This window comes from Mycolicibacterium neoaurum (assembly GCF_036946495.1).
In the GTDB taxonomy this organism is placed as follows: Bacteria; Actinomycetota; Actinomycetes; order Mycobacteriales; family Mycobacteriaceae; genus Mycobacterium; species Mycobacterium neoaurum_B.
The window spans coordinates 1897433-1953951 of sequence record NZ_JAQIIX010000002.1; the positions used below are offsets into that span (position 1 = coordinate 1897433).

Annotated in this window: 57 protein-coding genes and 1 pseudogene (1 of these 58 cut by a window edge); 44 read left to right on the forward strand and 14 right to left on the reverse strand. The window is 66.8% G+C overall.

Annotation, left to right across the window (positions count from 1 at the left end):
* Positions 1 to 252 precede the first annotated feature (252 nt).
* On the forward strand, positions 253 to 1575 hold the full coding sequence (locus PGN27_RS14415; RefSeq protein WP_335326714.1) for an HNH endonuclease signature motif containing protein: 1323 nt from the start codon (positions 253 to 255) through the stop codon (positions 1573 to 1575).
* 83 nt (positions 1576 to 1658) lie between these two features.
* Here the strand turns inward: PGN27_RS14415 and PGN27_RS14420 are convergent, their stop codons facing one another.
* Positions 1659 to 2798, reverse strand: coding sequence for an acyl-CoA dehydrogenase family protein (locus PGN27_RS14420; protein WP_335326715.1), 1140 nt, complete (start codon positions 2796 to 2798; stop codon positions 1659 to 1661).
* An 85-nt stretch (positions 2799 to 2883) separates the two neighbouring features.
* Here PGN27_RS14420 and PGN27_RS14425 point away from each other — a divergent pair, with 85 nt between their 5' ends.
* Positions 2884 to 3468: a TetR/AcrR family transcriptional regulator gene (locus PGN27_RS14425; protein WP_335326716.1), complete on the forward strand. Its 585-nt coding sequence runs from the start codon at positions 2884 to 2886 to the stop codon at positions 3466 to 3468.
* A 123-nt stretch (positions 3469 to 3591) separates the two neighbouring features.
* Here the strand turns inward: PGN27_RS14425 and pntB are convergent, their stop codons facing one another.
* From pntB to PGN27_RS14440, 3 genes are all read right to left on the reverse strand, one after another.
* A complete protein-coding gene (pntB, locus tag PGN27_RS14430; protein ID WP_335326717.1) occupies positions 3592 to 5013 on the reverse strand; it encodes a Re/Si-specific NAD(P)(+) transhydrogenase subunit beta in 1422 nt (473 codons plus the stop codon).
* A gap of 45 nt (positions 5014 to 5058) precedes the next feature.
* Positions 5059 to 6594, reverse strand: coding sequence for a Re/Si-specific NAD(P)(+) transhydrogenase subunit alpha (locus PGN27_RS14435; protein WP_335326718.1), 1536 nt, complete (start codon positions 6592 to 6594; stop codon positions 5059 to 5061).
* 129 nt (positions 6595 to 6723) lie between these two features.
* On the reverse strand, positions 6724 to 7746 hold the full coding sequence (locus PGN27_RS14440) for a magnesium transporter CorA family protein (protein WP_335326719.1): 1023 nt from the start codon (positions 7744 to 7746) through the stop codon (positions 6724 to 6726).
* A gap of 293 nt (positions 7747 to 8039) precedes the next feature.
* Between PGN27_RS14440 and PGN27_RS14445 the strand changes: the two genes are divergently transcribed.
* The 5 genes from PGN27_RS14445 (at position 8040) to PGN27_RS14465 (ending at position 11744) form a co-directional block, all read left to right on the forward strand.
* Positions 8040 to 8462 carry a hypothetical protein gene (locus PGN27_RS14445; protein ID WP_335326720.1) on the forward strand — a complete coding sequence of 141 codons (423 nt, stop codon included), beginning with the start codon at positions 8040 to 8042 and terminating at the stop codon, positions 8460 to 8462.
* An 89-nt stretch (positions 8463 to 8551) separates the two neighbouring features.
* Positions 8552 to 8923, forward strand: a complete 372-nt coding sequence (locus tag PGN27_RS14450; RefSeq protein ID WP_335326721.1) for a hypothetical protein — start codon at positions 8552 to 8554, stop codon at positions 8921 to 8923.
* Between the two features lie 144 nt (positions 8924 to 9067).
* Positions 9068 to 9931, forward strand: coding sequence for an ABC transporter permease (locus PGN27_RS14455; protein WP_335326722.1), 864 nt, complete (start codon positions 9068 to 9070; stop codon positions 9929 to 9931).
* Complete coding sequence (locus PGN27_RS14460; RefSeq protein WP_335326723.1) at positions 9932 to 10975, forward strand: taurine ABC transporter substrate-binding protein; 1044 nt, start codon at positions 9932 to 9934, stop codon at positions 10973 to 10975.
* On the forward strand, positions 10956 to 11744 hold the full coding sequence (locus PGN27_RS14465) for an ABC transporter ATP-binding protein (RefSeq protein WP_335326724.1): 789 nt from the start codon (positions 10956 to 10958) through the stop codon (positions 11742 to 11744). Before PGN27_RS14460 ends, PGN27_RS14465 begins: the two co-directional genes overlap by 20 nt.
* 58 nt (positions 11745 to 11802) lie before the next feature.
* Here the strand turns inward: PGN27_RS14465 and PGN27_RS14470 are convergent, their stop codons facing one another.
* On the reverse strand, positions 11803 to 11913 hold the full coding sequence (locus tag PGN27_RS14470; RefSeq protein WP_019514171.1) for a hypothetical protein: 111 nt from the start codon (positions 11911 to 11913) through the stop codon (positions 11803 to 11805).
* A 145-nt stretch (positions 11914 to 12058) separates the two neighbouring features.
* Here PGN27_RS14470 and PGN27_RS14475 point away from each other — a divergent pair, with 145 nt between their 5' ends.
* The 7 genes from PGN27_RS14475 (at position 12059) to PGN27_RS14505 (ending at position 20355) form a co-directional block, all read left to right on the forward strand.
* Positions 12059 to 12700: a TetR/AcrR family transcriptional regulator gene (locus tag PGN27_RS14475; RefSeq protein ID WP_335326726.1), complete on the forward strand. Its 642-nt coding sequence runs from the start codon at positions 12059 to 12061 to the stop codon at positions 12698 to 12700.
* Positions 12697 to 13473, forward strand: a complete 777-nt coding sequence (locus PGN27_RS14480) for an SDR family oxidoreductase (RefSeq protein WP_335326727.1) — start codon at positions 12697 to 12699, stop codon at positions 13471 to 13473. The genes PGN27_RS14475 and PGN27_RS14480 overlap by 4 nt, the downstream gene beginning before the upstream one ends.
* Before the next feature lie 51 nt (positions 13474 to 13524).
* On the forward strand, positions 13525 to 14670 hold the full coding sequence (locus PGN27_RS14485; RefSeq protein ID WP_335326728.1) for a ferredoxin reductase: 1146 nt from the start codon (positions 13525 to 13527) through the stop codon (positions 14668 to 14670).
* Positions 14671 to 14681: 11 nt separating this feature from the next.
* On the forward strand, positions 14682 to 15920 hold the full coding sequence (locus PGN27_RS14490; protein ID WP_335326729.1) for a fatty acid desaturase family protein: 1239 nt from the start codon (positions 14682 to 14684) through the stop codon (positions 15918 to 15920).
* Positions 15921 to 15939: 19 nt separating this feature from the next.
* Positions 15940 to 17652 (forward strand): acyl-CoA dehydrogenase, encoded by a 1713-nt coding sequence (locus tag PGN27_RS14495; RefSeq protein ID WP_335326730.1) that lies wholly within the window; start codon positions 15940 to 15942, stop codon positions 17650 to 17652.
* A 102-nt stretch (positions 17653 to 17754) separates the two neighbouring features.
* Positions 17755 to 18750: a Bug family tripartite tricarboxylate transporter substrate binding protein gene (locus PGN27_RS14500; protein ID WP_335326731.1), complete on the forward strand. Its 996-nt coding sequence runs from the start codon at positions 17755 to 17757 to the stop codon at positions 18748 to 18750.
* 87 nt (positions 18751 to 18837) lie between these two features.
* Entirely contained in the window at positions 18838 to 20355 is a 1518-nt protein-coding gene (locus tag PGN27_RS14505; RefSeq protein ID WP_335326732.1) for a phospholipase D-like domain-containing protein, read from the forward strand.
* A 1-nt stretch (position 20356) separates the two neighbouring features.
* On the opposite strand, the pseudogene PGN27_RS14510 reads toward PGN27_RS14505, so the two are convergent.
* Positions 20357 to 21452: pseudogene (locus PGN27_RS14510) on the reverse strand (alcohol dehydrogenase catalytic domain-containing protein).
* A 25-nt stretch (positions 21453 to 21477) separates the two neighbouring features.
* On the opposite strand from PGN27_RS14510, the gene PGN27_RS14515 reads away from it, so the two are divergent.
* Complete coding sequence (locus PGN27_RS14515; protein ID WP_335326733.1) at positions 21478 to 21960, forward strand: acyl-CoA thioesterase; 483 nt, start codon at positions 21478 to 21480, stop codon at positions 21958 to 21960.
* 38 nt (positions 21961 to 21998) lie between these two features.
* Entirely contained in the window at positions 21999 to 22436 is a 438-nt protein-coding gene (locus tag PGN27_RS14520; RefSeq protein ID WP_335326734.1) for an SRPBCC family protein, read from the forward strand.
* 27 nt (positions 22437 to 22463) lie between these two features.
* Here PGN27_RS14520 and PGN27_RS14525 read toward each other — a convergent pair whose 3' ends face one another.
* The gene (locus tag PGN27_RS14525; RefSeq protein ID WP_335326735.1) at positions 22464 to 23144 is read right to left on the reverse strand and encodes a GntR family transcriptional regulator; all 681 of its coding nucleotides are present in this window, start codon (positions 23142 to 23144) and stop codon (positions 22464 to 22466) included.
* 173 nt (positions 23145 to 23317) lie between these two features.
* Between PGN27_RS14525 and fadD5 the strand changes: the two genes are divergently transcribed.
* The 16 genes from fadD5 to PGN27_RS14605 all read left to right on the forward strand — a co-directional run bounded on the left by fadD5 (position 23318) and on the right by PGN27_RS14605 (position 42070).
* A complete protein-coding gene (gene fadD5 / locus PGN27_RS14530) occupies positions 23318 to 24934 on the forward strand; it encodes a fatty-acid--CoA ligase FadD5 (RefSeq protein ID WP_418888600.1) in 1617 nt (538 codons plus the stop codon).
* A 338-nt stretch (positions 24935 to 25272) separates the two neighbouring features.
* Complete coding sequence (locus PGN27_RS14535) at positions 25273 to 26010, forward strand: MlaE family ABC transporter permease (RefSeq protein ID WP_174241834.1); 738 nt, start codon at positions 25273 to 25275, stop codon at positions 26008 to 26010.
* A gap of 7 nt (positions 26011 to 26017) precedes the next feature.
* A complete protein-coding gene (locus PGN27_RS14540) occupies positions 26018 to 26887 on the forward strand; it encodes an MlaE family ABC transporter permease (RefSeq protein ID WP_030133967.1) in 870 nt (289 codons plus the stop codon).
* A gap of 2 nt (positions 26888 to 26889) precedes the next feature.
* On the forward strand, positions 26890 to 28110 hold the full coding sequence (locus PGN27_RS14545) for an MCE family protein (protein WP_335326737.1): 1221 nt from the start codon (positions 26890 to 26892) through the stop codon (positions 28108 to 28110).
* 61 nt (positions 28111 to 28171) lie between these two features.
* Entirely contained in the window at positions 28172 to 29203 is a 1032-nt protein-coding gene (locus PGN27_RS14550) for an MCE family protein (RefSeq protein ID WP_335326738.1), read from the forward strand.
* The gene (locus PGN27_RS14555; RefSeq protein WP_335326739.1) at positions 29200 to 30783 is read left to right on the forward strand and encodes a virulence factor Mce family protein; all 1584 of its coding nucleotides are present in this window, start codon (positions 29200 to 29202) and stop codon (positions 30781 to 30783) included. Before PGN27_RS14550 ends, PGN27_RS14555 begins: the two co-directional genes overlap by 4 nt.
* Before the next feature lie 9 nt (positions 30784 to 30792).
* Positions 30793 to 32430, forward strand: a complete 1638-nt coding sequence (locus PGN27_RS14560; protein WP_335326740.1) for a virulence factor Mce family protein — start codon at positions 30793 to 30795, stop codon at positions 32428 to 32430.
* Positions 32427 to 33569, forward strand: coding sequence for a virulence factor Mce family protein (locus PGN27_RS14565; protein ID WP_335326741.1), 1143 nt, complete (start codon positions 32427 to 32429; stop codon positions 33567 to 33569). The genes PGN27_RS14560 and PGN27_RS14565 overlap by 4 nt, the downstream gene beginning before the upstream one ends.
* A gap of 6 nt (positions 33570 to 33575) precedes the next feature.
* Positions 33576 to 35126 carry an MCE family protein gene (locus tag PGN27_RS14570; protein ID WP_335328734.1) on the forward strand — a complete coding sequence of 517 codons (1551 nt, stop codon included), beginning with the start codon at positions 33576 to 33578 and terminating at the stop codon, positions 35124 to 35126.
* A complete protein-coding gene (locus tag PGN27_RS14575) occupies positions 35096 to 35743 on the forward strand; it encodes an Rv1363c family protein (RefSeq protein ID WP_335326742.1) in 648 nt (215 codons plus the stop codon). The genes PGN27_RS14570 and PGN27_RS14575 overlap by 31 nt, the downstream gene beginning before the upstream one ends.
* A complete protein-coding gene (locus tag PGN27_RS14580) occupies positions 35740 to 36717 on the forward strand; it encodes an RDD family protein (RefSeq protein WP_335326743.1) in 978 nt (325 codons plus the stop codon). The genes PGN27_RS14575 and PGN27_RS14580 overlap by 4 nt, the downstream gene beginning before the upstream one ends.
* Positions 36714 to 37265, forward strand: coding sequence for an Rv1363c family protein (locus tag PGN27_RS14585; protein ID WP_335326744.1), 552 nt, complete (start codon positions 36714 to 36716; stop codon positions 37263 to 37265). Before PGN27_RS14580 ends, PGN27_RS14585 begins: the two co-directional genes overlap by 4 nt.
* On the forward strand, positions 37232 to 38023 hold the full coding sequence (locus tag PGN27_RS14590; protein WP_335326745.1) for a mammalian cell entry protein: 792 nt from the start codon (positions 37232 to 37234) through the stop codon (positions 38021 to 38023). The genes PGN27_RS14585 and PGN27_RS14590 overlap by 34 nt, the downstream gene beginning before the upstream one ends.
* A 23-nt stretch (positions 38024 to 38046) precedes the next feature.
* Positions 38047 to 38724: a YoaK family protein gene (locus tag PGN27_RS14595; protein WP_335326746.1), complete on the forward strand. Its 678-nt coding sequence runs from the start codon at positions 38047 to 38049 to the stop codon at positions 38722 to 38724.
* A 9-nt stretch (positions 38725 to 38733) separates the two neighbouring features.
* Positions 38734 to 39564 (forward strand): SDR family NAD(P)-dependent oxidoreductase, encoded by an 831-nt coding sequence (locus tag PGN27_RS14600; RefSeq protein ID WP_335326747.1) that lies wholly within the window; start codon positions 38734 to 38736, stop codon positions 39562 to 39564.
* An 82-nt stretch (positions 39565 to 39646) separates the two neighbouring features.
* On the forward strand, positions 39647 to 42070 hold the full coding sequence (locus tag PGN27_RS14605) for a hypothetical protein (protein WP_335326748.1): 2424 nt from the start codon (positions 39647 to 39649) through the stop codon (positions 42068 to 42070).
* Here PGN27_RS14605 and PGN27_RS14610 read toward each other — a convergent pair.
* Positions 42067 to 43143: a saccharopine dehydrogenase family protein gene (locus PGN27_RS14610; RefSeq protein WP_335326749.1), complete on the reverse strand. Its 1077-nt coding sequence runs from the start codon at positions 43141 to 43143 to the stop codon at positions 42067 to 42069. The genes PGN27_RS14605 and PGN27_RS14610 overlap by 4 nt on opposite strands.
* Complete coding sequence (locus tag PGN27_RS14615) at positions 43140 to 43745, reverse strand: TetR/AcrR family transcriptional regulator (RefSeq protein WP_335326750.1); 606 nt, start codon at positions 43743 to 43745, stop codon at positions 43140 to 43142. The genes PGN27_RS14610 and PGN27_RS14615 overlap by 4 nt, the downstream gene beginning before the upstream one ends.
* A 46-nt stretch (positions 43746 to 43791) precedes the next feature.
* Between PGN27_RS14615 and PGN27_RS14620 the strand changes: the two genes are divergently transcribed.
* Complete coding sequence (locus tag PGN27_RS14620) at positions 43792 to 44445, forward strand: GNAT family N-acetyltransferase (RefSeq protein WP_335326751.1); 654 nt, start codon at positions 43792 to 43794, stop codon at positions 44443 to 44445.
* Here the strand turns inward: PGN27_RS14620 and PGN27_RS14625 are convergent.
* The gene (locus tag PGN27_RS14625) at positions 44438 to 45526 is read right to left on the reverse strand and encodes a phosphodiester glycosidase family protein (protein WP_335326752.1); all 1089 of its coding nucleotides are present in this window, start codon (positions 45524 to 45526) and stop codon (positions 44438 to 44440) included. The genes PGN27_RS14620 and PGN27_RS14625 overlap by 8 nt on opposite strands.
* A 172-nt stretch (positions 45527 to 45698) precedes the next feature.
* Here PGN27_RS14625 and PGN27_RS14630 point away from each other — a divergent pair, with 172 nt between their 5' ends.
* A complete protein-coding gene (locus PGN27_RS14630) occupies positions 45699 to 45977 on the forward strand; it encodes a GlsB/YeaQ/YmgE family stress response membrane protein (protein WP_335326753.1) in 279 nt (92 codons plus the stop codon).
* Here the strand turns inward: PGN27_RS14630 and PGN27_RS14635 are convergent.
* Together PGN27_RS14635 and PGN27_RS14640 are read right to left on the reverse strand one after the other, a co-directional pair.
* Positions 45970 to 47274 (reverse strand): PQQ-dependent sugar dehydrogenase, encoded by a 1305-nt coding sequence (locus PGN27_RS14635; protein WP_335326754.1) that lies wholly within the window; start codon positions 47272 to 47274, stop codon positions 45970 to 45972. The two genes, PGN27_RS14630 and PGN27_RS14635, sit on opposite strands and share 8 nt — an antisense overlap.
* Complete coding sequence (locus tag PGN27_RS14640; RefSeq protein ID WP_335326755.1) at positions 47255 to 48016, reverse strand: pirin family protein; 762 nt, start codon at positions 48014 to 48016, stop codon at positions 47255 to 47257. Before PGN27_RS14640 ends, PGN27_RS14635 begins: the two co-directional genes overlap by 20 nt.
* A gap of 68 nt (positions 48017 to 48084) precedes the next feature.
* Between PGN27_RS14640 and PGN27_RS14645 the strand changes: the two genes are divergently transcribed.
* From PGN27_RS14645 to PGN27_RS14655, 3 genes are read left to right on the forward strand one after another with little or no spacing between them, the layout of a single operon-like run.
* Entirely contained in the window at positions 48085 to 48528 is a 444-nt protein-coding gene (locus PGN27_RS14645; RefSeq protein ID WP_335326756.1) for a MarR family winged helix-turn-helix transcriptional regulator, read from the forward strand.
* A 43-nt stretch (positions 48529 to 48571) separates the two neighbouring features.
* Entirely contained in the window at positions 48572 to 48826 is a 255-nt protein-coding gene (locus tag PGN27_RS14650; RefSeq protein WP_335326757.1) for a hypothetical protein, read from the forward strand.
* 57 nt (positions 48827 to 48883) lie between these two features.
* Positions 48884 to 49660 carry an SDR family NAD(P)-dependent oxidoreductase gene (locus PGN27_RS14655; RefSeq protein ID WP_335326758.1) on the forward strand — a complete coding sequence of 259 codons (777 nt, stop codon included), beginning with the start codon at positions 48884 to 48886 and terminating at the stop codon, positions 49658 to 49660.
* A gap of 78 nt (positions 49661 to 49738) precedes the next feature.
* Here PGN27_RS14655 and PGN27_RS14660 read toward each other — a convergent pair whose 3' ends face one another.
* Complete coding sequence (locus PGN27_RS14660; RefSeq protein ID WP_335326759.1) at positions 49739 to 50863, reverse strand: NDMA-dependent alcohol dehydrogenase; 1125 nt, start codon at positions 50861 to 50863, stop codon at positions 49739 to 49741.
* A gap of 129 nt (positions 50864 to 50992) precedes the next feature.
* Here PGN27_RS14660 and PGN27_RS14665 point away from each other — a divergent pair, with 129 nt between their 5' ends.
* Positions 50993 to 51493: a VOC family protein gene (locus PGN27_RS14665; protein ID WP_335326760.1), complete on the forward strand. Its 501-nt coding sequence runs from the start codon at positions 50993 to 50995 to the stop codon at positions 51491 to 51493.
* Here the strand turns inward: PGN27_RS14665 and PGN27_RS14670 are convergent.
* Positions 51476 to 52498 (reverse strand): sigma-70 family RNA polymerase sigma factor, encoded by a 1023-nt coding sequence (locus tag PGN27_RS14670; RefSeq protein ID WP_335328735.1) that lies wholly within the window; start codon positions 52496 to 52498, stop codon positions 51476 to 51478. The genes PGN27_RS14665 and PGN27_RS14670 overlap by 18 nt on opposite strands.
* 36 nt (positions 52499 to 52534) lie before the next feature.
* Between PGN27_RS14670 and PGN27_RS14675 the strand changes: the two genes are divergently transcribed.
* The 6 genes from PGN27_RS14675 to PGN27_RS14700 all read left to right on the forward strand — a co-directional run.
* Entirely contained in the window at positions 52535 to 53374 is an 840-nt protein-coding gene (locus PGN27_RS14675; protein WP_335326761.1) for an alpha/beta hydrolase, read from the forward strand.
* Positions 53371 to 54423, forward strand: a complete 1053-nt coding sequence (locus PGN27_RS14680; RefSeq protein WP_335326762.1) for a hypothetical protein — start codon at positions 53371 to 53373, stop codon at positions 54421 to 54423. The genes PGN27_RS14675 and PGN27_RS14680 overlap by 4 nt, the downstream gene beginning before the upstream one ends.
* Positions 54424 to 54490: 67 nt before the next feature.
* Entirely contained in the window at positions 54491 to 55240 is a 750-nt protein-coding gene (locus PGN27_RS14685; protein ID WP_036462491.1) for a DUF2786 domain-containing protein, read from the forward strand.
* Complete coding sequence (locus PGN27_RS14690) at positions 55240 to 55725, forward strand: TIGR04338 family metallohydrolase (protein WP_335326763.1); 486 nt, start codon at positions 55240 to 55242, stop codon at positions 55723 to 55725. Before PGN27_RS14685 ends, PGN27_RS14690 begins: the two co-directional genes overlap by 1 nt.
* Positions 55722 to 56369 (forward strand): O-methyltransferase, encoded by a 648-nt coding sequence (locus tag PGN27_RS14695; protein ID WP_335326764.1) that lies wholly within the window; start codon positions 55722 to 55724, stop codon positions 56367 to 56369. The genes PGN27_RS14690 and PGN27_RS14695 overlap by 4 nt, the downstream gene beginning before the upstream one ends.
* 68 nt (positions 56370 to 56437) lie before the next feature.
* Positions 56438 to 56519 carry the 5' portion of an SRPBCC family protein gene (locus PGN27_RS14700; protein ID WP_335326765.1) on the forward strand. 305 nt of this gene lie beyond the right edge of the window, so the window shows 82 of its 387 coding nt (coding positions 1–82); its start codon is at positions 56438 to 56440; the stop codon falls past the right edge of the window.

Sequence of the window (56519 nt, forward strand, 5' to 3'; positions counted from 1 at the left end):
TTACAAGGGCGATCGATCGTATGTGAGCTCATGACCTTGGATTCATCGGACCCCTTGCGCAGGTGTCGTATTCGGCGTAGTGTCGAACACAAGTTCGAATGCGCCGCGGTTCCCGATCCTCGGATCTGGTGAGCCGCAGACCGCGACTTCGGTCGCCGCGAGGTTCGACGGTCCCTGTCTGGGGGGTCGTGCGGGCTGTGTGTGTTTGATGGTGCCCGTGGTTGGGTGCTGTGGGGGAAGTCGGTTTCCGTTGTGGACGCCACCTGTCTTGATGTGTTTGTTGATGCGTTGATCGATGAGCTGACGCCGGGAATCTGTCCTGAGGATGATGTCGGGTCGAGCTTGGGTCGGGTGGTGCGGTGTGCTCGGCCGGTGGTCGATGACGAGCCGTTGTTGGCGGTGTTGGTTGCGGCGGTGTCGGCGCGGAATCTGCTGGATTTTGTGATCGCTTCGGCGGTGGCGGCGGCTGAGCGGGCGGGTGTGCCGGGGCGGCGGCACCTGCGCACCGGCACCGATTTGTTGAGGTTGTTGGGTATGGCCCCGGGTGCGGCGTCCCGCGCGGTGCGGGTCGGGCGGATGGCCCCGTCTTTGGGGGCGTTGACGACCGCGCAGTGGTTGGGTGGGATCGGTATCGAGTTCGCCGACGCCGTCGGCAAAGGTGTCACCCATATCGAGGCTCGGGTGCCGTTGTCGGACGACGATCGGGCGGCGGTGGTGCGCGCGTTGATGGTGCAGACCACCCCGGCCGAGGTGGCGGCGAAGGCGAGGGCGATCGCCCTCGACCGCGCCGCGAGTCTTCCGCCCGAGGAGCGGGTGGTGCCGGTGGCCGAGGACACCGCGCTGAATGTGATGACCTTGGTCCAGAACGCCGAGGGCCGGTTTGAGGCCATTCTCGACCTGGATGTCGGGACCGGGGAAGAGCTGTGTGCGGCGTTGGATCCGTTGTGCCGGCCGGTCCCGCTGCCGGACGGCTCTCCGGACCCGCGGTCCATTGATACCCGGCGGGCGGAGGCGATCGGGCAGGTGCTGCGCACCTATTTGTCGCAGTCGCGGCGTCCGATGTCCGGCGGGGTGCTCCCACACGTCACCCTCATCCGTCCGGTGCACCCGGGGGTGAGTGGGGGCGCGGTGGATCGGCTCGGGTTCGCCGGACCGGTCAGCGCCGCGACCGCGGACCTGATCGCCTGTGACGCGACGTTGACCTCGGTGGTCGTCGATCACACCGGAGTACCGCTGGACGTTGGCCGTGCAGAGCGGCTGTTCACCCCGGCGATCCGCAAAGCACTCGGGGTACGTGATGGTGGGTGTGCCCATCCGGGGTGTGGACGCCCGGTGTCCTGGTGCGATGCCCACCACATCCAACCCTGGAGCGCCGGGGGCACAACGAGTGTGGACAACGGGGTGTTGTTGTGTCGGCTGCATCACGGCGTGATCCATCACGGTGGCTGGCGGGTCTACCTCGGCCCAGACCGCCACCCCTGGTTCATCCCACCCCACACACCCGGCGGACCCGAACCGGAGCATCTGCGATCGCACACCCGACGCACCATGACCGACCTACCGACCGCCGCATAACCCAAAGCGCCCAAAGCCACAGCGCACCTTGACAACTGAACAGAGGAACCGGCATCACCGCGGGCCGCGGGTGCGGCCAACCGCTATGCCGTCAGCCCGCGGGCGATCACCAGACGCTGGATCTGGTTGGTGCCCTCGAAGATCTGGGTGATCTTGGCTTCCCGCATGTAGCGCTCCGGTCGGAAGTCGCGGGTGTAACCGACGCCGCCGAGTACCTGCACGGCATCGGTGGTCACCTTCATGGCGGCGTCTGTCGCGATCAGTTTGGCCACCGATGCCTGGGTCGAGTACGGCAGGCCGAGGTCGCGGCGCCGCGCGGCGTCCAGATAGGTGGCGCGCGCGCTCACGACCGCGGCGGCCATATCGGCAAGCACGAATCCCAATCCCTGGTGGTCGATGATCTTGCGGCCGAAGGTGGTTCGTTCATTCGCGTACCGGGTGGCCTCATCGAGTGCGGCCTGTGCGATGCCGACGGCGACCGCGGCGATGCCGAGGCGGCCGGCATCGAGGGCAGAGAATGCGATCGAGAGGCCCTGCCCCTCGGTACCGATCAACCGGTCGGAATCGAGTCGGGCATTGTCGTAGAACGCCGCAGTGGTCGGCACGGCGTGGAGGCCCATCTTCTCCTCGGGCTTACCGAAGCTCAGGCCGTCCAGATCGCCGGGCACCAGGAAGCACGAGATGCCCTTCGATCCGTCGCCGGTCCTGGCGAACAGGGTGTAGAAGTCGGCTTTGCCGCCGTGGGTGATCCATGCCTTGGATCCGTTGATCACGTAGTGATCACCGTCCCTGGTCGCGGCGCAGCGCAACGCGGCCGCATCCGAGCCGGCCTGCGGTTCGGACAGGCTGTAGGCGCCGATCTGGTCGCCCGACAGCATGCCGGGCAACCAGCGGCCCTTCTGCTCCTCGGTGCCGAAGGACAGCAGGGCATGGGTGGACAAGCTGTGCACGCTGACGGCCACCGCCACCGTGGCCCAGCGGGCCGCGATCTCCTCGAGCACCTGGAGGTACACCTCGTAGGGCTGTCCACCACCGCCCCACTGCTCGGGCTGAGGCAGGCTGAGCAGCCCGGCGGCCCCGAGTTGGGGAAAGACCCCGTCGGGGTAGGTCTCGGTGCGCTCGTGCTCGTCGACGATCGGGTCGAGCACCTTGTCCGCGATGTCACGGGTCAGGGCGATCAGTTCGGCGGCATCCTCGGAAGGGAGCAGGCGGTCGACGGGCACGGGTCACCTCTCGAAACAGTACTGTGGTGGGGTTCGCAGTATCATCAAAAGAGTACTGGAAGAACTCCTGAAGTACTATCGCAGGATGTCCGAGCTGGTCGAGCGTGGTTTCGCCACCCGCAGACAGATCCGGCTGTTCGACGAACTGCTGGAGATGATGCTCGCCGAGGGATTCGGCCACCTGACGCTCGACGAGATCGCGGCCCGGCTGCGCTGCTCGAAGACCACTCTCTACGCCTTGGCATCCAGCAAGGACGAACTGGTGCGGCGGGTCACCGTGCACTTCTTCAAGCGCGCGACGGTCGCGGTGGAGACCAGCCTGGCGCGGACGGGCGACCCACGCGCTCGCGTGGCGGCGTATCTGACCGCGGTCGGAGCCGAGTTGGCGGTGGCGTCCGAGGCGTTCATGGCGGACATGAACGCGTTCGCCCCGGCGCGCGAGGTCTACGAAGCCAACACCGCGGCCGCTTCGGAGCGGGTGCGCCAGCTCATCGAGGAGGGCGTGACCGCGGGAGCGTTCCGCTCGGTCAACGCCGCCTTCGCCGGAGATCTCATCGCCACCATGATGGTGCGCATCCAGCAGCGCGAGGTGGGTGCGGCCACCGGGCTCAGTGATGCCGAGGCCTACACCGAGTTGGCAACACTGCTCACCGACGGCCTGCGGGCCTGATCAGACCGCAGAACCGGCCGGACCGCAGAACAGGCCGGACCGCAGAAACGACATGGTCGCCATCACCTGAGGCAATGGCGACCATGTCGTGGAATCCGGCGAACGGGATACCGGGCCGAGTGATTACAGCGCGGCGTTGATCGCGTCGACGCGATCCTTGGCATCGCCGAAGAGCATCTGGGTGTTCTCCCGGAAGAACAGCGGATTCTGCACACCGGCGTACCCGGACGCCATGGAACGCTTGAACACGATGACGTTGTCGGCATTCCACACTGTCAGCACCGGCATACCGGCGATCGGTGACCCTGGATCCTCCGAGGCGGCCGGGTTGACGGTGTCATTGGCCCCGATCACCAGCACGACCGAGGTGCCGTCGAAATCGTCGTTGATCTCGTCCATTTCGAGCACGATGTCGTAGGGCACCTTGGCCTCGGCCAACAGCACGTTCATATGCCCGGGCAACCGGCCCGCGACCGGGTGGATACCGAAGCGTACGTCGACCCCGCGCTCGCGCAGCTTGCGGGTCAGGTCGGCGACCCCGTACTGGGCCTGCGCCACGGCCATGCCGTAGCCCGGTGTGATGATCACCGAGGACGCATTGGCGAGCAGTTCCGCCGCGCCCTCCGCGGTGATCTCGCGGTGTTCGCCGTAATCCTTGTCCTCCGCGGGACCGGCTTCGATACCGAAACCGCCTGCGATGACGGAGATGAACGAACGGTTCATCGCCTTGCACATGATGTAGGACAGGAACGCACCGGACGAGCCGACCAGGGCGCCGGTGATGATCAACAGGTCGTTGCCCAGCAGGAAGCCCGATGCCGCGGCGGCCCAGCCGGAGTAGCTGTTGAGCATCGAAACGACGACCGGCATATCGCCACCGCCGATCGAGGCGACCAGATGCCAGCCCAGCAGCAGGGCCAGCACGGTCACCACGACCAGCAGCCACAGCTGCGGCTCGATGACGAACCACACCGTCAGCGCGATGAAGACCACCAGCGCGCCGATGTTCAGGAAGTTCTTGCCGGGCAACATCAATGGCGCGGATTTGATCCGGGCCGACAGTTTCAGGTTCGCCACGATCGACCCGGTGAAGGTCACCGCGCCGATGAACACGCCGATGAACACCTCGGCCGAATGGATGCCCAGCATGCCCTGGCCGGCAAGATGCGCGGCCTCGGCGCCATCCGGATGGGCCTCCACGTGCAGATAGCCGTTCCAGCCCACCAGCACGGCCGCCAAGCCGACGAACGAGTGCAGCAACGCGATGAGCTCGGGCATGCCGGTCATCTCGACGATCTTGGCCCGCCACAGACCGATCGCCGCACCGATGGCCATGGCGCCCACCAGCAGGCCGAGGCCCAGCGGTTCGATATCGCGGCCGATGGCCAACACGACGGTGGCGATCAGCGCCACCGCCATGCCCGCGATGCCGAAGGTGTTGCCGGCCTTGGACGTTTCGTGTTTCGACAGGCCCGCAAGGGCCAGGATGAACAGCAGCGCCGCGACCACATAGGCCGCGGTGGCCGCGGTTTCCAGAGAAAGCATGGGGAATCCGTTCACAGAGAGTGTGGTGAGAAGTGGGGGCAGCGCCTAGCTGCGGGAGAACATCGCGAGCATGCGGCGGGTCACCGCGAAACCGCCGAACACATTGATGCTGGCGAGCAGAATCGCCACGGTGGCCAACACGGTGATCGCCACGTCGCCGGTGCCGATCTGCAGCAGCGCGCCGACGACGATGATTCCCGAGATCGCGTTCGTCACCGACATCAGCGGGGTGTGCAACGCGTGGTGCACACCGCTGATCACGTAGTAGCCGATGACGATCGCCAGCGCGAACACCACCAGGTGCACCTGCAGTGCGGCCGGCGAGATCGCGATCAAGGCGAACAACGCGGCCGCGCCGGCGAACGTCAGGCCGAGCCTGCGCTGAGCCGACATCGGCGGCTTGGGAGCCGGCTTCTCGACCGGGGCGGCGGCCGCCGCGGCCGCAGGCGCCGCGGACACCTGCACCGGCGGGGGCGGCCAGGTGACCTCGCCGTCACGCACCACGGTGACCGAGCGCTGGACGACATCGTCGAAGTCCAGGGTGAGCCGGCCGTCCTTCTCGGGCGTCACCAGCTTGAGCAGATTCACCAGGTTGGTGCCGTAGAGCTGCGATGCGGTGGCGGGCAGGCGGCCGGCCAGATCGGTGTAGCCGATGATCGTCACACCGTTGTCGGTGACGATCGCCTGGTCCTTGACCGTGCCCTCGACGTTTCCACCGTTCGAAGCGGCCATGTCCACGATCACGCTGCCCGGACGCATGGAGGCGACCATCTCGGCGGTGATGATCCGCGGCGCCGGCTTACCCGGGATCAAGGCCGTGGTGATGATGATGTCGACCTCGCGCGCCAGCTCGGCGTACAGCTGTGCCTCGCGGGCCTTGTAGTCCTCGCCCATTTCCTTGGCGTAGCCGGTGGCCGACACCTCGGCGGCCGCCGGGTCGACGGAGACGTACTCACCGCCGAGGGACTTGACCTGGTCGGCGACCTCGGGACGAGGGTCGGTGGCCTTCACGATGGCACCGAGGCTGCCCGCGGCGCCGATCGCGGCCAGACCGGCCACCCCGGCACCGACAACCAGGACCTTGGCCGGCGGCACCTTGCCCGCCGCGGTGACCTGACCGGTGAAGAACCGCCCGAAGCTGTGTGCGGCTTCGACGACGGCCCGGTAGCCGGCGATGTTGGCCATCGACGACAGCACGTCCAGCGACTGCGCGCGTGAGATGCGGGGCACCGCGTCCATCGCCAATACCGTGATCGGGCGCGCCGACAGCTTCTCCACGAGCTCGGGCTTCAGCGCCGGCGAGATCAGGCTGACCAGCGTCGCGCCGTCCTTGAGTGCCGCGATCTCGGTGTCATCAGGGGCATTGACCTTCAGTACGACGTCGGCCGACAGTACTTCGCCGGTGGTGCCGATGCCGGCGCCCGCCTCTACATAGGCGGCGTCGGAGAAGCTCGAGGCTGCGCCCGCGCCGGTCTCTACGACGACGTCATAACCGAGCTTGATGATTTGCCCAACGGTCGCAGGCGTCGCCGCGACCCGTGTCTCGCCCGCGTGAGTTTCGCGCGGAATGCCGATGATCATCGGAAGAGTCTCGCATTTGCCCGCGAATTGCGTGTATGCCCCTCATGCGGTGAGCGGTCGGCCGACGTCGCCCAGCGTGGGCAAACACGCGAAACGCGGCGTGCGGGCGTGCGCCAGCTCACAACGGGACTACAACCAGTCCCGCCTACGAAACATCACGTACAGGATGGCGACCAGCACCACGATCAGTGCCGAACTGGTGACGAACCCGGCGGTCGTCTCGATGCCCGGGTAGAGCACGTTCTGTCCGTAGAACCCAGTGATGGCCGTGGGCACCGCGATGATCGCGGCCCAGCTGGTCAGCTTCTTCATCACGGTGTTCAGCCGCGCGTCCTGCAGTGACAGATTGGTCTCGAACACGGTGGTGACCATGTCACGCAGGGACTCGGTCCATTCCGAAGCGCGCAGCACATGGTCGTAGAGGTCGGCGTACAGCGAGTCCAGGGACGGCGCGCTCGTGGGCGATTCCCCGTCGAGGCGTCGGTGCTGGATCGCGCCGACCACCTCACGCATCGGCAACACCGCGCGCCGCAGCTCGACGAGTTCCTTACGGAGCCGGAACGTCCGGCGCTGCAGCCCGCGCCGCGGCCCGCGCTCGTCGAAAAGCTCGTCCTCCAGTCCCTCGATCGCGTCATCGAGGGACTGCACGGCATCGAAGTGCCCGTCGACGACGACGTCGAGCAGTGCGTGCACAAGCGCGCCCACCCCGTACTGCTGGCCGCCCAGTTCGTCGAACCGTTCGGAGACCTCGCGGATGTCGAAGTGCACCTCGGGGTGATTGACCGCGGGCAGACGCACCGTGATCAGTCCGCGGGGCAGCACGAACGCCGAAATGCGGTGTTTGACCAGGGTGGAGGTGATGGACTCGTCCTCGCCGGTGCCCAGGATGTCCACGGCATAGACGGTGAAGAACGTGTGCGTGCGGTACACGCTGGCCTTGGTCCGCTCCTTGGGCGCCACGGCGTCCTCGACGGCCCACATGTCCAGGTGCAATTCGGCGGCCAGCGCCGCGAGCGCGTCATGGTCGGGGTCGTAGATATCGGCCCACACCAGGCGGTCCTCGGATGCGAGGCAGTCCGAGATCGCCTCGAAGGTGAATTCGTCGTCATGGGATTGCCCGCCCCGCCACAACCGGCCGGTCACTGTCGTCACTCGGCCATCATTCACCGGATTTCTGGGCATCCAGGTATTGGACAGGCTTGCAGAAGATAATCCGTGGCACCACTGACGAAGGAACTCCCATGTCCGATATCGAAACCGTGATCGTCATCATCGCCGCACTGGTCGCGGTGACGGTCGTCGTGACGCTGCTCGTCAGCACATCCAAGGGCCGCAACGGTCGTCGCTAGCCCGGTGCGCGGAGTTTCACCGCGCAGCCGGCTGGGCACCCGCAATTAGCGCACGCGTCGATTAGCGCGGCGTCCGTAGCCCAGCAAGGAGCGAATATGTCTGACACGAACACGTTGTGGATTGTCGTTGCCGCGGTGGTGGTCATCGCAATCGTGGTGGGTCTGGCTCTGGTCGCCAGGCAGAAGCGACGTCGGGCCGCCGCTGAGAAGATGCGCACCGAGCTCGAGGCCGAACGCGAGCAGGTGGCCAAGCGGCAGGCGCTGGCCGACGAAACCGACGCGCGGGCGCGGGCGGCAGCGGCCGAGGCGGAGGCCAAGGCGGCCGAGGCGCGCAGGCTGGCCGACCGGGCATCGTCGCATCAACAGACGGTGGCCGCGCAGCAAGAGGAACTCGACGAGCGCAGCAAGCGCATCGACAAGCTGGATCCGGACGTCAAGACCGGCAAGCGGGACGATCGTGTCGATGATGGCGACACGGCCACCGGTGCCGCACCGCGGCGGGTCGACAATCTGCGCTGAGCTGTTTCGGTCTCGGATGGGCGGCGAACACGTATCGACATGGGTCGAACCGTGTCGGCCGAGTTGATGCGCGTCCCACCATGTTGGGCATGGAAATGGTGATCGAACGCGGGCAGGCCCGGTGTCCCTTCTGTGTATCCGTGGCCGATTACCGATTCATCGAGAACGACCGCAGCCTGGTGCGTTACGAGGTGCACTGTCGGTCCTGCGGTGAGCGATACCGCGAGAAGCTGGGTCCGGCCGCCGTGTCGACCGCCCCGGCTGTGCAGCCGTGGTTGCCGGAACCCGCGAAGCTGCCCGCGGTGCCGCTGAGCGAGCGACTGCGAACTGTCGCCGCGGGTGCCCGTGAACGCACGGCGGCGGTGTCCGCGGCCGTGGCGGCCTCCACCGCCGCGGCCTGGCAGCGCCGAGATGTACCACCGTGGGTGACCTCCGCACTGGCGCGCGCCCAGCGCGGATAAAACTCACCTCGATTCCAGATCTTCTCCGACTGCCCCCACCCGGGTAGCAATACGCGGGTGAACACGACGCGGTCCGCCGACCCCTGCTGTTGCTGCTGAACTCGTCCGTTCAGTCCCTTCCCAGCAACAGAGAGTCGGTCGTCAGTGTCCGTTTTCGTCGATATCGTGCCCGACCCGTCGGCGGTCGACTCGCCGCGTCCCGCGCCACCCCGTCATCGACTGCGCGCCGTCCTCACCAAGGCCGGACTGCCGCTGCTGTCGGTGCTGGTGTTCTTCGCAGTCTGGCAGGTGGTCGCGAGCGCCGGCATCTGGAACCAGACCTTCGTGCCCTACCCGAGCACGGTGTGGCGCGCATTCGTCGACGTCTCCACCACGCATGACGGCGTGCGCGGTTACGCCGGTTACCTGCTCTATGAACACCTCTACATGACGCTTCGCCGGGTGCTGGCCGGCGTGGTCATCGGCGTGGTGTTCGGCGTGCTGCTGGGTTTGTTGATGGGATCGGTTGGCTGGCTGCGCAGTGTGCTCGAGCCGTGGCTGACATTCCTACGGGCGCTTCCGCCGCTGGCCTACTTCTTCCTGCTCGTCATCTGGCTGGGTATCGACGAAGCTCCTAAGATCACCCTGCTCGCCCTGGCGGCGTTGCCACCGGCCGCGGTGGCCACCACCGCCGCCGTCGTCGCGGCGCCGGTCGGGTTGCAGGAGGCGGCCCGTGCGCTGGGCGCGACCCGGGCCCAGGTGATCCGCGATGTCGTGGTGCCCGCCGCGCTACCGGAGACCTTCACCGGTATCCGGCTGGCGGTCGGCATGGCCTATTCGTCGGTGGTCGCCGCGGAGCTGTTCAACGGAATCCCGGGTATCGGCGGATTGGTCAAGGACGCAAGTAATTACAACAACACCCCTGTCGTGCTGGTCGGGATCTTCGCCATCGGGTTCTCGGGTCTGGTCATCGACGGATTGCTGCGGTCGCTGGAGCGGCGTGCCGTCCCCTGGAGAGGAAAAATCTAGATGAAGTTCAAATCTCTACTGGCAGTGGCTTTCAGCGTGATCGCGCTGGCCGGCTGCGCGGTGGACAACTCCGGATCCGGCGGTGGCGGAACCGATCCGGCCAAGCCCACGCTGCGTATCGGCTACCAGACCTTCCCCAGCGGCGACCTGATCGTCAAGAACAACAAGTGGCTCGAAGAGGCGTTGCCCGACTTCAACATCAAGTGGATCAAGTTCGACTCGGGTGCCGACGTCAACACCGCGTTCATCGCCAAGGAACTCGATTTCGGAGCGCTGGGCTCCAGCCCGGTCGCCAGGGGGCTGTCCGCACCGTTGAACATCCCCTACAAGGTGGCCTTCGTGTTGGATGTCGCCGGTGACAACGAGGCGCTGATCGCCCGCAACGATGCGGGGGTCAACAGCATCCCCGATCTGCGCGGGAAGCGGATCGCCACGCCGTTCGCCTCGACCGCGCACTACAGCCTGTTGGCAGCGCTGGCGCAGAACGGCTTATCGCCCAACGATGTTCAGCTGATCGACCTGCAACCACAGGCCATCCTGGCGGCCTGGGAGCGCGGGGACATCGACGCCGCATACACCTGGCTGCCGACGCTGGACCAGCTGCGCAAGACCGGCAAGGATCTGATCACCAGTCGTCAGTTGGCCGCCGACGGCAAGCCCACCCTCGATCTCGGTGTGGTGGCTGACGCCTTCGCCCAAGAACACCCCGAGGTCGTCGATATCTGGCGTAAGCAGCAGGCCCGCGCACTGGACACCATCTCCGGCGATCCGGCCGCCGCGGCAAAGGCGATCGCCGCCGAGATCGGTCTGCCTGAGAGCGAGGTGGCCGGACAGCTCAAGCAAGGTGTGTACCTGACCCCGGCCGCCGTGGCCTCGCCCGAATGGCTCGGCTCGGATGGGGCGCCGGGCAATATCGCCACGAACCTGCAGAGCGCATCGCAGTTCCTCGCCGACCAGAAGCAGATTCCGGCGGCTGCGGACCTGAAGACTTTCCAGGACGCCATCTACGTGAAGGGGCTTCCCGGTGTCATCGCGGGCGGCTGAGCCGGCCGGCGGACTGCGTATCGCCAATGTCGCCCACCGATACGGCCGCGGCGCCGATCAGGTGACCGCGTTGGGGCCGGTGGACCTGGAGGTGGAACCGGGGGCCTTCCTGGTCCTGGTCGGTGCCTCCGGGTGCGGGAAGAGCACCCTGTTACGGCTGATCGCCGGGTTCGAATCGCCCAGCGAGGGTGAGGTGCAGGTCGGTGGGACGGCGCCGACACCCGGGGTCACTTCCGGGGTGGTGTTCCAGCAGCCGCGGTTGTTCCCGTGGCGCACGGTGGGCGGGAACGTCGACCTCGCACTGAAGTACGCCAAGGTGCCTCGGGAACGACGCGTCGAGCGCCGGGAGCAACTGCTGGAGCGCGTCGGGCTGGACGGCACCGCCGACCGCAAGATCTGGGAGATCAGCGGTGGGCAACAGCAGCGCGTCGCGATCGCCCGCGCGTTGGCGGCCGAGACACCGCTGTTCCTGCTCGACGAGCCGTTCGCCGCGCTCGATGCGCTGACCCGCGAGCGACTGCAGGACGATGTGCGTCAGGTCAGTGCCGAATCGGGGCGCACCACGGTGTTCGTCACCCACAGTGCCGAGGAGGCGGCGTTCCTCGGCTCGCGCATCGTGGTGCTGACCCGGCGACCGGGCAAGATCGCCCTGGACCTGCCCTCGGAGCTGCCGCGCACCGGTGTCGACGCCGACGAGCTGCGGCGGTCACCGGAGTTTCTGGAGCTCAGGAATGCGGTCGGCGAGGCGGTCAAGGCCGCTGCGGCCTGATCGCAGAGCAAAAAAGCACCCGCACGCCATGCGGCGCGCGGGTGCTTTTTACGTCTCGTCAGACCGGGGGATACGCCGGCGGCGGGTACACCCCGCGCAGACCCCAGGCCAGCCAGCTGAAGAAGAACTCACCCTCGTCGCTGATGTCGTAATCGGGATTAGGATCCATAGTCGCCTCCGCCGCACGCCCTGTTTGGCAGAAGTCTAAACCCACTGGGCGATCCCAGGACAGCCAAACCACCCTATTGCCTACACTGGCCAACCAGTTGATTGGTCAACCCCGGGCCGTCCGGGTCTGCAGATAGTGAGTCGCCATGTCCACCGAAGCCGCATCCAACGGGTCGTCCCGGCGCGACGAACTGCTGGCGGTCGCCGCCAAGCTGTTCGCCGCCCGCGGCTACCACGGCACCCGGATGGATGATGTCGCCGATGCGGTCGGGCTCAACAAGGCCACGGTGTACCACTATTACGCGAGCAAATCGCTGATCCTCTGGGACATCTACAAGCGGACCGCCGACTTCACCGTCGGTGCCCTGCACGACGATCCGACCGCCACCGCGCGCGAGACCATCTATCACTTCACCAGGCGTCTGCTCACCGGCATCGCCAACGATCTGGAGGCCGCCGCCGTCTACTTCCAGGAGGGGCCCTACATCTCGGAGTGGTTCACCGAGGAGCAGGTCGCCTACATCCGCGCCGCCGAGGCAACCGTGTACGAACACGTGCGCGATGTCATCGACCGGGGGATCGCCAGCGGCGAGTTCTTCGACTGCGACTCACATGTTCTGGCGCTGGGCTATATCGGCATGACCCTGGGCGCCTACCGGTGGCTGCGCCCGCACGGCAGGCGGACCGCACAAGAGATCGCCGTCGAGTTCAGCACCGCCCTGTTGCGCGGACTGATCCGCGATGAGGCCGTTCGCACGGCCGAGCCGCTCGGAGGTGCCCAGCAATGACCGATCTGTTCCGCCTCGACGGCAAGGTCGCCGTGGTCACCGGCGGTGGCCGCGGTATCGGCGTGATGATGGCCCGGGGATTGCTGCAGGCCGGAGCGGCCAAGGTGTACCTCGCCGCGCGCAAGCAGGCCGAGCTCGACGCGTCGGTGGCCGAACTGTCCGCCCTCGGCGCGGTCGAGGGCATCTCGGCCGACCTCGGTACCTCCGACGGGGTCCAGGCTCTCGCCGATGCTGTCGCCGCGAGGGAGGACAAGGTCCACGCGCTGTTCAACAATGCGGGCGCCAACTGGGGTGAGTCCTTCGAGACGTTCCCCGAGTCGGGGTTCGACCGGGTCTTCGACGTCAACGTCAAGGGCGTCTTCCTGCTGACCCGCGCACTGGTGCCGCTGCTGACGGCCGCCGCCACCGATGACGATCCCGCCCGCGTGGTGAACACCGGCAGCGTCGACGGTTTCCATGTGCCCGAACGCGGTCGCAACAACTTCTCATATGCGGCCAGCAAGGCCGCGGTCCACACGCTGACCCAACATCTGGCCGGTGAACTGGCACCCAAGATCCTGGTGAATGCGATTGCGCCGGGACTGTTCCCGTCACGAATGACCAAGGTGCTGCTGTCTGCCGGTGAAGAGGCCGTCGGTGCGGCACTACCGCTGGGCCGGGTCGGGCAGGCCGACGATATGGCCGGCATTGCGGTGTTCCTGGCCAGCCGCGCCAGCAGCTATGTCACCGGCACCGTGATCCCGGTGGACGGCGGAGTCAGCACCATCCGCTGACGCGCCGAAGAAAATGTGTGAACTGCGTCGCACCTGGGTAACTGGGTGTACATGTGTTCACTTGATCTTCGCGGGCTGACGAGATGGAGCCAGAAGCCCGCGCGTGACATCGCGACGGCGTCGCCGGAGGGCGGCACCACGATCAACACGATCCGCGGTTTGGCGGCCAGGGCCACCACTCCGCTCCTTCCCGACGACTACCTCAAGATGCTCAACCCGCTGTGGACCGCCCGCGAGCTACGCGGTGCGATCGTCGATGTCCGCAAGGAGACCGAGGATTCGGCCACCGTGGTCATCAAACCGGGGTGGGGGTTCGCGGCTGATTACCAGCCCGGCCAGTACGTCGGGATCGGCCTGCGCGTCGACGGCCGGTGGCACTGGCGGTCCTACTCACTGACATCGGTGCCCGAACGCGACGGCAAGCTGATCTCGATCACCGTCAAGGCCACTCCGGAGGGCTTCCTGTCCACCCACCTGGTCAACGGTGTGAAACCCGGAACAATTGTTCGCTTGGCGGCACCCAAGGGACAGTTCGCCCTGCCCGATCCGCCGCCGGTGAAGATGCTTCTGGTCACCGCGGGCAGTGGTATCACCCCCGTGATGGCCATGCTGCGGTCCATCGCCCAGCGCGGTCAGACCAGCAATATCGTGCACATCCATTCGGCGCCGTCACCGCAGGACGTCATCTTCCACGACGAACTCATGGAGATGCAGGACGGCAGGCCCGACTATCGGCTGCATCTGCAGATGACCGACCGGATGGGGCATCTGGACTTCGACGCGCTGGCCGATATCGTTCCGGACTGGACCGACCGGCCCACCTGGGCGTGTGGGCCCCCGGCCATGCTCGACGAGATCGAGCGGGTATGGAAGGCGGCGGGCCTGCCCGAGAACCAGTTGCACATGGAGCGATTCGTCATCGACCGAACCGACAAGGGCGGTGAGGGCGGCACGGTGACATTCGCCATCTCGGACAAGACGATCGAGGTCGACGGCGCCACCTCGCTGCTGGAGGCGGGGGAGTCCCTCGGCATCCAGATGCCCTTCGGATGCCGGATGGGGATCTGCCAAACATGCGTGCTGCCACTGGAATCCGGGCATGTGCGCGACTTCCGGTCAGGTACCGAGCACGGCGAGGGTGACCGGATACAGACCTGCGTCTCGACCGCGTCCGGCGACTGCACCATCAACGTCTAGGAGGAATCCGCATGGCCATCACCGATATCAAGGCATACGCCCACCTCACATCCGAAGATGTCGAACAACTCGAGCGCGAGCTCGACGCCATCCGGGCCGAGATCGAGGAATCCCGGGGTGAACGCGATGCCCGCTACATCCGCCGGTCCATCCAGCTGCAACGCGCCCTCGCCGTCGGCGGACGCATCGCATTGTTCAACAGCCGCAACAAGATCTGCTGGGCGGCGGGCACCGCGATGTTGGGCGCGGCCAAGATCATCGAGAACATGGAGCTGGGGCACAACATCATCCACGGTCAGTGGGATTGGATGAACGACCCGGAGATCCACTCGACGGAATGGGAGTGGGACACCACCTCGCCGGCCGTGCACTGGAAGAAGTCGCACAACTACATCCACCACAAGTACACCAATGTCATCGGCCTCGACGACGATATCGGCTACGGCATCATGCGGCTGACCCGCGACGAGCCGTGGGAGCGGTGGATGATCGGCAACTCGCTCTACAACTTCCTGCTCGGCACGCTGTTCGAGTGGGGCGTCGCATTGCACGGGGTGGAAACCACGAAATGGCGCAAGGGCGAAAAGACCATGGCGGAGATCCGCAAGGATCTGCGCATCATCGGCAAGAAGGTGGCCAAGCAGGTCGGCAAGGACTACATCGTCTTCCCGGCGCTGTCCGGACCCAACTGGAAATACACCCTCGGCGCGAACGCGGTCGCCAACCTGATTCGCAACTACTGGGCGTACGTGGTGATCTTCTGTGGTCACTTCCCGGACGGGGCAGAGAAATTCACCCGCGAGGAGTTCGAGCGGGAGACACGCGGAGAGTGGTATCTGCGCCAGATGCTGGGGTCGGCCAACTTCCATGCCGGACCGGTGATGGCCTTCATGAGTGGCAACCTCTGCTACCAGATCGAGCACCACCTCTTCCCGGATCTGCCGAGTAACCGGTACGCCGAGATCGCGGTCAAGGTGAAGGCCCTGTGCGACAAGTACGACCTGCCCTACACCACAGGCTCGCTGGCGCGGCAGTACAGCCAGTCATGGTGGACCATCGCCAAACTGGCACTGCCGAACAGGTTCCTCAAGGCCACCCCGGATGACGCGCCGGAGACCAACTCCGAGCTCAAATTCCGGATCCGCGACGGCGTGCGGGAATCCTTCGGGGTCGATCCCGCCACCGGTCGGCGACGGGGTTTGCGCACCGCACTGCGTGAGCTCCGGTCGGGGGAGATCGCGGCCGCCTGAGCAGGGTTAGCCTGGCGGGATGAAGTCGACCATCCTGTCCCGGCGCGACCTGGACTTTCTGCTCTACGAATGGTTACAGGTCGAGGAGCTGACCTCGCTGCCGCGTTTCGCCGACCATTCCCGGGAGACGTTCGACGGTGTGCTGGAACTGTGTGAACAGCTGGCCGAACGGTACTTCGCGCCGCACAACAAGCTCAGCGACGCCAACGAGCCCACCTTCGACGGCACCACCGTCACCGTCATCCCCGAGGTGAAGGTGGCCCTGGAGGCATTCGCCAAGGCCGATCTGGTCGGGATGTCCTTCGACGCCGAACTCGGTGGTGCCCAACTGCCAACCACCGTCGCCCAGGCCGGGTTCGCCTGGATCTCCGCGGCCAACATCAGCACCTCGGGCTACCTGATGCTGACCATCGCCAACGCCAACCTGCTTGCCGAATTCGGGACACCCGAGCAGATCGACACGTTCGTCAAACCCATGCTCGCAGGCCGGTTCACCGGCACCATGGCGCTCTCGGAAACCCAAGCCGGTTCCTCGCTGGCCGATATCACCACGCGCGCCGAACCGCAGGCCGATGGCACCTACCGGGTGTACGGCACCAAGATGTGGATCTCGGGCGCCGAGCACGAGATGAGCGAGAACATCGTCAACCTGGTGCTGGCGAAGATCCCGGGCGGTCCCGCCGGGACCAAGGGCATCTCACTGTTCATCGTGCCCAAGTACATCGTCGGAGCCGACGGAGAGGTGGGTGCGCGCAACGCGGTGGCGATCTCGGGGCTCAACCACAAGATGGGCCAGCGCGGTATCACCAACACCGTGCTGAACTTCGACGGCGCGGTGGGGTATCTGGTCGGCGAACCGCATCGCGGGCTTGCCTACATGTTCCACATGATGAACGAGGCGCGCCTCGGGGTCGGAATGGGCGCGGTCGCGCTGGGCTACACCGGCTATCTCAAATCGCTGGACTATGCCCGCGAACGCCCGCAGGGACGACTGGTGAAGGACCCGGCCAGCCCGCAGGTCCCGATCATCGCGCATGCCGATGTGAAGCGGATGCTGCTGGCGCAGAAGACTTACGTGGAGGGCGCCCTGGGCTTGGCCCTCTACTGCGCGAAACTCGCCGACGTCGGTGAGCGCGAGCTGCTCGACATCCTGACCCCGATCGCCAAGAGTTGGCCCTCGCAGTGGTGCCTGGAGGCCAACAGCTTGGCCATCCAGGTGCTGGGTGGCTATGGCTACACCCGCGAATACGACGTCGAGCAGCACTACCGGGACAACCGGCTCAACCCGATCCACGAGGGCACCCACGGCATCCAGAGCCTTGACCTGTTGGGTCGCAAGGTCGCCCAGAACGGCGGGGCCGCCATGACGGCCCTGGCGGCCCGGATCACCGACACGGTGACGCGGGCCGGTGATGATCCGCTGGCCGCGCAGCTTGCCGCGGCCTGGCAGCGCCTAGTCGAGGTGACCGCCACCATGTTCGCCGGCGACGACCCTGCGGTGATGATGGCAAACAGCGCGGTTTACCTGGAGGCCTTCGGTCATATCGTCATCGCATGGGTGTGGCTCGAGCAACACCTTGCCGCGTTTGCCGGAGATGGGGATTTCTACGAAGGCAAACGGCAGGCCGCTCGGTTCTTCTACCGTTACGAGTTGCCCAAGGTGTACCCGCAACTGGATTTGCTGGCGAGCCTGGACCGTACGACACTCGATATGCAGAGCAGTTGGTTCTGATTCGACCCGGAATGGTCATTCGGTAGCTACCTGGCGCGTACCCTTCCTGACGTAACCGTCAATACCGGAGCCGTCGATGTACCGGGAAGGGCCCTCATGGGGATGTCTGCCACTCGTTCACTGGCCGCACTCGCGGCGGCCGCCGCGCTTGTGGTCACCGCATGTGACGGCGCCCCCGCCGATGCCTCCAGCGCGGCGCAGGGCACGTGGCCGAGCGATGCGGTCGACATGCTGGTCGGCTACGCCGCGGGCGGATCCAGCGACTTGATCAGCCGCGCCGTCGCCAAGGGGCTCTCTGCCGATCTTGGCCAGCCGTTCCGGGTGACCAATCGCCAGGGCGGTAACGGCGCCGCCGCGGCCGCCGACCTCGCCGGGGCACCCGCCGACGGCACGATGCTGTCCATTCAGAATGCGTCGCTCTACACCATCACGCCGCTGGCGGTGGCCGCGGACGAGGCCCGCCACATCGGGGACGTCGACGTGGTGCACGGCATCTCCAGCGAGAACTACGTGCTGGTGACCAGTCCGGAGACGGGCCTGCGCACCATCGCCGACCTGCAGACGGCCCAGCGACCGTTGCGGTACGGCACCACCGGGGTGGGTACCGGAGCGCAACTGTCCGGAGCCCTGCTGATGAAGGGCGCCGGCGTGCTGTCCGAGGCCGTGCCGTTCGACAGCGGGGCGCCCAATCTCGCCGCCGTGCTGGCCAATGACGTCGATATCGCCGTCGTCCACGTGGGGGAAGCGATCGAGAACATCGATTCCGGCAAGCTCGTCGCGCTCAACGTCTTCAGCCCCGAGCGGATCGATTTCCTGCCCGACGTCCCCACCGCCAGGGAGCTGGGGTACGACGTGGTGGTGTCGCAGTACCGCTTCATGACCGTGCCAAAGGGCACGCCCGCCGAGGTGACCGGTCCGCTGGTCGCGGGCCTGAAGTCGACCTTCGCCAGCGCGGCGTACCAGCGATTCAACGAGCAGAACAGCCTCACACCGATGGAGATCCCCGGCGAGCAGGTCCTCACCCAGCTCACCGCTGATGCCCGTCGCTACGCAGAGATCGTGGCCACAGGCGGCATCGATCTCCGCGATATTGGGTAAACCGGTGATGTGTTTCGCATCTCTTTCGCGTGCCTGAGGCCGCTCGCAAGCCGACTCACCATCTGAGTGCAGGCGGAGGAGACGGCTATGGGCGAGCAGCAGTTGCTGGTCGAAGGGGACACGTGCTGGCGCACTGTCGAGGCGGAGCGGTTCGCGCCGATCATCGACGGCGCGGATTATCTGGCCCACGTGAAATCGGCGATGCTGGGTGCGGAGAACCGGATCCTGCTGATCGGGTGGGATTTCGATGCCCGGACCACATTCGAACCCGGGCGTGGCACGCTGCCCGGACCCAACCAGCTGGGGCCGTTCCTGTTCTGGTTGCTGTGGCGTCGCCCCCACCTCAAGGTGTACGTGCTCAAGACCAACCTGCGGCTGCTCTCGGTGTTCGAGCGCTACTGGTACAGCATCGTCCCGGTCGAGTGGCTCAACCGGATCACCTCCGCCCGGATGCACCTGGCCGTGGACGGCGCCCACCCCACCGGCGCGGTACATCACCAGAAGGTCGTCGTGATCGACGATGCGGTGGCGTTCTGCGGGGGCATCGATCTGACCTTGGGCCGGTGGGACACCCGCGATCACGACGCGGAGAACCCCGGGCGTCGCGGCGGCGGTGAATCGTACGGTCCACGGCACGAGGTCGCCGCAGTCGTCGACGGACCCGCGGCCCAGGCCCTCGGCGAACTGGCCCGCGACCGTTGGCGACAGGCCACCGGTGAAGAACTGCCGCCCCTGGGCCCCGGTGCGAGTGTTTGGCCAAAGCACTGCCCACCGGCGTTGCGCCACGTTCCGGTGGGTATCGCCCGCACCCTGCCCTCGTTGCCCGAGCGCGACGAGGTCCGCGAGGTGGAGGCGCTGAACCTGGCCGCCATCGCGGCGGCGCGCGACATCATCTACCTGGAGAACCAGTACCTGGCTTCCCGGGGCATCTGTGAGGCCCTCGCCGACCGGCTGCGTGAGCCCAACGGCCCCGAGGTGATGATCGTGTTGCCGCGCACCTCGGAGAGCCCGCTGGAACGCGAATCGATGGACAGCGCGCGCGAACGCATGCTCCGGCTGTTGTGGGCGGCAGACGAACACGACAGGCTCGGCGTCTACTGGCCGGCCGTTCCCGGCGGGCAGTCGTTGTACGTGCACTCCAAGGTCGTGGTCGTCGACGACGGGTTCCTGCGCATCGGATCGTCGAACCTGAACAACAGGTCGCTGGGCTTCGACAGCGAATGCGATCTGGCGCTGGAGGATTCGCCGGACCGCGACGATATCCGCACGTTCATCGCCCATCTGCGTGACGATCTGCTCGCCGAGCATCTGCGGCTACCGTTCGACAGCGTCCGCGCCGAGATCCGGTCCAGAGGGTCGATCCTGAAGGCCGTCGACACCCTGCGCGGGCGCTCGCTGCGCAAGTTCACCCCGCACATGGTGTCCGCCGATGCCGGCCCGTTCGCCGAGAACGACCTGATGGATCCCGTCCGGGTGCCCACCTCGTTGGCCGTCAGCGTCGCCTCGGTGGCCGTCGCCCTGGTCACCTGGCCGTTGGTCAAGGGCGCCCCGGGCGCGTGGTCGGTGGTGCGCTCTGTCGGCAAGCGGGTCGGCCTGCCGATCTGAGCTAGAACTCGATGATCTGCCGCACCGCAAGGCCGTCGGCGAGGGCGTCCATACCCGCGTTGATCTCGTCGAGGGTCAGCGTCGCCGACACCAGCTTCTCGACCGGCAGCCGACCCGCCCGCCATAGTTCGACGAAGCGCGGGATATCGCGGGCCGGCACCGCCGAACCCAGATAGCTGCCGATCAACGTCCGCCCCTCGGCCACCAAACTCAACGGCGACAACGAGATCCGGGCGTCCGGCGCGGGCAGCCCGACGGTGATGGTGCGTCCGCCGGGGGCGGTCAGCCCGATGGCCGTCTCCAGCGCCGCCGCATGGCCCACGGCCTCGATGACGACCTCGGCGGTGAAGTCGGCCTCCTCTGGGGTGGATACCGCATGCGCCCCCAGCTCGCGGGCCAGCGCCAGCTTGTCCGGCAGCCGGTCGACCGCGACGACCCGGACATCGTCGTGCGCGAGCGCGGTCAGCATGGCCGCCATCCCGACACCGCCCATGCCGACGATCGCCACGGTCTGGCCGGGTTTCGGCTCCCCGGCGTTGAGGACCGCCCCGCCGCCGGTGAGCACTGCGCAGCCCAGCAGCGATGCGACGACCGCGGGCACATCATCGTCGACCGGGACCACCGAGCGCCGGTCCACGACAGCGTGGGTGGCGAACCCGGACACCCCGAGATGGTGCAGTACCTGCTCGGCATCGGGGGGTGGCCAGCCGCACCGCACCGCTGAGCAGCGTTCCCGCCCCATTGGCCGCACTACCGCGGATGCACGGCGCCAGGCCGTCGGTCGCGCACGCCCGGCACTGACCGCAGCGCGGGAGAAATGTCATCACCACGCGTTGGCCGGGCGCCAGATCGGATGTGCCACCGACCTTCTCGACGATGCCCGCGGCCTCGTGGCCGAGCAGCATGGGAATCGGGCGGACCCGGTTGCCGTCGACCACCGACAGGTCCGAGTGGCACAGGCCGGCGGCCTCGATGCGCACCAGCAGCTCACCGTCGCCAGGATCGGCGAGTTCGAGCTCGGTCACCGTGATCGGCCGGGACGTTGAATACGGTCGTGCCGAACCGATGGACTCCAGGACTGCGCCGCGAATGTGCATGACGCCAGCCTGACATGCTTGCCGCATGGAGTACACGATCGCGGACTTCGCAGTGCACTGGCCGGTGCAGACGAGGTGGACCGACAACGACATGTTCGGACATCTCAACAACGCCGTCTATTACCAACTCTTCGACACCGCCATCAACGCCTGGATCGGGAATCGTGCCGGAGTCGATGCGATGGCGGCGCCGTGGCTTGCGGTGGTCGCCGAATCGAGTTGCCGCTACTACTCCGAACTGCAGTTCCCCGCCGACCTGGTGGTCGGTCTCGCGGTGACCCGGTTGGGCAACAGCAGCGTCACCTACCGCACCGGACTGTGGGCTGCTGGCGGACCTGCCGCCGCGGGGCTGGATGCGCGGCCCGCCGCGGTCGGCTCCTGGGTACACGTCTACGTCGACCGCCAGACCCGCCGCCCGGTACCCATCCCGGAAGCCGTACGCGCACTGCTGCAGTCGGCTGTTCATGACGCGACGCCCGACTGCCAGGGCGGCCGATACGGCGGCTGATACGGCTGAGCCATTGGCCGACTCGCTATGCTCGCCCGATGCCGATCGTCAGCAAGACCGTCGAGGTCGCCGCACCCGCCGCCGCCATCATGGCGATCGTCGCCGACTTCGAGGCCTACCCGCAGTGGAACGAAGAGGTCACCGGCGCATGGATCCTGGCCCGCTATGACGACGGGCGGCCCAGCCAGTTGCGGCTGGACACCAAGATCCAGGGCATGGAGGGCAGCTACATCCAGGCCGTCTACTACCCCGCGGAGGGGCAGATCCAGACCGTCATGCAGCAGGGCAACCTGTTCTCCAAGCAGGAGCAGCTGTTCGCCGTCGTCGACATGGGCCCGACCAGCCTGCTGACCGTCGACATGGATGTCGAGGTCGATATGCCGGGCGTGCCGGCGATGATGATCAAGAAGGTCGTCAACGATGCGCTCGAGCACCTGGCCAACAACGTGAAGAAGCGCGCCGAGCAGCTGGCCTGACACTCGTTCCGGCTCGAGCGAAACGGGTCAGGTCCACAATCCCAGGCCGTCGAGCAGGCTGGTCAGCCGCCGCGCCCCGTCGTCGAATTGGCTGCGGGTCAACCGCACCACCTCGTCGACCTCGCGGCGCCGCATCGCCGCAATCAATTGCCGGTGATTGGCCACCGCCTCCACACCCCACGTCGGGTCGGAGGCGTAGATGTGCGGCGGCAGGTACCGCGCGGCATTGAGCAGGAACCAGGCCAGCTTCATCCGATCGGTCGTCCGGTTGAACGCTCGATGGAAGTTGAACTCCGCGCGGGCGATCGGTTCGACCTCCCCGCCGCGGACCGCCGCGGCCAGGTCCTCGGTGAGCCGCTCCAGCTCGTCGATATCGGCATCGGTGGCCCGCTGTGCGGCCGTCGCGGCCAGCTCGGCGGCGATGGCACCCTGCAGCCAGAAGATGTCGGCGATGTCATCGCGGGTGAACGGTGACACCATGTGCCCGCGGTGTGGTTCCAGCTGCACCATGCCCTCACCGCGCAGGGTCCGCAGTGCCTCGCGCACCGGGGTGATGCTGACACCGAGTTGGGCGGCGGTCTCGTCGAGCCGCACGAAGGTTCCCGGCCGCAGCGTCCCCGACATGATCGCGACCCGCAGATAACCGGCCACCTCGTCGGAGAGCTGTTCGCGGCGGCGGGCGGGACCCAGTTTGGCGGGTGCGTTCATGCGGGTGCGCTGCGTCCTCTGCGGCTGGTCATGGGTTCCGGGTCATCGCGGTGGTGAAAAGCTTGTCCAGAAGTGGGTTGGCGTCATAGTGTGACCCCGACTACATAATGTTTGATCAAATATCAACATTGCGCAAGCGTATTGCGCGGCCGCCGATCGAAAGAGCCTCTGCAGTGACAGTTCAGTCAACTGAGTCCGCCACTCAATCCGCGACCCTTCGCACCGAACAGCCCTATCTGGCCAGGCAGCAGAACTGGTCCAACCAGCTCTCCCGGCACGCGCTGATGCAGCCGGACAAGACCGCGCTGCGCTTCCTCGGGCAGACCACCACCTGGGCCGACCTCGACCGCCGCGTCGATGCGCTGGCCGCCGCATTGCACAGCCGCGGTATCACCGCAGGTGACCGCGTGCTCATCCTCATGCTCAACCGCCCCGAGTTCATCGAGTCCTTCCTCGCGGCCAACCGGCTCGGGGCGATCGCGGTGCCGGTGAACTTCCGGATGACCCCGCCCGAGATCGCCTTCCTGGCCAGCGATTGCGCAGCGCGGGTGGTCGTCACCGAATCGGTGCTCGCGCCGGTGGCCACCGCGGTACGTGACCTGGATGCGACCCTGAGCACCGTGATCGTCGCCGGGGCGGGCAGCGAGGACGGTGTCCTCGGCTACGACGATCTGCTCGCCGAGCAGAACCCGCCGCCCGAGCCGGTGGACATCCCCAACGATTCGCCCGCGCTGATCATGTACACCTCCGGAACCACCGGGCGTCCCAAGGGTGCTGTGCTCACCCACACCAACATCAGCGGCCAGTCACTGACCCACCTGTTCACCAACGGTGCCGACCTCAACCACGATGTCGGTTTCATCGGTGTGCCGCTGTTCCACATCGCCGGTATCGGGAACATGATCCCGGGCCTCCTGCTGGGTAGGCCGACCGTGGTCTACCCGCTCGGCGCGTTCGATCCGGGTGCGCTGCTCGATGTGCTGGAGGCCGAAGAGGTCACCGGGATCTTCCTCGTCCCCGCGCAGTGGCAGGCGGTCTGCGCCGCCCAACGCGCGCAGCCGAGGAACCTCAAGCTGCGAGTGCTGTCCTGGGGTGCGGCGCCGGCCTCCGATACGTTGCTGAAGGACATGGCGCAGACCTTCCCTGGCGCCAACATCCTGGCCGCCTTCGGGCAGACCGAGATGTCGCCGGTGACCTGTATGTTGTTGGGCGAGGACGCAATTCGCAAGCTCGGTTCGGTGGGCAAGGTCATCCCGACGGTGTCGGCGCGCATCGTCGACGAGGACATGAACGACGTCCCGATCGGCGAGGTCGGTGAGATCGTCTACCGGGCCCCGACCCTGATGGCCGGTTACTGGAACAACCCGAAGGCCACCGCTGAGTCGTTTGCCGGCGGCTGGTTCCACTCCGGGGACCTCGTGCGCCAGGACGACGAGGGTTACATCTGGGTGGTCGACCGTAAGAAGGACATGATCATCTCCGGCGGGGAGAACATCTACTGCGCCGAGGTCGAGAACGTCTTGGCTGCTCATCCCGCCATTGCCGAGGTCGCGGTGATCGGCAGGCCGCACGAGAAGTGGGGCGAGGTTCCGGTCGCCGTGGTTGCTCTGGCAGCGCGGTCCGGCGAGCCGCCCGAGAGCGCCCTGACGCTTGCCGAAATCGACGATTTTCTCACCGAGAGGTTGGCTCGATACAAGCATCCGAAGGCCCTGGAGATCGTTGAGGCGTTGCCCCGCAACCCGTCGGGCAAAGTGCTCAAGACCGAGCTACGCACCATGTTCGGCAGCTGAGCGAAGATTGACGCGGACGAAAGGCGTGCCGAGCCAACGGGTTTACCACAGAACCGGGTGTCTCGCCGCCGAGATCGAATTTGCTAACAGTTGCGATATGAATAGAGCCGATGCGTCACCTGCCTGGTCACCGATCGGGTACAGTCCTGTGGTCCGAGTTACTACCGACCGGTAGGTAGGGCGATGTCACAGGTCATGGAGACGGGGCTCCGCGAGAGTAGAGGAGGGGGCGTGCAGCTAGTTCCGCCGCACTTGGAACTCGCCTCGGTGGTCGCGCTGTGACGGCGGGCAACGGCCTGGTCGACTACGTCAAGGACCAGTTGGACAAACCACTGACCATGGTCGGTGGCTTCTTCAAGATGTGCGTCCTGACCGGCAAGGCGCTCCTCACGAGGCCGTTCCAGTGGAAGGAATTCATCCTTCAGAGCTGGTTTTTGATCCGGGTCGCGTTCCTCCCCACGCTGGCGGTGTCCATCCCGCTCACCGTGCTCATCATCTTCACCTTGAACATCCTGCTCGCCGAATTCGGCGCGGCCGACGTCTCCGGTGCCGGCGCGGCGCTGGGCGCGGTCACCCAGCTGGGCCCGCTGGTGACGGTGCTCGTCGTCGCCGGCGCCGGGTCCACCGCCATCTGCGCCGACCTCGGTGCGCGCACCGTGCGCGAAGAGATCGACGCCATGGAGGTGCTGGGGATCGACCCCATCGAGCGCCTGGTGGCCCCTCGCGTGGTCGCCGCCACCTTTGTCGCCTTCCTGCTCAACGGCGCGGTGATCACCATCGGCCTGGTCGGCGGGTACTTCTTCGGTGTCTACATCCAGAACGTCAACGCAGGCGCCTATGTCGCGACGCTGACGCTGCTCACCGGCTTCCCCGAGGTCATGATCTCGGTCATCAAGGCCACCCTGTTCGGTCTGATCGCCGGGCTGGTGGGCTGCTACCGCGGGCTCACCGTGGCGGGCGGTTCCAAGGGCGTGGGCACCGCGGTCAACGAGACGCTCGTGCTGTGCGTCGTCGCGCTGTTCGCGGTGAACGTCGTGCTGACGACGATCGGTGTCCGGTTCGGGACGGGAGGCTAGGCCGCGCATGAGTACAGCCGCAGTCTTGAGGGCCCGGTTCCCCCGGGCGTTCGACCGCACCCGCGGATACGCCGGCGCGCCCGGCCGGTTCCTCGACAGCATCGGTCACGTCGCCTGGTTCGTCGTACAGGCCGTCGGGCATCTGCCGCATGCATTCAAGCACTACCGCCGCGAGTCACTGCGTCTGGTCGCCGAGATCGGCATGGGCACCGGCGCCATGGCCGTCATCGGCGGCACCGTCGCCATCATCGGTTTCGTCACCCTCTCGGCGGGCTCGCTGATCGCCATCCAGGGGTTCGCGTCCCTGGGCAATATCGGTGTCGAGGCCTTCACCGGCTTCTTCGCCGCCCTGGCCAACATCCGCGTCGTCGCGCCGGTGGTCACCGGTCAGGCGATGGCAGCCACCGTCGGCGCCGGCGCCACCGCGGAGCTCGGTGCCATGCGCATCAGCGAGGAGATCGACGCGCTCGAGGTGATGGGCATCAAGTCCATCTCGTATCTGGTGTCCACCCGGTTGATGGCCGGGGCCATCGTCATCGTCCCGCTCTACGCGATGGCCATCCTGCTGTCGTTCCTGTCCGCGCAGTTGGTCACCACGGTCTTTTACTCGCAGTCGGTGGGCACCTACGAGCACTACTTCCACACGTTCCTGCGGGTGGATGACGTCATGTGGTCGTTCCTCGAGGTGATCATCATGTCGATCATCATCATGCTGAACCACTGCTACTTCGGTTACTTCGCCAGTGGCGGTGCGGTGGGTGTCGGTGAGGCGGTCGGTCGCTCGATGCGCACCTCACTGATCGCGATCGTGCTGGTCGTCCTGCTCGCCTCGTTGGCGCTCTACGGCACCGACCCGAACTTCAACCTGACGGTGTAGCCATGACCCAGCCCTCCGCACCCCTGGTCAAGCCGAAGACGCCGCCCTACAAGGTCGCCGGCGTCATCCTCCTTCTGGTCTGCGCCCTCGTCCTGACGCTGACCTGGCTGCAGTTCCGTGGCTATTTCGAGAAGCGCGTGCAGCTGACCGTCATGGCCGAGCGGGCCGGCCTGGCGATGGACCCGGGGTCCAAGGTCACCTTCAACGGTGTGCCGATCGGACGGCTGGCCGAGTCCGGCGTCGTCACCGTCGGTGACGTGCCGCAGGCCAAGCTGACCCTCGACGTCGACCCGAAGTACCTATCGCTGATCCCGGCCAACGTGCAGGCAGAACTGCGCGCCACCACGGTGTTCGGCAACAAGTACATCTCCTTCCTCTCTCCGCCGAATCCGTCGGCGCAGCGGTTGTCCGGTGGGGACACCGTGCAGGCCACCGGCACCACCACCGAGTTCAACACGCTGTTCGAGACGATCATGAAGATCGCCCAGCAGATCGACCCGGTGAAGCTGAACCAGACGCTGACCGCCGCGGCCCAGGCACTCGACGGGCTCGGCGACAAGTTCGGACAGTCGCTGGTCGACGGCAACGACATTCTCGGTGAACTGAATGCGCGGATGCCGCAGATCCGGCGCGACGTGACCGGCCTGGCCAATCTGGCCGATGTGTACTCCGATGCCGCGCCCGACCTGTTCGACGGTCTGACCAACGCGGTGACCACCGCGCAGACCCTCAACGCCGAGCAGGGCAACATCGACCAGGCGCTGATGGCCGCGGTCGGATTCGGCAACACCGGCGCCGACATCTTCGAGCGCGGCGGTCCATACCTGGTCCGCGGGGCACAGGACCTGCTGCCGACCTCCAAGCTGCTGGACTACCACAGCCCCGCGCTGTTCTGCACCATCCGCAACTACCACGACAGCGCCCCGAAGCTGGCGGATGCCCTTGGCGGCAACGGTTATTCCCTGCGGACCAAGTCGTCGGTGGTCGGTGTGGGCAACCCGTATGTGTTCCCGGACAACCTTCCTCGCGTCAACGCCACCGGCGGACCCGGCGGACGCCCCGGTTGTTGGCAGCCGATCACCCGTGACCTGTGGCCGATGCCGTACCTGGTGATGGACACCGGTGCCAGCCTCGCGCCGTACAACCATTTCGAACTCGGACAGCCGATCATGCAGGAATACGTCTGGGGACGCCAAGTGGGGGAGAACACGATCAACCCATGAGTGCAGCTTGCGGAACGAATAGACAACCGGCATGCGGGATCCGAGCCTGCGAGGAGGCCGCATGAGCATCAAGGGAACCCTCTTCAAGCTGGGCGCGATCTCGGCAGTGCTGCTGACCTTCACCGCGGTCATCTTCGTGGTGTTCGCCCAACTGCGGTTCGACCGCACGACGGGATACTCCGCGATCTTCGAGAACGCCAGCGGCCTGCGCACCGGCCAGTTCGTGCGCGCCTACGGTGTCGAGGTCGGCAAGGTCGAGGGCGTCACCCTCATCGACGGCGGCCAGCGGGTGCGCGTCGACTTCGAGGTCGAGCGCGACCTGCAGCTGTTCTCCGAAACCACCGCTGCCATCCGGTATCTGGACCTCATCGGCAACCGTTACGTGGAACTGCGACGCGGTGACAGCAACACCGTGCTCCCCGCCGGCAGCACCATCCCGCTGGAACGCACCGAGCCGGCGTTGGACCTCGACGCGCTCGTCGGTGGCTTCCGCCCGTTGTTCAAATCCCTTGACTCGAACAAGGTCAACAACATCGCCAATTCGATCATCACGATCTTCCAGGGCCAGGGCGGCACCATCAACAACATCCTGGACCAGACCGCCGAGCTGACCTCAGCGCTTGCCGACCGCGATCAGGCGATCGGCGAGGTGATCACCAACCTCAACACCGTGCTGGACACCACCGTCAAACACCAGAAGCAGCTCGACGACACCCTGGTGAACTTCGAGGCGTTGATCACCGGCCTGAAGAACCGGGCCGATCCGATCGGTGCGTCGGTGGCCGATATCAGTGACGCGGCCGGCTCGCTGTCGGATCTGCTGGCGGACAACCGGCCGCTGCTGCGTGATTCCTTCGGCTACCTGGAGACCATCCAGCAGCCGCTGGTCGACCAGCTGGACCAGGTCAACGACATCGTGCAGAAGATCCCGGCCTCGCTGAAGATCATCGGCCGCGCCGGCGGCATCTACGGTGACTTCTTCAACTTCTACGCCTGCGATCTCTCGTTGCGGCTCAACGGTCTTCAGCCGGGTGGACCGGTCCGCACGGTGCGGGTCACCACCCAGCCGACGGGAAGGTGCACGCCGCAATGAGGACCATCCAGGGCAACGACCGGATCCGCAAGGGTCTGATGGGCGTGGTGACCGTGGCGCTGGTCATCGGTGTCGGCTCGTCCATCACCAGCGTGCCGATGCTGTTCGCGGTGCCGGAGTACTACGCCCAGTTCAACGACACCGGCGGTCTCAACGTCGGTGACAAGGTGCGCATCGCGGGCGTCGATGTCGGGACCGTGCAGAGCATGGAGATCAAGGGCGACCGCGTCGAGATCGGCTACACCCTCGGCGGGATGCAGATCGGCACCGAGAGCCGGGCCGCGATCCGTACCGATACGGTGTTGGGCCGCAAGAACATCGAGGTGGAGCCTCGCGGCGACGAGATCCTGAAACCGCGTGGCTTCCTGCCCGTCGAGCAGACTCAGACGCCGTACCAGATCTACGACGCGTTCCTCGACGTCACCCAGGGCACGGCGGGCTGGGATACCCAGGCGGTCAAGCAGTCGTTGAACGTGCTGTCCGAGACGGTCGACCAGACCTACCCGCACCTGAGTGCGGCGCTGGAGGGGGTGCAGCGGTTCTCCGACACCCTCGGCCAGCGTGACGAGCAGCTCAAGCAGTTGCTCGCCAATGCCAACAAGATCGCCACCGTGCTGGGTGATCGCAGCGGTCAGGTCAACGCCCTGCTGGTCAACGCCCAGACCCTGCTGGCCGCCGTCAACGAGCGCAGCTACGCGGTGAACATGCTGCTGGAGCGGATTTCTGGTGTGTCCCAACAGGTTTCCGGTCTCATCCAGGACAATCCGAATCTGAACAAGGTGCTGACCCAGCTCAACACCATCAGCGATACGCTCAACGAGCGTAAGCAGGACCTTGCCGACACGCTGTCCATCGCGGGCAAGTTCATCACGTCCCTCGCCGAGGCGCTGGCGTCGGGCCCGTACTTCAAGGTGATGCTGGCCAACCTGCTGCCGCCCACGCTGTTGCAGCCGTTCGTCGATGCCGCCTTCAAGAAGCGCGGCATCAATCCGGAGGAGTTCTGGCGCAACGCGGGCCTGCCGGCCTTCCAGTTCCCCGATCCCAACGGGCAGCGTTTCGAGAACGGCGCACCGCCGCCGGCACCGCAGGTGACCGAAGGCACCCCGGAGTTCCCGGGTCCCGCCGTCCCGCCGGGATCCCCGTGCTCGTACACCCCGCCCGCCGACGGCCTGCCCCGCCCGGGCAATCCGCTGCCGTGCGCGCAGCTCAGCCAGGGACCCTACGGTCCGGTGCCCGGCGGCTTCCCCCCGCCGGTGGGTGTGCAGACCTCGGATCCGAACGTGCACGGACTCGGACCGACACCTGGTGTCCCGAGCGCGGGCATTCCTGGTCAGTTGCCGCCGAACGTGCCCGGCACACCGGTGCCGTTGGTGCCGGGTCCGCCCGGAGCGCGCACCGTGCCGGTCGGTCCGCCGGGGGCTCCGGCCCCGCCCGGACCGATCCCGAGCCGCGCGCCGCTGCCGCCGCCGCTGCCGGGACCGCCGCCGCCACCGGGGCCCGGTGAGCAGCTCTCGCCGGCGGGCACCGCACCGCTGCCGGGTAATCCGCCGTTCCTCCCGCCCAATTCGCAGGAAGGGTAGGGCGCCGACATGTCGACGATCTTCAACATCCGCAACGTCAAACTGCCGCAGCTTTCCAAGGCGAGCGTCATCCTCGGCGTGATCGTGCTCGTGGTGGCCGTCGGTGCCGCCGCGGTCGGTTGGAATGTGTACAAGAAGCTGACCACCACCACGGTCACCGCCTACTTCCCGCAGACGCTGGCGCTCTATCCCGGCGACAAGGTGCTCATCATGGGCGTCAAGGTCGGGGCCATCGATTCCATCGAGCCCCAGGGCGACCGGATGAAGGTGGTCCTGCACTGGGACAGCAAGTACAAGGTGCCCGCGGACGCCAGTGCCTCCATCCTCAACCCGTCGCTGGTGGCCTCCCGCGTCATCCAGCTCTCCCCGCCCTACACCGGCGGAGAGGCGATGCAGGACGGCGCGGTCATCGACGAGGACCGCACGCAGGTTCCGGTCGAGTACGACCAGCTGCGCGACCAGATCACGCGGTTGCTGGCCGATCTGGGCCCCACACCCGAGCAGCCGAAGGGCCCGTTCGGCGATATCGTCGAATCGTTCGCCGACGGGTTCGAGGGCAAGGGCGAGCAGTTCAACAAGACGCTCACCGGACTGTCGGATGCCCTGACCGCGCTGAACGAGGGCCGCGGTGATTTCGTCGGGATCGTCAAGAGCCTCGCGGTGTTCGTCAACGCGCTGCACAAGAGCGATCAGCAGTTCGTGGCGCTGAACAACGACCTGGCGCAGTTCACCAACTCGTTCACCAACACCGACCGTGAGGTCGCCAACGCCGTGGACGATCTGAACACGTTGCTGTCGACCACGCGAAAGTTCCTCGACGAGAACGCGACCCCGCTGACCAACGACATCAACAATCTGTCGGATGTCACCACCGCGATCCTGCAGCCCGAGCCTCGCGACGGTCTGGAGACCGGTCTGCATGCCTACCCGAACCTGGTGGCCAACGTCGTCAACGTGGTGGCGCCCAACCAGGGTGGCATCGTCGGTCTTCCGGTGCTGCCCGGCGTCACCAACTTCTCCAACCCGCTGAACTTCATCTGCAGTTCCATCCAGGCCGGTAGCCGGATGGGTTACCAGGATTCCGCGGAGCTCTGCGCGCAGTACCTGGCGCCGATCATGGACGCGATCAAGTTCAACTACCTGCCGTTCGGTATGAACCTGGCGGCCGGTGCGATGACGCTGCCCAAGCAGATCGCCTACTCCGAGCCGCGGCTGCGTCCGCCGCCGGGGTACAAGGACACCACGGTGCCGGGCATCTTCTCCCGGGACACCCTGTTCTCGCACGGTAACCACGAGCCCGGCTGGATCGTGGCACCCGGTATGCAGGGCGTCGAGGTGCAGCCGTTCACCGCGAACATGCTGACCCCGGATTCGTTGGCCGCGTTGCTGGGTGGGCCCGATATCGTGCCGCCGCCGGCACCGCCCGCCTTCGGCGTGCCCCCGGGTGGCAACCTGCCCGGACCGCCGAATGCCTACGACCAGAACAATCCGCTACCCCCGCCGTGGTATCCGCAACCGGGACCGCCGCCGGCCCCGGCACCGGGTGTGATCCCGGGTGACCCGCCGCCGGCCGTGCCCGTGGGGGCGCCGGTCGCACCGGCGGCCCCGGCCGGACCGCCGCTGCCGGCAGAGGCAGGTGCACGATGAAGCTGAAGAAGATCGCCACGCGTGCCGTGGCGCTGGCCGTCGCCGGGTTGATGCTCACCGGGTGCGGGCAGTGGCGAGGTATCGCCAATGTCCCGCTGCCCGGTGGCCCCGGCACCCAGGACGGCAGCACGACGATCTACATCCAGATGCCGGAGACGTTGGCGCTCAACGCCAACAGCCGGGTCCGGGTCGCCGATGTGTTCGTCGGCCGGGTGCGCAAGATCGAGCTGAAGAACTGGACGCCGTTGCTGACGGTGGACCTGGAGCCCGGCGTCGAGTTGCCCAAGAATGCGCTGGCGCGCATCGGGCAGACCTCGCTGCTGGGTTCCCAGCACGTCGAACTCGACGAGCCGGACGACCCGTCGCCGGAAAAACTGCGCAACGGGGACACCATTCCGCTGGAACGATCATCGGCGTTTCCCACCATCGAGCGGACGCTTGCCAGCATCTCGGGCATCCTGACCGGCGGCGGCATCCCGAACATCGAGGTGATCCAGAACGAGGTGAACGCCATCCTGACCGGGCGTTCCGGTGAGATCCGGGAGCTGTTGAACCGGCTGGACACCTTCACCTACGAGATGAACCAGCAGCGTGAGGACCTGACGCGCGCCATCGACTCGACCAACCGGCTGCTCGGTATCGTCAGCAAGCGCACCGAGACCCTGGACCGCGTGCTCACCGAATTCCCGCCGCTGATCAAACATTTCGCCGATACCCGGGACCTGTTCGCCGATGCGGTGACCTCGCTCGGGCGGCTCAGCGCGACGGCTGACGAGACGCTGAGCAACACCAACGCGAACCTGAACACCAACCTGAAGAATCTGCAGCGGCCGCTGCGGGAGCTGGCCAAGGCTTCCCCGTATCTGGTCGGTGCGCTCAAGCTGCTGCTCACGGTGCCGTTCAACATCGAGAACATCCCGAAGGCGATCCGCGGTGACTACATCAACGTCTCGCTGACCATCGACCTGACGCTCAGTGCCATCGACAACGGCTTCCTGTCGGGTACCGGTATCTCGGGCATGCTGCGGGCGCTGGAGCAGGCCTGGGGTCGTGATCCGGCGACGATGATGCCGGACGTGCGGTTCACCCCCAACCCGAACAGTGCGCCCAATGGTCCGCTGATCGAAAGGTCGGAGTGAGTCATGCTGCTGACCCGAATGATCAAGACGCAGTTGCTCATCTTCGTCGTGCTGACGTTGGTGGCGCTGGTGGTGCTGTCGCTGGGCTACCTGCGGTTGCCGACGTATGCCGGCATCGGCATGTACCGGCTCTACGCCGACCTGCCGAACTCGGCCGGTCTGTACAAGACCGCCAACGTCACCTTCCGCGGCACCACGGTCGGCAAGGTGATCGAGGTGGAGCCGACCGAGACCGGTGCCAGGGTCACGATGGACATCAACAACGACACCCAGGTGCCCATCGACGCCAGCGCCGATGTGCACTCGGTGTCCGCCGTGGGTGAGCAGTTCCTCGACCTGGTGTCCCCCGACAACGTGCCGCAGCACTTCAAGGACGGGGACACCATCACCAAGGGCACCGTGCCCGCCGAGGTGGGACCCGCCCTGGATTCCGCGGAGCGCGGCCTGGCCGCCCTGCCGGAGGAGAAGATCGGTGTCCTGCTCGACGAGACGGCCAAGGCCGTCGGCGGGCTGGGCCCGTCCCTGCAGCGCCTCGTCGACGCGACGCAGAACCTCGCCGGTGATTTCCGGGAGAACCTGCCCGCTCTGACCGATGTCGTCGACAACTCGGCGCCGATCATCGAGTCCCAGGTGAACTCGGGCGACGCCATCTCGCAGTGGGCGGCCAACCTGAACACGATCAGCGCGCAGACCGCGGAGAAGGATGCCGCCCTGCGCAGCGGGTTGCAGCAGGCGGCGCCGACCGCCGATCAGCTCAACGCCGTGTTCGGTGACGTGCGCGAGTCACTACCGCAGACGCTGGCCAATCTCGAGATCGTCCTCGACATGCTCAAGCGGTACAACAAGAACGTCGAGCAGGTGCTGGTGGTGCTGCCGCAGGGTGCGGCGATCGCCCAGACGGCGACGATCTTCGCCCCGGAAGGTCTGCTGCATTTCGGGCTGGGGATCAACGCGCCGCCGCCGTGCCTGACCGGCTTCCTGCCCGCCTCGCAGTGGCGTTCCCCGGCCGATACCAAGACCGAGCCGCTGCCATCGGGGCTGTACTGCAAGATCCCCAAGGATGCGCCCAACGCGGTGCGCGGTGCGCGTAACTACCCGTGCGTCGACGTCCCCGGCAAGCGTGCGGCGACCCCGCGGGAGTGCCGTGGCGAGGAGCCCTATGTGCCGCTGGGTACCAACCCCTGGTACGGCGATCCGAACCAGATCGTGGACTGCCCCGCGGCCGGCGCACGGTGCACCCGTCCGGTGAACCCCGGTCAGGTCATCCCGGCGCCGTCGATCAACAACGGGATGAACCCGCTACCGGCCAGCCAGCTGCCTCCGCCGCAGACCACGCTGCCGACCAGTGACCCCCTCACCCCGCCTGGCCAGGGCACCGTCACCTGCAGTGGACAGCAACCCAATCCGTGCATCTACACTCCGGCAGCAGGTCCTTCCGCGGTGTACAGCCCGTCCAGCGGTGAAGTGGTCGGACCCGACGGCGTCAAGTACTCCGTCAACAACTCGAGCAATCCAGGAGATAACGGATGGAAGGAGATGCTGGCACCAGCCGGCTGAACCCCACCGACGAAGAGATCCAGGCCGCCGAGCCCGCGGCCGACACCGAGAAGGACGCCCAGAAGGACACGGTCACCGATACGGACACCGACAGCGATGCCGGTGCGGCATCCGTTGCCGGACGCCTCGGCGGCGGCTGGGTGGCCGCCATCGCAGTGGTCCTGATCATCGTTGCGGCCGCCCTGACCGGGGTGGGTTACCTGTTGCTCCAGTGGAACGCACGCAGTGACCAGATCGCCCGCGACGATGCGGTCGCCCTGCAGGCCGCCAAGGATTGCGTCATCGCCACCCAGGCACCGGATCTGGCGTCGATGGGCGCCGCGCAGGGCCGCATCGTCGACTGCTCGACGGGAGACTTCGGCGCGCAGGCCGTGTTCTACAGCTCGATGATGATGGAGGCCTATCAGGCCGCCAACGTGCAGGTGGAGGTGGCCGATCTGCGGGCAGCGGTCGAACGCCACCATGATGACGGGTCGGTCGATGTCCTGGTCGCCGTGCGGACCAAGGTGACCAACAGCGAGACCGCCGACCAGGAGCAGGGGTACCGGCTGAGGGTCACCATGCAGCGCGACGACGGCACCTACAAGATCGCCAACCTCGTACAGGTCACCACGTGACGGCAGTTCTCGACGACGCGGTCGAGGTGGATCCGCTGTCACAGGAGCCCCCGGCGTCCTTTGGGGCCCGGGCGGCCGCGTTCGGTATCGATGTGCTGTTCGGTGCGGTGCTGATCGGCACCCTGGCGATGCTGGCCTGGACCGCACCGTTTCTCGGGACGCTGTGGTGGGTCTATACCGGGTTGGCGGTGCTGACCGGGCTGGTGCTGATGGGCAACCGGTGGGTGCTTCCGGTGCGGACCGGTTGGACGGCGGGCCGGGCGGTCACCGGGATCCGGGTGTACCGCACTTCCGGCGATCGAAACCCGCCCGACACCGGCCGGCTGCTGCTGCGCGATATCGCCCATCTTCTCGACACCGTTCCGCTGCTGGCGGGCTGGTTGTGGCCATTGTTGGACCGTCGTCGGCGCACCTTCGCGGATCTGCTGCTGCGCACCGAAGTTCGGCGCGTCGGCGAACCGGACCGCGATGTGCGGCGACCTGTGGCGATCGGTCTGATCGCGGTGGCGTTGGTAGGCATCGGCGCGTCGACCGCGGGCTATTTCGTGGTGTACCGCGGAGACCGTGCGTTGGAGGATGCTCGCGGTCAGATCGCGGCTCAGGGTGCGGGCATCGTGGAGAAGATGCTGAGCTACAACCCCGACACCGCGGAGCAGGATTTCGAGCGAGCCCGCTCGTTGGCCTCCGACAGTTACCGTCCGCAGTTGATCGCCCAGCAGGACGCATTGCGCAAGGCCCCGCTGGTGTCCAACGAGTACTGGTCGGTCAACAGCGCGGTGCTGGAGTCGCCGCCGCCGACGACGACCACCGCGTCGATGTTGCTGGCAATGCAGGGCCAGCGCGGTAGCAATCCCGGCGCGATGCGGTTCATCACCGCGACCGTGCGGGTCGATTTCGTCAAGGCCGGTGATCAGTGGCAGGTGGAGAACCTGTCGGTGCTGACCCGGCCCCAGATGCAGGCGAGCGGCGGATGAGCCCGCGCCGCATCGTCGATCCCGCCCGGCCCGAGTACTTCGTGGCGCCGGAGCGCAGGCCGCTGCGCTGGGGTTTGCCGTTGGTGAGCGGTCTGGTCTCGGTGCTGATGGCCGCCTCGCTGGGCTTCGCCTCCTATTTGGTGGTCACCCACGAATCGGACCGGCAGACCGCGATTCGCGATGCCGACGCCCTCGGTTACGTCCGTGCGTTCATGACCTCCTACACGACGCTGGATCCGTTCAACGCCAACGACTATGCCGATCGGATCAAGGCCGAGGGCACCGGCGAGTTCGAGACCACCTTCACCGAGAAGCAGAACGAGATCGTGCTGCAGGTGGCTCGCCTTGAGCCGACCACCGGCACGGTGTTGGAGGCGGGCGTCCAACGGTGGAACGATGACGGAAGCGCCGATGTGCTGGTCGCCACCAAGATGACCAGCACCACGCCCGACGGCAAACAGACCATCGAGACCGGAAGTCGTTGGTTGGCAACGGCCATCAAGGAAGGACAGCAGTGGAAGATCAGCCGACTGATTCAGGTGATCTGACCACCGGGTCCGGAAGCGGGACAGAACCGGGACCCTCGCCGAAGACAAAGTCCGAGGCCAAATCCAAGTCCGAGGCCAAATCCAAGGTCGAGACCACATCCAAGTCCGAGACCAAGACCGAGGCGTCGGATACCGAGCCGGAGGCGACGGCCGATGAACCGGCCGGCACGGACACTGGCACTGAGCCCGATGCCGAGACCGATACCCAGGCTCAGGCCGAACCGGTGTTGGTGGCGCACCGACCGCCGGGTCGACGCGTCAAGATCCTGGCTGCCGTCGGAGCCGTCGCCGTCGTCGCGGCCGCCGCCTTCGCCGGTGCCACTGCCGCGCCCTATCTGGTCGACCGTGCGCAGGTGCAGATCAAACTGGATATCGCAGGCACCGCCGCCGATGCGATCAGCACCCTGTGGACCTACACGCCCGAGGATATGGAGGCGCTGCCGGACCGCGCCGCGAAGTATCTCGGCGGGGATTTCCAGGTCGAGTACCGCAAGTACATCGACGCGATCGCCGCGCCGAACAAGCAGGCGCAGGTGTCGAACAACACGCAGGTCCTCGGTGCCGCGGTCGAATCGATGGACGCGAACAACGCCTCGGCGATCGTCTACACCAACTCGGTGGCCACCAGTCCGGTCACCAAGAACATCCCGTCCCTGCGCTATCTGTCCTACCGGTTGATCATGGAGAAGCACGGCACCCGCTGGCTCATCACCCAGATGGACGCCATCACCTCCCTGGACCTCACCCCGCGGCTATGACGTCCTGACGGTAGCTTCCTGGCATGGAATCGCCGGTATCGCAGCGCCGCACGGTCACCGTGCTGCTGCTGCTGACGTTCGCGACCGGTTTGGTCGACGCGGTCAGTGTGTTGGTCCTCGGTCACGTGTTCGTCGCCAACATGACCGGCAACGTCATCTTCCTGGGATTCTGGTTCGTTCCGCACTCCGGTGTCGACGTGGCGGCGGCACTGGTGGCCTTCCTCAGCTTCGTCGTCGGCACGATGGTGGGCGGTCGGATGGTCCGTCACCTCGGGACGATCCGCCGCTGGATGTCGACGGCGTTGACCGTCGAGGTCCTGGCGTTGACAACGCTGGCCACGCTGGCCGGGACCGGGGTACTGCACTACCACGACGATTCGAAGTTGATCCTCATTGCCGGGCTAGCAGTCACTTTCGGCATCCAGAACGCCGCGGCCCGACAGTTCGGCATCGCCGAACTGTCCACCACAGTGCTCACCCAGACGATCGTCGGCATCGGCTTCGACAGCAGGCTCGCCGGCGGCACCGGCCAACGCGAGAAGCTGCGTTACACGGTGGTCCTGACGATGTGTGCCGGTGCTGCCCTCGGTGCCACGTTGACGCTCTACGTCGTCGCGCCCGTCATCGGTCTGGCCGCGGTCATGGTCGCGACGGCGGGGCTGATCTTCGCGCTCGGACCCGATGTGCAGCGCCCCGACTAGTCTGAGCCCATGCCCACAGTTCTGGTCACCGGCGCCGGCCGAGGAATCGGTCGTGTCATTGCCGAGCAGCTGGCCGTCGCGGGATGGGACGTCATTGCCGGCGTGCGCAACACCGTCGACGGCGCGATGCTGACGGCCACTCATCCACAGCGCATCTCATCGGTCATCCTCGATATCACCGACGCTGAGCACATCGCCGCCCTGGACGCCGCCCTTCCCGCGCAGCTGGACGCCGTCGTCAACAATGCCGGAATCGTGGTCGCCGGACCGGTGGAGACCGTGACCGCAGACCAGTGGCGGAAACAGCTGGAGGTCAACGTCATCGGCCAGCTCGCGGTGACGCAAGCCGTGCTGCCGAGGCTGCGCGGCAGCCAGGGCAGGGTCGTGTTCATCTCCAGTGTGAACGGCCGCCTGTCCACACCGATGGTCGGCGCGTACGCCGCCTCCAAGTTCGCGCTCGAGGCTGCCGCTGACGCGCTGCGAATGGAGTTGCGGCCGTGGAGTATTCCGGTCGTGCTCATCGAGCCGGCGCAGACCGACACCGATATGTGGCGCCGCGCGCCTGCGATGGTCGACGATGCGGAAGCGACGCTGTCGCCAGAGCAACGGGCGCTCTATGCCCGACACATCTCCGGTATGCGTAAATCGATACCGGTGTCCCAGCGGATGGCGGTGGACCCCAAGCGCGTGGCCGCGGTGGTGGTCAGGGCGCTCACCGAAAAGCGGCCTCGCGCACGCTATGCGGTGGGGGCCGGCCCGAAGCTGCAATTGGCTTTGCTGACCCGGCTGCCGGCAACCATCCGAGACCGCTTGCTGCGCAGCGTGATGCGCCAACCCTGATGATTTCCTGAGCAAAAGCTTCAGACCGCACGTGAGGCGATGCTAAGTTCCTGCCAGAACTCGTCGGGGAGGCATGGGATAGATGGCTGGCAAGCACCGCAGGACCGCACAGCGCGCCAAGCGGGTGGCAATGGTCACGGCGGCAACGGCGACGGCAACGGCGATGACGGTGGGGGCGGCCGCGCCGGCCCCGCTGCCCCGCCCCGAGGAGCACTACCTGCGGGTGGTGGAGCAACCGGTCGATCTGACCGCCGGGGTGAGTCCTTTCGGCCCGCCGGGCAGCCTGCCGGATGTCACCGGCGGCGCGGGCCGGGCCGGTTATGACTCGCTGCAGGCGTTCATCGAGGCCTACGAACGGGCCATCGCCGGTATCAACATCGGCGGCGCGTTCGGCCTGAACATCGAGGATGTACTGAGCAAGATCCCGCTCGCGTTCCTCGACGACATTCTCGGTGCGGTGCCGATCGGGCTGGAACCGGTGCTGGCACCGATCCTCGGTGCGGCCACCCCGCTGTTGATCGGCATCCTGGACCTGCTGAACATCACCGATGCGCAGGGCAACATCACGCTCTCCGCGCTACTCGGGCTGGTGGGACTGGACCTGTCGGCGCCGTTGAATCTGGCCGCTCTGAACATCCCCGGGGTCAACATCATCACCCCGGGCGAGCCGTTCACCCTGCTCAAGGCGTTGGCCGGGCTCGACCTCGGGTGGACCCCAGGAACGGCGAATGCCGTTGCCGATGCCATCAATTCGACCTCCTACCTGCAGGTCGGGGTGGAGACCCTGCTGGACTCCGTCCTGGGCCTGGCCGGTGCCGCCGTCGGGCAGATACCGCTGCTGGGGCCGTTGCTCGAGGGAGTGACGGGCATTCTCATCGGCATCGACCTTCCCGACCTGAGCCTGATGGACGTCCGGATCCCGATCGTCATCGGCTACGGCTTCGGGGCGATGGCAGCCGGTTCGGCCTACGAGCAGGTGCTGGCCGATCTGGCCAACCAACCGCGGGTGGGTGGCGGTGGCGGTCCGCTGGGCAGCCTGACGCTGTTGCCGATGATCCTGGCCAATAATGTCGGTCGCGCAAACGGCGGCATGCTCGCCAGGTTCTACCCGTTATTCGACCTACTGGGCATCGACGTCCGCACACCCGACGTGGCCGCGACCAACGAGGGAGTGGGAATTCCGGTCCTGGGAACCGGGATCGAACTCGGCGCGGCCAACCTGGTGCCGATCAAGATTGATGCCACCGTGCAATACCAACCCTTCTCCGACTTCGCGGCCTGGCCGAATCCGGTGTCGCTGTTCAACAATCTGCTGGCCGGCACCATCGGTGCGTCCTACATCCTGCGCGGGGTGGATCTCGACAGCGCGCTGGACCAGATCCTCGGTGAGGTCGGTGACACCGTCGCCGGAGCCCTCGATCTGGGTAGCCCGCTGGACATCAACATCTATCTGACCCTGGCAACCAGGACGTTGCCGCTGCTGGAACCGCTGTATCTGATCGGCGATGTCCTGAACACCGTCAGCTTCGGCACGTTGGGCACGGTGGCCTACCGCCTGGCCAATGCGTTGTCGCCGGCCCTGACCAGCCTGGTCAACCTGGGATACACCGACGTCGTGCGCAATGCCGACGGCACCTGGACCAGGACCCTGGACGAGGCGGGCAGCGCGACACCGTTCATGTCCTTCCCGACGGTGGACTGGGGCCAGGCCATGAACGACGTCTTCACGTCGCTGGTCAACGGTTTCCAGAAGGAGTTCTTCAGCGCCACCCCCACCGCGGCACCGCCCAACGTCCTGGAAAATCTGGGCAAGCTCATCCAGGCCCTCACCGGTGGGCTCAATCTCGGCGGATTGCAGGCAGGAATCGACGCCCTGCTCGCCTCGGCGCAACCCGCGGCCCAGCCTGCCGACGCGCGGCGTCAGGCAGACGCCGACCCGGCCGCGCTTCCCGACACCGATTCCGCACTGGTGACGCTGTCGGTGGATACCGGTGCGCAGGAGTCCGCGGGCAAGCATGCCGCCGATCCCAGCGCACCGATTCCCGAGGATTCGGGAGCTGAGCCCAAACATGCTGCGCCAGAGGGTGAGTCGGTCGACACCGAGGGTTCGACCGACGACGAGGTCGCGGATGTGACCGAAGCGGAAGTCGTCGACGACGAGGTGATCGAGGATGTCACCGACGACGAGGTGACCGAGGACGATCTGGCCGACGACGAGGTCACCGATCAGGTCGCCGTCGATGAACCGACGTCGGAAGTGGATCGCGACGCCGATGCCCTGGAGTTGGACAAACCGGCCGGCAAGAAGGACACGGCACGGAGCGCGGTGCGTGACATCACCGATGCACTCGGCACCACGGAGGAGCCGGAGAGCAGGACGGCCGCCGGTGGCACGCAGGCCGACGCGCGTACATCCGAGACTGCGGAGTCCACGAAGCCTGAGGCGAAGAAGCCGGACACCGAGAAGTCCGAGACGACCAAGGCGGACACCAAGAAGGCCGCTTAGCCGACACGGCGGGTGATGTCGTTCAGCAATCGCTGCGCGGCGGGTAGTTGCTCGATATGCCAGACACCGGGTGATTGGCGGCTTTCCAGCACGAGACGGGCTACCCGGGCTGAGACTTCGGCCGTCATCGCCGCTTCGCCGCGGCCCGCGAACCACATGCTGATGCGCTGTGGCTGACCGTCGCGGGTGCCCGATGCTTCGGCGCAGACGGCGAAGCTGTCCCCACCGTGCGGGATCGGCTCACCCATGGCTGATGCGAGCACGGCGCGTACCGCGGGCGAACTCAGGGCGCGGGCCAACCCGGTGCGGACGGTGAACGCGGCGACGGCATGGACGATGCGGGGCCGCAGGGCCAGCCATGAGCGGACGTCGGGGACGTTGAGGGTACGAGCCAAGGTTCGCTGTTCGGGAAAGTTGAAACCTCCCGCGCGGACCCGGGCCGGCCCACCGAAGTCGAGTCGGTGTTGTGCGGCGAACGGACGTTCATAAGGCACGGCGCCTTTCCGTCGGTCCGACGCCACCGGGAAGGGGGCGCCCATATTGGCCAGCGTCCAGTCGATCGCCGCGGCACCATGCGTGTCTCCGATGCTGAGCTGTACCCCGACGTCGAGGCGTTCGACGTGGTCGAGGCCCGAAACGACCTCGAGGGCAAGTAGATTCGTCAGTCCAGGTGCGACGCCGACGCTGAGGACGGCGGTCGCGGCGGACTGGACTGCGAGCGTGTGGAACTGTTCGACTGCTGTGATTCCTGGCGCATCGGCCGAGACGTCGATGTAGTGCACCCCGCCCGTCAGGCATGCGTGGGCCAGTGCCGGTTCGGTCCTCCCTGCGCACGAGATGACCAGCGTGGGTCGGTGCGATCGGATGACGGCCTGCACGGACTCGGCATCTGCGGCGTCGAGATGGTCTGCCAGGCAGCCGTTCGCCAGTGCGGCCGCTGCCGTCGCGGCGCGGTCCCGGTCGCGCCCGGTGATGACCAGCCGGCCGGGATACCGCGGAGCAAGGAGTTCGGCAAGATGGCCGCCGACCACGCCGTAGCCCCCCGCGATCAGAATGGGTCCCGGATCGCTCATTGCTGCCCGGCTCCGTCCGCGTCGTGCAATACGCCGGCGAGTATCGCCAATGCGTGCACCAGGTCGGAGGCGCCAGGGACGCCGTCGGGATCGAATACGGACTGCACCGCAAGCCCGTCGAACAGCGCGATCAGCACGGTGGCCAATGCTCGAATCTCCGAACTGTTCCACTCGGCGGTCTGTGGACGCGCGATGTCCCCGACCGCGGCGCGGAAGTCCTCGTAGGCGTCCCTGAGCTCGGAACGCAGCGCCTCGCTGCGTTCCGCCTGTGCGAACACTTCGATGGCTGCCACCGCGTCGGTGCGGTCAGCGTGCAGATTGTCGAGAAATCTCTGCAGCACCGCGGTCAGGCGCGCGCCGGTATCGGCATCGGCAGTGGCCCCGGCAGTGGCGTCGGCCTGGCGGAGCGGCCCCTGCGCCCACCGCCGGGTAACCCGTACGGCGGCCTCGTGCATGAGTCCGTCCTTGGAGCCGAAGTAGTAGTTGACATCCGGCGCATGTGCACCGGCGACCGCAAGGATGCGCCGGGTCGTGGTGCGGGCCCAGCCGTCCTCGGCCAGGCAGCGGATCGCGGCGTCGACAAGCCTGTCGCGGGTGCTCATGAGGACCATCCTAGCGAGTGCTAGTAGCAAGCGCTAGGATGACGTCATGCCAACTCCCCTGATACGTCCGGCCGAACCGCAGGACCTCGACTTCCTGACCTGGGTGATGCGAACGGCCGCCACCTCGCATCTGCCACATTGTGTGTGGGATGTCCTCCTGGAAATCCCGTCAGACCAGGTCGATTCGCTGTTGCAATCGGTGTGCCGCTCGGGCGTGCCGCACTGGTGCCACATCGATCGGTTCTGGGTCGCCGAAGTCGACGGCCGGCCGGTCGCCGCGATGACGGGATTCGATACCGCGACCGCGGGCACGGCCGTGCTGGAACGCGAGATCCTCACGCGGGTGGCCGAGCTGGGCCTAGCCGAGGGTGCCGTCGCGGCCGTGGTTCAGCGTGCAGTGGCGTTGGCGCGCGCCACCCCGCCGAACATCGAGGGCTGCTGGGGTGTCGAGAACGTCGCGGTGGCCCCGGGGCACCGCGGCGCCGGGGTCATCGATGCGCTGCTCCGGCATGTACTGGCGGTCGGCAGGGAGAGCGGCTACCGGGATGCACAAGTGTTGTGCCTGAACGGGAATGTGCGTGCAGAGCGGACGTGGATGCGCCACGGCTTCGAGCTGACCACCGACTATCGCGACCGCAGTTTCGAGCAGACCTTCGGAACGGCCGGATTGCGGCTGTACGCGCGCTCCCTGCTCAGTTGAAGGCCAGCCAGCTCGGCAGGGCGCGTTCCTTGGAATCGCAGAGCACCTGAAGGGTGTCACACGATCCCTTGGGCACACCGGCGCCGGCCCACATCCCGCCGGTGTCGCGGCGCAGGACTATTGCCGAGGAGCCACCGCCGTCGAGCAGGATGGCGGTATCGGATCCCAGGCCGCGGAACAGATCCTGAATCTGGTCGGGGGTGTAGCTCCCGCCCTGGAACACGTAGAACTCGTCGCGGTCGCGGACGTAGCCCAACGCGGTGCGGGCCGCCGACGGGCCGGGATCGTTCATCTGGCCGGTATCGCCGGGAGCCAGCAGCCCGAGACCCGCGACGGCAACGAAGCGGGTGCCCTTGTTGATCAGGTCGGCGATCACCGGAGTGGCCGCATCGAAATCGTCGGCCGAGCGTGGCATCACCATGAACGGGGTGCCCGAGGTCGGCAGGATCATGGTGGCGAGCGGGGTCCAGATCTCGTTGCCGCCGGAGAGGCCCTGTTTACCCGCATAAGCCAGGGTTCCGGTCAGCGGCAGGTTGAGCTTGCCGAGTCCGCGGGTGTTGTCGACATAGGCGCCCAGCGGCGAACTGCATCCGGTCGTTTTCCACGACCCGCCCTGCTGGCCGCGGATATCGAAGAAGTTGGCGTTCACCGCGATCGTGGGTTGCCCGAGCGCCTGCCAGGCGGCGATCGGGGTGTAGATCTCGGAGGCCTGGACCAGACCCTCGCCTGTCCGTGCGCCCGGAGTGCGTTCGCAGCGCGCCTGATAACCGTTGTGGGTGTCCACCAACAGCCGCGGCGCCAGCCGCTGTGAGGCGCCCTTGATGACCATCACCCGACCGCCGTTGCCCGCCTCATACCAACGACCGCCGGCGTCGAGCATCGGTGCGGGATATCCGCCGCCGAAGTTGTACACCAGATAGGAACCCTTGGTATTGGCGATCGCGGCGGCCAGCAAACTGCGGCCGTCCGCCGCCGACGCGGTGGGTGCGCCGGTGCACGTTGCCAGTGCCGCACCGACCACGAGTGCGGCGGTACCAGCGACGAAACGTCGGAGGCGGGGGGCGACGGTGGGCACGATCATTCCTTCTGAAGCGGGGCGCAGACGATCACCATCAATCACAGCAGCAACGCTGTCAACTTTCGTCACAGTCGCGTCACGGTTGCGCATCGGGTTATCCGCTTGAGTGTCAGTGTCTTTGGGTACTCCTCTGCCCATCAGTCAACAGGCTGTGCCACGCGAGCTAGGAGCAGCAATGATCGGAACAATCCTCGGCGCCCTCATCGTCGGACTGATCGTCGGAGCGCTGGCGCGCCTCATCATGCCGGGAAAGCAGAACATCGGAATCCTGATGACCGTGCTGCTCGGCGCGGCGGGTTCGCTCATCGGTAGCTGGGTGACCTATCAGGTCGGCTATGCGAATGCCAATGGTGGTTTTGCCATCATCCCGTTCCTTGTCGGCATCGCGGTGGCGATCGTGCTGATCGCCATCTACGTCGGCGCCACCGGACGGCGCGGTACGCCGGTCAGGTAGGCGGGGTCAGGCGGTAGACCGCGTCGGCGTAGTCATCGGTGATGTACACCGACCCATCGGGTCCGGTGACTGCGGCGACCGGTCTGCCCCAGCGCGTCCCATCGTCGGACTGGAAGCCGCCGACGAGCGTCTGCTGGTCGCCGAGTTCCCCGTCGCGCCAGGCGAAGTAGGACACCTCGGGCGGCTGCGGGCTCTGGCGGTTCCAGGAGCCGTGCACGCCGATCAGTGCTCCGCTGTCGTACGGTGCGGGCAACTGCCCGGTGCTGAAGCTCAGGCCCAACGGGGCCGAATGCGCGCCCAGGCTCTGCTCGATGGGCGGCAGCGCGGCACAGTCCATCCGGGCGCCGTCGGGGTTGGTCTGCACATCGCGGATCAGCGGCAGGTTGGCCGGACCGCCATCGGGATTGCAGTAGGGCCAACCCAGTTCGCGACCGGGGGTCAGTTTGGCGACCGACTCCGGGGGGTTGTCGTCGACGTACGCCGGATCGACCTGTCCGGTCGACGGGTCGGCGATGTTGTCACGGTTGTTGACCGCGGTCCAGACCGCACCATCGGGTGCGACGGCCAACCCGGTCCCGTTGCGGACACCCGTCGAAAAGGGTCGGGCCGGACCGCCCTCGGGTGCCACCCGCATGATGGTGGCGCGTGGAGGTGTGGCCGTGCGGTCCTGCTCGGAGATGTTGCCGGTGGATCCGATCGAGAAGTACACCGCGCCGTCGGATCCCACCGCGACGCTCTTGAGGGCATGGGAGTAGGCGCCACGCAGGTCTGGGCTGCGCCCGTCGGGCAGGTCGTCGGCGACCACCCTTGGCTCGACGGCAGCACCATCGCGGTAGACGTACGAGCTGATTCGATTGCTCTCCGCGATGTACAGCCGGTTCGACGCGAAGGTGAGTCCATGAGGTTGGGTGAGCCCGTCGAGCAATACGTTCGCCATCCCGTCCCGTATCGAAAGCACCTGTCCGGCACTGGGAATCGAGACAAGTAGGGCGCCGTCGGGGGCCCAGGACATCAGCCGGGGTTTGTCCGTGCGCGCCCAGACAGACAGCGTCCACCCCGCCGGGACCAGTGCCCGGCGGGGCTCGTCGAACGGTGCCGCGCGCATCGCGTCGGGAACGTCGACGGTCACCTCGGTCAGTTCGGCGGTGCGCGGCGCCGACGGTGGCTCGCCCGATGTGGTGGCGGCGGAGGTGCCCGACTGCGCGGTGTCGGGTGCGGTGTCGGTCGAGCACCCGGCGACCAGCGCGGCACCCACCAGGGCCCAGGTGATTCGGTGGCTAACCTGCCAGACCGGCATGCATCTCCCAGAGCAGTATCTCCGACGGTTCGGAGGCGGTGACCCGCTGACCACCGGTCGCGGTGAGCCGGGCGGCGTCGCCCTGCCCCAGTTCGCCGGCGCCCTCGAGGGTGACGGCACCGCGCGGCACGAACAGGTGCAGATAGGGCGCCTGCGGCAGTTGCACCGTCTCACCGGCCTGCAGTCGGGCGCCGTGTAGTGCGGCGTACTTGTTGCCGATCGTGATGGCGGACTGGTCGCGGTGCTCGGGCATCCCGGAGGCTATGGTGACCAGCCCACCGCGCAGGAGTTCGTCGTCGATCTCCAGTTGCTGGTAACCCGGGTCACGGCCGGATTCGTCGGGAACCACCCACATCTGCACGAAATGCACCGGTTCACTGTGGGTTTCACTACCGGTCAGCCGCCAGGAGTCGTTCTTCTCCGAGTGCAGGATGCCGCGCCCGGCCGACATCCGTTGCGCCAGACCCGGATAGATGACACCGGAGTTACCGGTCGAATCCTGGTGGACCAGCGAGCCCTGCATGACCCAGGTGACGATCTCCATGTCCCGGTGCGGGTGGGTGTCGAAGCCCTTCGCAGGCGCGACACGGTCGTCATTGTTGACCAGCAGCAACCCGAAATGGGTGTTGGCCGGGTCGTAATGGTCCCCGAAAGAGAACGAGTGCTTGGAGTCCAGCCACGAGATCTTGGTCGCCGCGCGGTCGGCGGCGGGCCGGATGTCCACGGATGCGGTGCGGGTCATCGATGCTCCTCGATTTCACATGCCAGCCTAGGTGGCGGCTATGGACAGCACAACTTAGATGATGTGTCATGTATTCCATGTGGTTGAACGCGCAGGAACAGACGTTGTGGCGCAGCTACCTGGAGATGACCGGCCTGCTGCAGACCGCGATGAACCGGCAGTTGCAACGGGACTGCGGCCTGTCGCTGGCCGACTACGACGTGCTGGTAGCCCTCGACGAGGCACCGGGGTGCCGGGTCGCCGATCTGGGCGCCCGGCTGGGCTGGGAACAGAGTCGGGTGTCCCATCAACTCGCCAGGATGCGGACGCGCGGGCTGGTCGGCCGGCGCGGCGCCGACGATGACCGACGTGCCGCCGTGGTCGATCTGACGGCCGACGGTAGGGCGGCACTGGAGGCCGCCGCGCCGGCTCATGCCGCCCTGGTGCGCGCGGTGGTGTTCGACGGGATGGCCGATCCGCAGGCACGCGCCGTGCAGCACTGGTTGTCCACGGTGCTGGCACGGTTGCGTTGAGCGGCGGCGGGCGATCACCGGCGGTCCTGGTTACGATCGGCCCATGGGTCCGGCGGACGAGGACTATCCCGACGCGCCGGACTTCGATGACATCTTCGACGATGTCGAGGAGATTCCGCCGCGCCCCAGCAAGCGCGGACCTGTGGCGATCTTCCTGCTCGGATGGCTGTGCCTGCCGTTCTTCGTTTACCTGCTCGGTGAACTGCACAGCCCGTTCTACGAGATGGCCTGCGTGGCGATGCTCGCCTTCGTCGCCCTGTTCATCTGGGCCATGGTCCGCGTGGTGCGGACCTTCTGAGGTTTGAGATTCTCGGTCGGCCTCAACCCACCGGTCGGGAGGCCTTAGTCTGTCGACGTGGATATCAATGGAGCTAGCGCAATCGTCACCGGTGGCGCGTCGGGTATCGGCGCCGCTTCCGCCCGTCAGCTGGCGGACCGGGGTGCCCGGGTCGTCGTCGCGGACCTCAACGCCGAACGCGGTGAGGCCCTCGCCAAGGAGATCGGCGGTGTGTTCGTCACCGTCGACGTGACCAAGACCGATCAGATCCTGGACGCGGTCAACACCGCCGCCGACCTGGGCCCGCTGCGTGCCCTGGTCAACTCGGCCGGTATCGGCTGGGCGCAGCGCACCATCGGTAAGGACGGAGAGTTCGACTCGGCGCACAATCTGGACGCCTATAAGAAGGTGCTCGAGATCAACCTGGTCGGCACCTTCGACTGCATCCGGTTGGCCGCTACGGCGATGAGCCGCAACGACTTCACTGAGACCGGTGAGCGTGGTGCCATCGTGAACCTGACCAGTGTCGCGGCCTTCGACGGCCAGATCGGCCAGGCGGCCTACTCATCGTCCAAGGGCGGCGTCGTCGGCCTGACCCTGCCGGTGGCCCGGGACCTGTCCGCCGCGGGCATCCGCGTCAACACCGTCGCCCCCGGCCTCATCGACACCCCGATCTACGGTGAGGGCGAGGCGTCGGAGGCGTTCAAGGCAAAGCTCGGTCAGTCGGTGCTCTTCCCGCATCGCCTCGGCAAGCCCGAGGAACTGGCCTCCATGGTCATCGAGTTGCTCACCAACTCCTACATGAACGCCGAGGTCGTCCGCGTCGACGGCGGAATCCGGATGCCACCGAAGTAACCAATCCTCGCGAGAAGACGCCTATGCCCCCAGGATCACCGGATTCTGGGGGCATAGGCGTCTGTTGGCCGAAAAGGCTTACCAGTCGGACTCGTCGAAGCGGATGACGCCGCGAATATTGTTGCCGTCCAACATGTCCTGATAGCCGGTGTTGATATCTTCCAGCTTGTAGGTGCGGGTGATCATATCGTCGATGTTGAGCAGGCCCGACTTGTACAGCGCGGCCAGGCGCGGGGTCTCCACATGTGAGCTGCCGCCGCCGAAGATGTTGCCCTTCAAGGTCTTCTGCAACATGGTGAACAGGAACAGGTTGAGCTTGACGTCGGCGTCCATCATCGAACCCATCCCGGTCACCACACATGTGCCGGTCTTGGCGGTCAGGATCATCGCTTCTTCGATGTACTCGCCCTTCATCTCGCCGACGGCGATGATCACCTTGTCGGCCATCAGGCCGTAGGTCGCATCGATCACCGGCCCGATGGCCTCGGCCATGGACGGGTAGACGTGGGTGGCCCCGAATTTGATCGCCTGATCGCGCTTCCATTCGTTCGGGTCGATCGCGATGACCTGCTTGGCGCCGGAGATCACCGCGCCCTGCAACGCGCTCATGCCGATACCGCCGACACCGACGATGATGACCGTCTCACCGGGCTTCACCTCGGCGACATTGGTGGCCGATCCGAAGCCGGTGGGCACCGCGCAGCCCATGATGGCCGCCGTCTCGAACGGGATGTCCTCGTCGATCTTGACCACCGAGTCCTTGTGCACCGTCATATAGGGCGCGAAGGTGCCGAGCAGGTTCATCGGCGAGACCTCGCGGCCGCCGGCGTGGATGCGGCTGGTGCCGTCGGCGATCGCTTTACCGCCCAGCAGCACTGCACCGCGGTCACACAGTGAACGGAAACCCTTCAGGCACGGCGGACACTGGCCGCAGGCCGGGATGAACGCCAGGATGACGTGATCACCCTCGGCGATACCGGTGACGTTCTTGCCCACCTTGGTGACGACGCCCGCGCCTTCGTGCCCGCCGAGTGCCGGTAGTCCGATCGGGGTCGCCCCGGTGGTGATGTGGTAGTCGGAGTGGCACATGCCCGCCGCGTGCATGCGGATCTGTACCTCGTCGGCGACCGGATCTCCGAGATCGATCTCGTCGACCGTGAACGGCGAATTGAGCTCCCAGAGCAGGGCACCTTTGGTCTTCATGGACAGCAATAGTAGAACACGTTCCAAATTGATGTCTTCCATGACTCTGAACAGCTAATTTCGCTGCTTTGGCATGTCGTCGTGAAGGCTCTGCGATGAATTCGGCTGCGCTTGCCGGTCGATATCGACATGACTGAGATCACCGCACGCATCGTCCCCAACCTCTGGTTCGACCGGGAAGCCGAAGAGGCGGCCGCGCACTACATCGCGGCGTTCGGCGGCAACGGACGGATCGTCGCAACCCACGCCCCGCACCCCGACGCACCGTCGCCGCAGGACGTGCCGGTGCTCGTCGAGTTCGAGCTCGGCGGTCAGCTCTTCGTCGGCATCAACGGCGGACCCCATTTCACGTTCACCGAGGCGGTATCGCTGGAGGTGCGGGTCACCGGCCAGCAGGAACTGGACCGGGTATGGGCCGCGCTGGTCGCCGGTGGTCAGGAGCAGCCGTGCGGCTGGCTCAAGGACAAGTACGGCCTGTCCTGGCAAGTCACCCCGACCGAGTATTTCGACATGATCGGCCGCGGTGATGTCGAGGCCAACCGGCGACTCGATGCCGCGGTGCTGGCGACCTTCGGCAAGTTCGACATCGCGACCCTCGAGCGGGCCTACCGATCAGAGACGGGCGGGTAGGCCGAACGTCGGGAACAACGAGGTGTCGAGGAAGGCCACCACGTGGGTGATACCGGCGGCCGTCATATCGATGACGTGCAGCTGAAACGGTTCGTGCACGCCGGTTTCCGGGCTGCGCAGATACATCCCCGCCGCGGTCTGGCCGTTGGCGGTGGTGGCCACGAAGCGCATGTCGCCGGCCCGCTCGGCCGGGCACTTGTCCCGCGACAGCGCGCCGATCGCCGCCGGGCCGACGTACCAACTGTCGAAGGGCGGCATCTCCCAGATGGCGTCGTCGGTGAACAGCTTCTCCAACGAATCGATGTCGTAATCCTCGAACGCGGCGATGTAGCGGGCCAGCAGTTCCCGGGCTTCCGGGGACTCCGGCGCCTGCAGCACCTCGTCGGCGCTCGGACCGACGGCCTCGAGCTGGGCGCGGGCGCGCTGCAGCAGGCTGTTGACGGCCGCGGTCGTCGCGCCCACGGCATCGGCCACCTCGGCGGCCCGCCATTGCAGCACATCGCGGAGCACCAGGACCGCCCGCTGCCGGGCCGACAGGTGCTGCAACGCCGCGACGAAGGCCAGCCGCACCGACTCGCGGGTGCCGACAACGGTCTGCGGATCCGCCGGATCCTCGGCATCGGGCAGCGGTTCCAGCCAGGGCACCTCATGCCGCTCGTGAATATCGGCGTGCGGGTCGGCGCTCTGGGTGCCCAGCCCCGACGGTAACGGCCGACGCTGCTTACCCTCCAGCGCCGTCAGACAGGTGTTGGTGGCGATCTTGTACAGCCAGGTGCGCACCGAGGACTTGCCCTCGAACCGGTCATAGGACTTCCATGCCCGCAGATAGGTCTCCTGGACCAGGTCCTCGGCATCGTGCACCGAACCCGTCATCCGGTAGCAGTGCGCCAACAGTTCCCGCCGATACCGCTGCGCATCGGCGAGGAAGGCATCCTTGGAATCGAATCTGTCGTCTACCGCTGTGAGGACGGTCACGTGGGTGAGCTTACCGACCGGGACCGACAGGCGGGGCTCGCGGCGGTGTGCCGATAGGCTCGTCGCGTGGCCACCACGCGCAGTGAACGCACCTTCGACGGTGTCTCCGGAGTGCCCATCGTCTACGACGTGTGGACACCGGGGACCGATCCGACCGGCGTGGTCCTGATCTGTCACGGGTATGCCGAACACGCCCGCCGGTATGACCATGTCGCCCAGCGCTTCGCCGAGGCCGGGCTGATCACCTACGCCCTGGACCTGCGCGGGCACGGACGCTCGGGTGGCAAGCGCGTCTACCTGAAGAACATCTCCGAGTACACCGACGATTTCCACCATCTGGTCGGACTCGCCACCGCCGCGCACCCCGAACTCAAGAGGGTGGTGCTCGGGCACAGCATGGGCGGCGGCGTCGTTTTCACCTACGGGGTGGAGCATCCCGACGATTACGCCGCCATGGTGCTGTCCGGCCCGGCGGTGTACGCCCAGGATGCGGTGTCGCCGCTGATGGTCGGCGTGGCCAAGGTGCTCGGCAGCCTGCTGCCCGGGTTGCCCGTGGAGAACCTGCCCGCCGACGCGGTGTCGCGCGATCCCGAGGTGGTGGCGGCCTACGAGGCCGACCCGATGGTGCATCACGGCAAGCTGCCCGCCGGAATCGCCAAGGCGCTCATCGAAGTCGGTGAGACGATGCCGCGCCGTGCGGCCGTGCTGACCGCACCGCTGCTGGTGGTGCACGGCGGGCAGGACTCGCTGATCCCGGTCGCCGGCTCCGAGTTGCTGGTCGACCGGGTGGGGTCGACGGATGTCAACCTCAAGGTCTACCCCGAGCTCTACCACGAGGTGTTCAACGAACCCGAACGCGCCGTGGTCCTCGACGATGTCACCTCGTGGATTGCGACGAGGCTGTGAAAAGTACTGTCCGCCTTGTCGTCACGCTTCTCGCCGCGCTGCTGTTGGTCGCCGGGTGCTCGTCGGGACAGACCGGTGACGACGACGCGCAGCAGGGCTGGGTGGAGGATGAGGTGTCCTTCACCGACGCCGCCGGCCTCACCATCAACGGCACCTACCGCCACCATGGCGAGGACACCGGGCCTGCGGCGCTGCTGATCTCGGAGAGCGGTGCCACCGACCGCAACGGGGACAATGCCGTGGCCGGTCCCGTGGGCAACATGCGGCAGCTGGCCGAGTACCTGTCCGGCAAGGGCATCGCCTCGCTGCGCTATGACAAGGTCGGCACCGGTAAGACCGGTCTCGGGCCGTACGCCACCAATCCCGCGAACGTCGGCAGTGCGGCCTACACGGCGGGAGCCCGGGCCGCGGTGCGTTATCTGGCGGCCCGGCCCGGTACCGATGCCGACCAGATCTCGGTGTACGCCGTCGGCGAGGGCACCATCCACGCCATGACGCTGGCCGACGACATCGACCCGGACGCCCCGAAGATCCACGCCCTCGGGCTGCTCCAGCCGCTGCCGGGACGCTATCTCGACATCGTCAGCGACCGGGTGCGCGTCGATGTCGAGGCCGCCCGCAGCTCGGGTGCCAAGACCGACGAACAGGCCCAGCAGGTGCTCGATGCCTGGGCCGCCGCGGTCGAGCAGGCCCGCACCCGCGGCACCGCGCCCGCCCAGTTGCCCGACGGGCTCGGCGCGATCCTCAACGCGGGCAACGTCAAGGCCGTGGTGGAAGCGGATTCGATCGACCCACTGGCCCTGGCCGCGAAGGTGCCGACCACGACACGGGTGCTGCTGACCTGTTCGGACACCGACGGGCAGGCTCCGTGCACGGGAGTTCGCCCGTTGGTCGACGCGCTTCGGCGCACCGTACTGACGGTCGTCGAACTCAAGGGCGTCAACCACGTCCTTCGCGACGACCCGACCGACAACGTCGCCAACTACGCCAAGCAGGATCCGCTGTCACCGCAGCTGGTCTCGGCATTGGACACCTTCGTCCAGCCATGACCCGCGGCCTGTGGATAACTGCGGCCGAGCGGGACGCGTTGTCGGCGCGTCTTCGTAGCCTGGCCCCATGAGTAGCGACAAGATGTTGGCCCGCATCGCGGCCCTGCTGCGGCAGGCCGAGGGCACCGACAACCAGCACGAGGCGGATGCGTTCCTGGCTGCCGCACAGCGGCTGGCCACGGCCACCTCGATCGATCTCGCGGTGGCCCGCGCCCACACGGCGACCCGCACCGCCGCGCAAGCCCCGGTGCAACGCACCATCACCATCGGTGACCCGGGCACCCGGGGCCTGCGCACCTACGTCCAGTTGTTCGTCGTGATCGCGCTGGCCAATGACGTGAAATGCGATGTGGCATCGAACTCGACGTTCGTCTACGCCTATGGGTTCGCCGAGGACATCGATGCCAGCCACGCGCTGTATTCGAGCCTCGTCATGCAAATGGTGCGGGCGTCCAAGGAATACCTGGCCACCGGCGCGCACCGGCCGACGCCGACGATCACCGCGCGAATCAACTTCCAGCTGGCCTTCGGCGCGCGGGTAGGGCAGCGGTTGTCCGAGGCCCGCGAGGACGCGCGGCGGTCGGCGACCGAGGGTGCCGACGGTGTGCCGGGTACCGCGGTGGCGCTGCGCAACAAGGACCTGGAGCTGACCTCGTTCTATCGCAAAGCCTCCGCGGCGCGGGGGACCTGGCGGGCCAGCAGCGCGACGGCCGGGTACTCGTCGGAGGCCCGGAGGGCCGGGGACCGGGCCGGGCGCCGGGCGCGGCTCGGTCCGCCGCAGGAGCTGTCCGGGGCGCGGGCCCGCCTGGAGCGCTGATGCGTGATGCGCAACGGGCAAAGGTCTATGCCGCAGAGGAATTCGTGCGCACGCTGTTCGACCGCGCCGACGGCCGCGGTTCGCTGGATTTCTTCGGTACCGCGCTGACCCTGCCGCCGGAAGCGCGGTTCGGGTCGGTGGACGCGGTGCGGCGTTATGTCGAGGATGTCCTCGCGCTGCCCGCGGTGCGGCAGCGCTGGCCCGCGGCGGGCGCCTGTGCGGTGCGGTCACGGCGCGGAGTCACCGCGGCACATTACGAACCCGGCATGATCGCAGTGCCGGATGGCCAGAGCCGATGGGCGTTGCGCGAGCTGGTCGTCCTGCACGAGCTGGCACACCACCTGACCGACGATCTGGCCGACGACGGCGAGCCGCACGGTCCCGGGTTCGTCGGCACCATGACCGAATTGGCAGGGTGGGTGATGGGACCGGAAGCCCAGCACGTGTTGCGGGTGATCTACGCAAAGGAAGGGGTGTCCGGATGAGTGATTACGCCGCGATGGACGCACTGTACGACGAGTTGCTCGGCACCGAGGACGAGGCGCTGCGCGCCGCGCGGCTCTCGACGGGCCCGGCAGGCATGCCGGCCATCGAGGTCTCCGCGCAGCACGGCAAGCTGCTGTCGCTGTACGCCCGGCTCACCGGTGCCCGCCGCGCCCTGGAGATCGGCACCCTGGCCGGCTACTCCACCATCTGGCTGGCGCGCGGGGTGGGACCGCAGGGCAGCGTGGTCACCCTCGAATACGAGCCCCAGCACGCCGAGGTCGCCAGGCACAACCTCGAGCGCGCCGGCGTGGCCGACCGGGTCGAGGTCATCGTCGGCGCCGCACTCGACACCCTGCCGACCCTGCAGGGCCCGTTCGATCTGTTCTTCATCGATGCCGACAAGGAGAACAATCTCGCCTACCTCGAGGCGGCGATCGCCCTGTCCGAACCGGGAGCGCTGATCATCGTCGACAACATCGCTCGCGGTGGCCGGGTACTGGACCCCGACCCGCAGGACCGGCAGGCGATCGCGGTGCGCGAGACCATCGCGCTGATGGGCAGCCATCCGCGACTGGACGCCGCGGCCATCCAGACCGTCGGGGCCAAGGGCTGGGACGGGTTCGCCGTCGCGCTGGTCACCTGAGCCCCGGGTCGACCCACCGGCCGAATCTGCGCGATTCGGACAGCGCGCCGCTGGGTACCAGCACAGCCGTGTGGACGGCGAAGCGATCGGTCGATGCTCCCGTTGATGCGGTGTGGGAGCTGCTCACCGATCTGCAGGCATGGCCGCAGT

Bases quoted from the DNA above. Each gene is read 5' to 3' on its own strand.
- PGN27_RS14605 (WP_335326748.1), top strand. From the start codon at position 39,647: ATGGCTGGCAAGCACCGCAGGACCGCACAGCGCGCCAAGCGGGTGGCA.
- PGN27_RS14490 (WP_335326729.1), top strand. From the start codon at position 14,682: ATGGCCATCACCGATATCAAGGCATACGCCCACCTCACATCCGAAGAT.
- PGN27_RS14495 (WP_335326730.1), top strand. From the start codon at position 15,940: ATGAAGTCGACCATCCTGTCCCGGCGCGACCTGGACTTTCTGCTCTAC.
- PGN27_RS14665 (WP_335326760.1), top strand. From the start codon at position 50,993: ATGACTGAGATCACCGCACGCATCGTCCCCAACCTCTGGTTCGACCGG.
- PGN27_RS14480 (WP_335326727.1), top strand. From the start codon at position 12,697: ATGACCGATCTGTTCCGCCTCGACGGCAAGGTCGCCGTGGTCACCGGC.
- PGN27_RS14620 (WP_335326751.1), top strand. From the start codon at position 43,792: ATGCCAACTCCCCTGATACGTCCGGCCGAACCGCAGGACCTCGACTTC.
- PGN27_RS14435 (WP_335326718.1), bottom strand. From the start codon at position 6,594: ATGATCATCGGCATTCCGCGCGAAACTCACGCGGGCGAGACACGGGTC.
- PGN27_RS14445 (WP_335326720.1), top strand. From the start codon at position 8,040: ATGTCTGACACGAACACGTTGTGGATTGTCGTTGCCGCGGTGGTGGTC.
- PGN27_RS14525 (WP_335326735.1), bottom strand. From the start codon at position 23,144: ATGAACGCACCCGCCAAACTGGGTCCCGCCCGCCGCCGCGAACAGCTC.
- PGN27_RS14650 (WP_335326757.1), top strand. From the start codon at position 48,572: ATGGGTCCGGCGGACGAGGACTATCCCGACGCGCCGGACTTCGATGAC.
- PGN27_RS14450 (WP_335326721.1), top strand. From the start codon at position 8,552: ATGGAAATGGTGATCGAACGCGGGCAGGCCCGGTGTCCCTTCTGTGTA.
- PGN27_RS14630 (WP_335326753.1), top strand. From the start codon at position 45,699: ATGATCGGAACAATCCTCGGCGCCCTCATCGTCGGACTGATCGTCGGA.
- PGN27_RS14505 (WP_335326732.1), top strand. From the start codon at position 18,838: ATGGGCGAGCAGCAGTTGCTGGTCGAAGGGGACACGTGCTGGCGCACT.
- PGN27_RS14660 (WP_335326759.1), bottom strand. From the start codon at position 50,863: ATGAAGACCAAAGGTGCCCTGCTCTGGGAGCTCAATTCGCCGTTCACG.
- PGN27_RS14565 (WP_335326741.1), top strand. From the start codon at position 32,427: ATGAAGCTGAAGAAGATCGCCACGCGTGCCGTGGCGCTGGCCGTCGCC.
- PGN27_RS14635 (WP_335326754.1), bottom strand. From the start codon at position 47,274: ATGCCGGTCTGGCAGGTTAGCCACCGAATCACCTGGGCCCTGGTGGGT.
- PGN27_RS14475 (WP_335326726.1), top strand. From the start codon at position 12,059: ATGTCCACCGAAGCCGCATCCAACGGGTCGTCCCGGCGCGACGAACTG.
- PGN27_RS14535 (WP_174241834.1), top strand. From the start codon at position 25,273: ATGGTCGGTGGCTTCTTCAAGATGTGCGTCCTGACCGGCAAGGCGCTC.
- PGN27_RS14515 (WP_335326733.1), top strand. From the start codon at position 21,478: ATGGAGTACACGATCGCGGACTTCGCAGTGCACTGGCCGGTGCAGACG.
- PGN27_RS14460 (WP_335326723.1), top strand. From the start codon at position 9,932: ATGAAGTTCAAATCTCTACTGGCAGTGGCTTTCAGCGTGATCGCGCTG.
- PGN27_RS14600 (WP_335326747.1), top strand. From the start codon at position 38,734: ATGCCCACAGTTCTGGTCACCGGCGCCGGCCGAGGAATCGGTCGTGTC.
- PGN27_RS14485 (WP_335326728.1), top strand. From the start codon at position 13,525: ATGTGTTCACTTGATCTTCGCGGGCTGACGAGATGGAGCCAGAAGCCC.
- PGN27_RS14645 (WP_335326756.1), top strand. From the start codon at position 48,085: ATGTATTCCATGTGGTTGAACGCGCAGGAACAGACGTTGTGGCGCAGC.
- PGN27_RS14540 (WP_030133967.1), top strand. From the start codon at position 26,018: ATGAGTACAGCCGCAGTCTTGAGGGCCCGGTTCCCCCGGGCGTTCGAC.
- PGN27_RS14550 (WP_335326738.1), top strand. From the start codon at position 28,172: ATGAGCATCAAGGGAACCCTCTTCAAGCTGGGCGCGATCTCGGCAGTG.
- PGN27_RS14595 (WP_335326746.1), top strand. From the start codon at position 38,047: ATGGAATCGCCGGTATCGCAGCGCCGCACGGTCACCGTGCTGCTGCTG.
- PGN27_RS14690 (WP_335326763.1), top strand. From the start codon at position 55,240: ATGCGTGATGCGCAACGGGCAAAGGTCTATGCCGCAGAGGAATTCGTG.
- PGN27_RS14555 (WP_335326739.1), top strand. From the start codon at position 29,200: ATGAGGACCATCCAGGGCAACGACCGGATCCGCAAGGGTCTGATGGGC.
- PGN27_RS14585 (WP_335326744.1), top strand. From the start codon at position 36,714: ATGAGCCCGCGCCGCATCGTCGATCCCGCCCGGCCCGAGTACTTCGTG.
- pntB (WP_335326717.1), bottom strand. From the start codon at position 5,013: ATGCTTTCTCTGGAAACCGCGGCCACCGCGGCCTATGTGGTCGCGGCG.
- PGN27_RS14695 (WP_335326764.1), top strand. From the start codon at position 55,722: ATGAGTGATTACGCCGCGATGGACGCACTGTACGACGAGTTGCTCGGC.
- PGN27_RS14575 (WP_335326742.1), top strand. From the start codon at position 35,096: ATGGAAGGAGATGCTGGCACCAGCCGGCTGAACCCCACCGACGAAGAG.
- PGN27_RS14500 (WP_335326731.1), top strand. From the start codon at position 17,755: ATGTCTGCCACTCGTTCACTGGCCGCACTCGCGGCGGCCGCCGCGCTT.
- PGN27_RS14470 (WP_019514171.1), bottom strand. From the start codon at position 11,913: ATGGATCCTAATCCCGATTACGACATCAGCGACGAGGGTGAGTTCTTC.
- PGN27_RS14520 (WP_335326734.1), top strand. From the start codon at position 21,999: ATGCCGATCGTCAGCAAGACCGTCGAGGTCGCCGCACCCGCCGCCGCC.
- PGN27_RS14640 (WP_335326755.1), bottom strand. From the start codon at position 48,016: ATGACCCGCACCGCATCCGTGGACATCCGGCCCGCCGCCGACCGCGCG.
- PGN27_RS14545 (WP_335326737.1), top strand. From the start codon at position 26,890: ATGACCCAGCCCTCCGCACCCCTGGTCAAGCCGAAGACGCCGCCCTAC.
- PGN27_RS14610 (WP_335326749.1), bottom strand. From the start codon at position 43,143: ATGAGCGATCCGGGACCCATTCTGATCGCGGGGGGCTACGGCGTGGTC.
- PGN27_RS14685 (WP_036462491.1), top strand. From the start codon at position 54,491: ATGAGTAGCGACAAGATGTTGGCCCGCATCGCGGCCCTGCTGCGGCAG.
- PGN27_RS14625 (WP_335326752.1), bottom strand. From the start codon at position 45,526: ATGATCGTGCCCACCGTCGCCCCCCGCCTCCGACGTTTCGTCGCTGGT.
- PGN27_RS14425 (WP_335326716.1), top strand. From the start codon at position 2,884: ATGTCCGAGCTGGTCGAGCGTGGTTTCGCCACCCGCAGACAGATCCGG.
- PGN27_RS14560 (WP_335326740.1), top strand. From the start codon at position 30,793: ATGTCGACGATCTTCAACATCCGCAACGTCAAACTGCCGCAGCTTTCC.
- PGN27_RS14615 (WP_335326750.1), bottom strand. From the start codon at position 43,745: ATGAGCACCCGCGACAGGCTTGTCGACGCCGCGATCCGCTGCCTGGCC.